This window comes from Nitrosomonas marina (assembly GCF_900110145.1).
In the GTDB taxonomy this organism is placed as follows: Bacteria; Pseudomonadota; Gammaproteobacteria; order Burkholderiales; family Nitrosomonadaceae; genus Nitrosomonas; species Nitrosomonas marina.
The window spans coordinates 1-57,671 of the sequence record NZ_FOCP01000011.1; the positions used below are offsets into that span (position 1 = coordinate 1).

The 57,671-nt window shown below is 49.8% G+C and carries 50 protein-coding genes (1 of these 50 running past the window's edge); 31 read left to right on the forward strand and 19 right to left on the reverse strand.

Annotated features, from left to right (window positions below; genetic code table 11):
* Positions 1-147 precede the first annotated feature (147 nt).
* The 3 genes from BMX44_RS08915 (at position 148) to BMX44_RS08925 (ending at position 2,117) form a co-directional block, all read left to right on the forward strand.
* On the forward strand, positions 148-312 hold the full coding sequence (locus BMX44_RS08915) for a hypothetical protein (RefSeq protein ID WP_218143943.1): 165 nt from the start codon (positions 148-150) through the stop codon (positions 310-312).
* A 207-nt stretch (positions 313-519) separates the two neighbouring features.
* On the forward strand, positions 520-1,137 hold the full coding sequence (locus BMX44_RS08920; protein ID WP_090631504.1) for a hypothetical protein: 618 nt from the start codon (positions 520-522) through the stop codon (positions 1,135-1,137).
* Positions 1,138-1,439: 302 nt separating this feature from the next.
* Positions 1,440-2,117, forward strand: coding sequence for a glycine-rich domain-containing protein (locus tag BMX44_RS08925; protein ID WP_090631507.1), 678 nt, complete (start codon positions 1,440-1,442; stop codon positions 2,115-2,117).
* A gap of 104 nt (positions 2,118-2,221) precedes the next feature.
* Here BMX44_RS08925 and BMX44_RS08930 read toward each other — a convergent pair whose 3' ends face one another.
* The gene (locus BMX44_RS08930) at positions 2,222-3,643 is read right to left on the reverse strand and encodes a dihydrolipoyl dehydrogenase (RefSeq protein ID WP_090631510.1); all 1,422 of its coding nucleotides are present in this window, start codon (positions 3,641-3,643) and stop codon (positions 2,222-2,224) included.
* Between the two features lie 204 nt (positions 3,644-3,847).
* Between BMX44_RS08930 and BMX44_RS08935 the strand changes: the two genes are divergently transcribed.
* Complete coding sequence (locus BMX44_RS08935) at positions 3,848-4,195, forward strand: hypothetical protein (RefSeq protein WP_090631513.1); 348 nt, start codon at positions 3,848-3,850, stop codon at positions 4,193-4,195.
* Here BMX44_RS08935 and BMX44_RS08940 read toward each other — a convergent pair.
* From BMX44_RS08940 to BMX44_RS08950, 3 genes are all read right to left on the reverse strand, one after another.
* Complete coding sequence (locus tag BMX44_RS08940) at positions 4,152-5,843, reverse strand: ABC transporter ATP-binding protein (RefSeq protein ID WP_090631516.1); 1,692 nt, start codon at positions 5,841-5,843, stop codon at positions 4,152-4,154. The two genes, BMX44_RS08935 and BMX44_RS08940, sit on opposite strands and share 44 nt — an antisense overlap.
* A 177-nt stretch (positions 5,844-6,020) precedes the next feature.
* Positions 6,021-6,728: a lipoprotein-releasing ABC transporter ATP-binding protein LolD gene (lolD, locus tag BMX44_RS08945; protein ID WP_090631519.1), complete on the reverse strand. Its 708-nt coding sequence runs from the start codon at positions 6,726-6,728 to the stop codon at positions 6,021-6,023.
* Positions 6,721-7,965 carry a lipoprotein-releasing ABC transporter permease subunit gene (locus BMX44_RS08950; RefSeq protein WP_090631522.1) on the reverse strand — a complete coding sequence of 415 codons (1,245 nt, stop codon included), beginning with the start codon at positions 7,963-7,965 and terminating at the stop codon, positions 6,721-6,723. Before BMX44_RS08950 ends, lolD begins: the two co-directional genes overlap by 8 nt.
* A gap of 133 nt (positions 7,966-8,098) precedes the next feature.
* On the opposite strand from BMX44_RS08950, the gene BMX44_RS08955 reads away from it, so the two are divergent.
* The 8 genes from BMX44_RS08955 to odhB all read left to right on the forward strand — a co-directional run bounded on the left by BMX44_RS08955 (position 8,099) and on the right by odhB (position 18,377).
* Entirely contained in the window at positions 8,099-9,268 is a 1,170-nt protein-coding gene (locus tag BMX44_RS08955; RefSeq protein WP_090631841.1) for a UbiH/UbiF family hydroxylase, read from the forward strand.
* Between the two features lie 23 nt (positions 9,269-9,291).
* Positions 9,292-10,026 (forward strand): DsbC family protein, encoded by a 735-nt coding sequence (locus BMX44_RS08960; RefSeq protein WP_090631525.1) that lies wholly within the window; start codon positions 9,292-9,294, stop codon positions 10,024-10,026.
* Positions 10,027-10,203: 177 nt separating this feature from the next.
* Entirely contained in the window at positions 10,204-11,604 is a 1,401-nt protein-coding gene (gene der, locus BMX44_RS08965) for a ribosome biogenesis GTPase Der (RefSeq protein ID WP_090631528.1), read from the forward strand.
* A gap of 156 nt (positions 11,605-11,760) precedes the next feature.
* Positions 11,761-12,456, forward strand: coding sequence for a succinate dehydrogenase iron-sulfur subunit (locus BMX44_RS08970; RefSeq protein WP_090631532.1), 696 nt, complete (start codon positions 11,761-11,763; stop codon positions 12,454-12,456).
* Positions 12,453-12,686 carry an FAD assembly factor SdhE gene (locus tag BMX44_RS08975; protein WP_090631535.1) on the forward strand — a complete coding sequence of 78 codons (234 nt, stop codon included), beginning with the start codon at positions 12,453-12,455 and terminating at the stop codon, positions 12,684-12,686. The genes BMX44_RS08970 and BMX44_RS08975 overlap by 4 nt, the downstream gene beginning before the upstream one ends.
* A 130-nt stretch (positions 12,687-12,816) precedes the next feature.
* Complete coding sequence (gene gltA, locus BMX44_RS08980; protein WP_090631538.1) at positions 12,817-14,115, forward strand: citrate synthase; 1,299 nt, start codon at positions 12,817-12,819, stop codon at positions 14,113-14,115.
* A gap of 29 nt (positions 14,116-14,144) precedes the next feature.
* The gene (locus BMX44_RS08985) at positions 14,145-16,994 is read left to right on the forward strand and encodes a 2-oxoglutarate dehydrogenase E1 component (RefSeq protein ID WP_090631542.1); all 2,850 of its coding nucleotides are present in this window, start codon (positions 14,145-14,147) and stop codon (positions 16,992-16,994) included.
* A gap of 15 nt (positions 16,995-17,009) precedes the next feature.
* Positions 17,010-18,377, forward strand: a complete 1,368-nt coding sequence (gene odhB / locus BMX44_RS08990) for a 2-oxoglutarate dehydrogenase complex dihydrolipoyllysine-residue succinyltransferase (RefSeq protein WP_090631545.1) — start codon at positions 17,010-17,012, stop codon at positions 18,375-18,377.
* A 30-nt stretch (positions 18,378-18,407) separates the two neighbouring features.
* Here the strand turns inward: odhB and dnaE are convergent, their stop codons facing one another.
* Positions 18,408-21,908: a DNA polymerase III subunit alpha gene (dnaE, locus tag BMX44_RS08995; RefSeq protein ID WP_090631547.1), complete on the reverse strand. Its 3,501-nt coding sequence runs from the start codon at positions 21,906-21,908 to the stop codon at positions 18,408-18,410.
* A gap of 93 nt (positions 21,909-22,001) precedes the next feature.
* On the opposite strand from dnaE, the gene trhP reads away from it, so the two are divergent.
* A complete protein-coding gene (gene trhP / locus BMX44_RS09000; protein ID WP_090631551.1) occupies positions 22,002-23,366 on the forward strand; it encodes a prephenate-dependent tRNA uridine(34) hydroxylase TrhP in 1,365 nt (454 codons plus the stop codon).
* Positions 23,367-23,393: 27 nt separating this feature from the next.
* Here trhP and BMX44_RS09005 read toward each other — a convergent pair whose 3' ends face one another.
* Positions 23,394-24,395: a YheT family hydrolase gene (locus BMX44_RS09005; RefSeq protein ID WP_090631555.1), complete on the reverse strand. Its 1,002-nt coding sequence runs from the start codon at positions 24,393-24,395 to the stop codon at positions 23,394-23,396.
* Positions 24,396-24,955: 560 nt separating this feature from the next.
* On the opposite strand from BMX44_RS09005, the gene BMX44_RS09010 reads away from it, so the two are divergent.
* From BMX44_RS09010 to BMX44_RS09020, 3 genes are all read left to right on the forward strand, one after another.
* On the forward strand, positions 24,956-26,080 hold the full coding sequence (locus BMX44_RS09010) for a CNNM domain-containing protein (protein WP_090631559.1): 1,125 nt from the start codon (positions 24,956-24,958) through the stop codon (positions 26,078-26,080).
* 354 nt (positions 26,081-26,434) lie between these two features.
* Positions 26,435-26,707, forward strand: coding sequence for a hypothetical protein (locus BMX44_RS17105; protein ID WP_218143944.1), 273 nt, complete (start codon positions 26,435-26,437; stop codon positions 26,705-26,707).
* Between the two features lie 57 nt (positions 26,708-26,764).
* Positions 26,765-27,277 carry a hypothetical protein gene (locus BMX44_RS09020; RefSeq protein ID WP_143056911.1) on the forward strand — a complete coding sequence of 171 codons (513 nt, stop codon included), beginning with the start codon at positions 26,765-26,767 and terminating at the stop codon, positions 27,275-27,277.
* 302 nt (positions 27,278-27,579) lie between these two features.
* Here the strand turns inward: BMX44_RS09020 and BMX44_RS09025 are convergent, their stop codons facing one another.
* Complete coding sequence (locus BMX44_RS09025; RefSeq protein ID WP_090631571.1) at positions 27,580-27,969, reverse strand: Rha family transcriptional regulator; 390 nt, start codon at positions 27,967-27,969, stop codon at positions 27,580-27,582.
* Positions 27,970-28,579: 610 nt separating this feature from the next.
* Here BMX44_RS09025 and BMX44_RS09030 point away from each other — a divergent pair.
* The 5 genes from BMX44_RS09030 (at position 28,580) to BMX44_RS09050 (ending at position 34,158) form a co-directional block, all read left to right on the forward strand.
* On the forward strand, positions 28,580-29,848 hold the full coding sequence (locus tag BMX44_RS09030; protein WP_143056912.1) for a hypothetical protein: 1,269 nt from the start codon (positions 28,580-28,582) through the stop codon (positions 29,846-29,848).
* 421 nt (positions 29,849-30,269) lie between these two features.
* A complete protein-coding gene (locus BMX44_RS09035) occupies positions 30,270-31,223 on the forward strand; it encodes an MDR/zinc-dependent alcohol dehydrogenase-like family protein (RefSeq protein WP_218143945.1) in 954 nt (317 codons plus the stop codon).
* Positions 31,224-31,425: 202 nt separating this feature from the next.
* Positions 31,426-32,031: a TetR/AcrR family transcriptional regulator gene (locus BMX44_RS09040; protein ID WP_090631579.1), complete on the forward strand. Its 606-nt coding sequence runs from the start codon at positions 31,426-31,428 to the stop codon at positions 32,029-32,031.
* Positions 32,032-32,132: 101 nt separating this feature from the next.
* Positions 32,133-32,408 (forward strand): DUF4242 domain-containing protein, encoded by a 276-nt coding sequence (locus BMX44_RS09045; RefSeq protein ID WP_090631583.1) that lies wholly within the window; start codon positions 32,133-32,135, stop codon positions 32,406-32,408.
* A 103-nt stretch (positions 32,409-32,511) separates the two neighbouring features.
* Entirely contained in the window at positions 32,512-34,158 is a 1,647-nt protein-coding gene (locus BMX44_RS09050; RefSeq protein WP_090631588.1) for a tetratricopeptide repeat protein, read from the forward strand.
* Between the two features lie 103 nt (positions 34,159-34,261).
* Here the strand turns inward: BMX44_RS09050 and BMX44_RS09055 are convergent, their stop codons facing one another.
* Genes BMX44_RS09055 through BMX44_RS17250 form a run of 3 tightly spaced genes read right to left on the reverse strand, consistent with a single transcriptional unit; the run spans position 34,262 to position 36,882 of the window.
* Positions 34,262-35,572, reverse strand: coding sequence for a P-loop NTPase fold protein (locus BMX44_RS09055; protein ID WP_090631593.1), 1,311 nt, complete (start codon positions 35,570-35,572; stop codon positions 34,262-34,264).
* Positions 35,573-35,593: 21 nt separating this feature from the next.
* Entirely contained in the window at positions 35,594-36,427 is an 834-nt protein-coding gene (locus BMX44_RS09060) for a P-loop NTPase fold protein (RefSeq protein ID WP_143056913.1), read from the reverse strand.
* 14 nt (positions 36,428-36,441) lie between these two features.
* Positions 36,442-36,882 carry a type II toxin-antitoxin system VapB family antitoxin gene (locus BMX44_RS17250; protein ID WP_245738886.1) on the reverse strand — a complete coding sequence of 147 codons (441 nt, stop codon included), beginning with the start codon at positions 36,880-36,882 and terminating at the stop codon, positions 36,442-36,444.
* Positions 36,883-37,057: 175 nt separating this feature from the next.
* On the opposite strand from BMX44_RS17250, the gene bioA reads away from it, so the two are divergent.
* Together bioA and BMX44_RS09075 are read left to right on the forward strand one after the other, a co-directional pair.
* On the forward strand, positions 37,058-38,410 hold the full coding sequence (bioA, locus tag BMX44_RS09070) for an adenosylmethionine--8-amino-7-oxononanoate transaminase (RefSeq protein ID WP_090631603.1): 1,353 nt from the start codon (positions 37,058-37,060) through the stop codon (positions 38,408-38,410).
* Positions 38,401-39,813: an MBL fold metallo-hydrolase RNA specificity domain-containing protein gene (locus BMX44_RS09075; protein WP_090631608.1), complete on the forward strand. Its 1,413-nt coding sequence runs from the start codon at positions 38,401-38,403 to the stop codon at positions 39,811-39,813. The genes bioA and BMX44_RS09075 overlap by 10 nt, the downstream gene beginning before the upstream one ends.
* Before the next feature lie 13 nt (positions 39,814-39,826).
* On the opposite strand, the gene BMX44_RS09080 is transcribed toward BMX44_RS09075, so the two are convergent.
* The 3 genes from BMX44_RS09080 to sbcB form a co-directional block, all read right to left on the reverse strand.
* Positions 39,827-40,873 (reverse strand): hypothetical protein, encoded by a 1,047-nt coding sequence (locus tag BMX44_RS09080; RefSeq protein ID WP_090631612.1) that lies wholly within the window; start codon positions 40,871-40,873, stop codon positions 39,827-39,829.
* A 36-nt stretch (positions 40,874-40,909) separates the two neighbouring features.
* Entirely contained in the window at positions 40,910-42,421 is a 1,512-nt protein-coding gene (ilvA, locus tag BMX44_RS09085; RefSeq protein WP_090631616.1) for a threonine ammonia-lyase, biosynthetic, read from the reverse strand.
* Between the two features lie 89 nt (positions 42,422-42,510).
* The gene (gene sbcB, locus BMX44_RS09090; protein ID WP_090631620.1) at positions 42,511-43,986 is read right to left on the reverse strand and encodes an exodeoxyribonuclease I; all 1,476 of its coding nucleotides are present in this window, start codon (positions 43,984-43,986) and stop codon (positions 42,511-42,513) included.
* A gap of 109 nt (positions 43,987-44,095) precedes the next feature.
* Here sbcB and BMX44_RS09095 point away from each other — a divergent pair, with 109 nt between their 5' ends.
* From BMX44_RS09095 to BMX44_RS09105, 3 genes are all read left to right on the forward strand, one after another.
* Complete coding sequence (locus BMX44_RS09095) at positions 44,096-44,479, forward strand: RidA family protein (protein ID WP_090631623.1); 384 nt, start codon at positions 44,096-44,098, stop codon at positions 44,477-44,479.
* 657 nt (positions 44,480-45,136) lie between these two features.
* Positions 45,137-45,766, forward strand: coding sequence for a dienelactone hydrolase family protein (locus BMX44_RS09100; RefSeq protein ID WP_090631627.1), 630 nt, complete (start codon positions 45,137-45,139; stop codon positions 45,764-45,766).
* Positions 45,767-45,805: 39 nt separating this feature from the next.
* Complete coding sequence (locus BMX44_RS09105) at positions 45,806-46,777, forward strand: 2-hydroxyacid dehydrogenase (RefSeq protein ID WP_090631631.1); 972 nt, start codon at positions 45,806-45,808, stop codon at positions 46,775-46,777.
* A gap of 25 nt (positions 46,778-46,802) precedes the next feature.
* Here the strand turns inward: BMX44_RS09105 and BMX44_RS09110 are convergent, their stop codons facing one another.
* Entirely contained in the window at positions 46,803-50,648 is a 3,846-nt protein-coding gene (locus BMX44_RS09110) for an ATP-binding protein (protein WP_342708033.1), read from the reverse strand.
* A gap of 243 nt (positions 50,649-50,891) precedes the next feature.
* Between BMX44_RS09110 and BMX44_RS09115 the strand changes: the two genes are divergently transcribed.
* Positions 50,892-51,323, forward strand: coding sequence for a GNAT family N-acetyltransferase (locus BMX44_RS09115; RefSeq protein ID WP_177167718.1), 432 nt, complete (start codon positions 50,892-50,894; stop codon positions 51,321-51,323).
* Between the two features lie 10 nt (positions 51,324-51,333).
* On the opposite strand, the gene BMX44_RS09120 is transcribed toward BMX44_RS09115, so the two are convergent.
* Positions 51,334-51,672 (reverse strand): hypothetical protein, encoded by a 339-nt coding sequence (locus BMX44_RS09120; RefSeq protein ID WP_143056914.1) that lies wholly within the window; start codon positions 51,670-51,672, stop codon positions 51,334-51,336.
* Positions 51,673-52,033: 361 nt separating this feature from the next.
* On the opposite strand from BMX44_RS09120, the gene BMX44_RS09130 reads away from it, so the two are divergent.
* The 3 genes from BMX44_RS09130 (at position 52,034) to BMX44_RS09140 (ending at position 54,200) form a co-directional block, all read left to right on the forward strand.
* The gene (locus BMX44_RS09130) at positions 52,034-52,408 is read left to right on the forward strand and encodes a hypothetical protein (RefSeq protein ID WP_090631649.1); all 375 of its coding nucleotides are present in this window, start codon (positions 52,034-52,036) and stop codon (positions 52,406-52,408) included.
* 7 nt (positions 52,409-52,415) lie between these two features.
* Entirely contained in the window at positions 52,416-52,862 is a 447-nt protein-coding gene (dtd, locus tag BMX44_RS09135; RefSeq protein ID WP_090631653.1) for a D-aminoacyl-tRNA deacylase, read from the forward strand.
* Between the two features lie 504 nt (positions 52,863-53,366).
* On the forward strand, positions 53,367-54,200 hold the full coding sequence (locus BMX44_RS09140) for a mechanosensitive ion channel family protein (protein ID WP_090631657.1): 834 nt from the start codon (positions 53,367-53,369) through the stop codon (positions 54,198-54,200).
* Between the two features lie 95 nt (positions 54,201-54,295).
* Here BMX44_RS09140 and BMX44_RS09145 read toward each other — a convergent pair whose 3' ends face one another.
* Together BMX44_RS09145 and BMX44_RS09150 are read right to left on the reverse strand one after the other, a co-directional pair.
* Positions 54,296-54,934, reverse strand: coding sequence for a hypothetical protein (locus BMX44_RS09145; protein WP_090631660.1), 639 nt, complete (start codon positions 54,932-54,934; stop codon positions 54,296-54,298).
* Between the two features lie 126 nt (positions 54,935-55,060).
* Entirely contained in the window at positions 55,061-55,522 is a 462-nt protein-coding gene (locus BMX44_RS09150; RefSeq protein WP_090631665.1) for a hypothetical protein, read from the reverse strand.
* 160 nt (positions 55,523-55,682) lie between these two features.
* Here BMX44_RS09150 and BMX44_RS09155 point away from each other — a divergent pair, with 160 nt between their 5' ends.
* Positions 55,683-56,099 (forward strand): hypothetical protein, encoded by a 417-nt coding sequence (locus BMX44_RS09155; RefSeq protein ID WP_090631669.1) that lies wholly within the window; start codon positions 55,683-55,685, stop codon positions 56,097-56,099.
* 31 nt (positions 56,100-56,130) lie between these two features.
* Here BMX44_RS09155 and BMX44_RS09160 read toward each other — a convergent pair whose 3' ends face one another.
* The gene (locus tag BMX44_RS09160) at positions 56,131-56,913 is read right to left on the reverse strand and encodes a slipin family protein (RefSeq protein ID WP_090631674.1); all 783 of its coding nucleotides are present in this window, start codon (positions 56,911-56,913) and stop codon (positions 56,131-56,133) included.
* A 4-nt stretch (positions 56,914-56,917) separates the two neighbouring features.
* A protein-coding gene (locus BMX44_RS09165) for an NfeD family protein (protein ID WP_090631854.1) crosses the window boundary here: on the reverse strand, positions 56,918-57,671 show its 3' portion. Its footprint extends 626 nt past the window's final position; the window shows 754 of its 1,380 coding nt (coding positions 627-1,380); its start codon lies beyond the right edge, outside the window — the gene reads right to left on this strand; it ends in the stop codon at positions 56,918-56,920.

A 57,671-nucleotide genomic window follows, 5' to 3' on the forward strand; every position in this document is an offset into this window, starting at 1 on the left:
CCGTGCTTCGCCCTCAATGAACCTACTCATGGAATACTCCAATTAACTGGAAAGTAAAATTATATAACCAATTGGGTTTTCACACAGTCTGGGTCGTTAAAGGACGCATTCGATCTGCTGTGGCAGGAAGGCGAGCGCTGTCCGAAAATGATGAGCGTCGGCCTGCATGGCAGAATTAGCGGGCATCCGTCACGTGCAATGGCACTGGCCCGTTTTCTCGATTATGTACAAAATCATGACCGGGCCTGGGTATGCCGGCGCGAAGAAATCGCCCGGCACTGGCTGACCGGACATCAATCCGGCATGCGCTAGCTTTTGGCTTACCCATCGATCAATGGCAACCTTGCGTACGCCGCACATGATGTGCCCCTCTATCAACCGGATGGTCCATACACGGATTGATTTTACAAACCGAAAACAGTATGGTCCAACAGTGATATACGTTTTTCGCCTGCTTGATCGGGATAAACCGGGTATGCGGGCTCTGTTCAATTTAATTCCAAACCAAAGGAGATCAGTGTGAATTTTCCCGATTTTTATGCCGAAGCACCGGTTGTACGCACGTTCGATCCATTTGCCGCCACACTGGGTGCAGCACGTGACGGACTGCTCGACTATCAATATCAGGATGCAGTTCGTCTGGCCGGACATTCCTGCCCGACGGTCGCGGGTGCATTTCTGATAGGGCGTGCGGCACTGTCTGCACTCTATCCGGACGGGCCTGCCGAACGCGGCAACATCGCCGTGCACATGCCAGCACCGGAAGATGAGGGCACAACCGGCGTCATTGCGCAGGTGTTGACACTGCTCACAGGTGCGGCGGCCCATAACGGCTTTCAAGGAATACGCGGCCATTTCCGGCGCAGAGGCCTGCTTACGTTCTCACAACAGCGCGAAACGGAAGCCATTGTTTTCACACGCCTTGATAACCAGGTTAGTGTAGCGGTTTCACTCGATGTATCGCCGATACCCGCCGACCCCGCTCAAGGTGAACGACTGATGGCTATCCTGCAGGAGTGCGCCGATGATCAGCAGAGATCTGATTTCGCCAGCGCCTGGCAGGAACGCGTGCGACGCTTACTGCTTGAATTTGCCGACGATCCACGGGTAATACGCGTTATGCCCTGTGACGTTTGACGGTAACCTATACAAGTCGCGGCCAACCGGCCAAAAGGCCGGTCAAGGCGAAGCAACACGCGTTCAATCTCAGTGTTACCGGCCCCTGAACAGTATCATCCATCATGGCCGTTTTGGAATTTGTTGGCAAGTGCACATGCATGATCGCAACGTCCATTGTCAGCACACGCTGGCGCGATCACTCACCGAGCTTTATTAAATGCGATATAGCACCTGTTTCACCCGTATTTTCTCCAATGACAGACATCGTGTAACTGGCACAATATCCTGCTTCAGAGTGACAAATCTCTAGGGATAAACACATGTCAGTTGGAGTCATCGCGCTGATCGGCATGATAGCCGTTGCGGTCTATTATTTTTACAAAGGAAAACAGTCAAGGCAACTTGATTTTATCGATCATTACCAGTTCCCCTCAAGCCTGACGCGAAAAATCAGCACACAATACCCGCACCTGTCACAAAATGATATTGATCTTGTCTTTGATGCACTGCGCGACTATTTTCATCTGTGCAATCAGGCCAAATACAGAACAGTATCAATGCCCTCCCAGGTAGTGGATGTGGCGTGGCATGAGTTCATCCTGTTTACCCGAAACTACCGGTATTTCTGCAAAAAAGCGCTTGGCAGATTTCTGCACCATACACCCACCGAAGTCATGCGGACGCCAACTCAGGCACAGGCCGGGATCAAACGGGCCTGGCGTCTGGCCTGCGCAAAAGAGAATATCAATCCAGATACCCCGTCGTATCTGCCGCTGCTGTTTGCCATCGACAGCAGATTGAACATTGAGGACGGTTTTCGATATTCACTCAATTGCCGGGACAAGTCCTCGCCGGACTATGGCAGCGGCTATTGCGCGGCGCATATCGGCTGTGCATCGGGATGCGGCGGCGATTCGGAACCATCGAGTTCCGGCGGCGGAATATTCAGCGAGTCAGGGGGGGCCGGTGGATGCAGCAGCGGTTGCGGCGGCGATTGATCAACAGTCACACGGTACTGATGTGAATTCCGCAGTCCTTTTAGCACTGTTTTCTACATATCTGAGAAAACGGTAAAAGCTATCGATATCATTTTGTTTATCCATTAATTGCTTTTAAACCTGATTTCCAGGCCCCGGCGACTCGGGTCGATTTTTTCGGCCAGATCACGCAAACAGGTGCGCAGACCTTCTTCTACAACCGGATGGTAAAACGGCGCTGCCAAAGCGTCAAAAACAGTCATTCTGTTCTCAATCGCCCAGGACAGCAGATGGCCCATATGTTCTCCAGCGGGCGCGATCATCTCCGCACCCAGCAAAACGCCGCTGTGCTTATCACCAAATATATGCAGCATGCCTTTGTTATATTGCTGGATGGTAGCGCGCCCCTGTGAATCGAACAAAACCTCTCCGGTATGGTACTCACCTTCAGTCAATTTTCGCCGTGGTTTGCCCACGCGTACTATGTTGGGCTCGGAAAAGGTAATGGCCAGCGGCGTACGACGCTGAAACGCAGCAGTCTCATTAACGCAGTTCCACCCTGCAATCCGCCCTTCATCGCTGGCTTCATGAAGAACCGGTCGCACACCGGTAACATCACCCGCTATGAAAATTGGAAAATCCGCAATCTGCATCGTCTCCGGATTGTATTCCGGCACGCCGGCATCAGTGAACGGCACACCGATTTCTTCCAGGCCCAGGTTACGCACATTCGGTCGCCGCCCGGTTGCGGCCAGGACGGTTTTGACCTGAATATGCCTGGTATCTTGTCCTTCCTGCCAGGAAATGGCAACTTCATCACCACACGATTCGTAACAGAGCTCCTGAGCGTAACTCAACGACAGTTCTTCCTGAAATGTTTTGATGGCGTACTCGATCACATCCGCATCAGTCAAGCCACCCACGGTGCGCGAACGGCCAAACAGATGCGTTGTGACTCCCATCCGGTGCATCGCCTGACCGAGTTCCAGACCCAGCGGACCCGTTCCAATGACTGCCACTGATTCCGGCAGGATTTCCAGTTCGAACAATTCGTCGGTTGTTAAAACACTATTTCGGTTTTTGTCGCGAATGGCTTTCAGCGGTTCGGGAATGAACGGTGTGGAGCCGCTGGCCAGAATGACCTTGCCGGCCTGAATGGTCTGATCGCCGACCTGAAGCGTGTCGGGCTCCAGAAACCGCGCTTTACCGTGCATGTTGTTTTCGTCGATATCCTCAATCGACTCCATCACGAAGCTGACAAAATAGTCGCGCATCGATCTGACATGTCGAAGCGCCTCCTCTGTGCGGATAAATAACCGATCGCCGCCATGAATACCCTGTTTCGCCAGCTGATGCCGTCGATGATAATCGTTGGCAGTCTGGATAAACACCTTGCTGGGCATACATCCTACACGGGCGCACGTCGTACCGTAATGGCCCTCATTAATTAAAACAATATTCCGGGTTTTATGTTTTGCAGCGCTATACGCGGCCAGACCCGCTGTTCCAGCGCCAATAATGACGATATCCGCTTGTCGAGTTGCCATAGTTCATATAGATCACATAAAAGTCTAAAAATACTCTGCTGAAATGACGCGCAGTGACATCTTGATAGCACTACCCTGATGAATATCGCTGTATCCGACTGTGATATCAATTGCATCCACGCAGCATGTTTGTAACAGAATACCAGACCGGCGTGCTTTTCACATACAATTTGAACCATTAACAGTCAACCGGAAAGAAACCACATGCATGCACGCTTGATTATTGCCTCAGCCTCGCTTCTCATTATCACGGCAGGGTGCGCCGGTAAAGAGCAGTTCTACCGCAGCATGTACGAAGGATGGAAAACACAGGAAACCAATATACACCCCCGGATTGATCAGCGTCCGCTACAGCACCCGCAGATGTCTTATGATGCGTATGACACCGAACGAAAAAATACAAAACAGCAAGTAGTAACGATCGAACAGCTGTATTTCAGTGCATCCGGCCTGAGCGAGCTATCAATCAGCAAATTATTTCTGTTCATTGTTAACGCGCCCGGGCACTCTATCCATGTGACAGCGTTTTTGCTTCTCCATGTGACAGTATGAACACCCTGTCTGCCGCATTGATAACGGCTGGCTGGTGCGACACTGCAATAATCGTCAGTTGACTGGAAAGTTGCTGTAATGTTTCACAGATATTTTTTTCGCTCTCTGGATCCAGCGCACTGGTCGGTTCATCCATGATCAAAAAAGCCGGGCCATGCGCCAGCGCCCGCGCGATCGCAATGCGCTGGCGTTGTCCGCCAGACAACATCCCGCCCCGTTCACCGACAACCGACTGCATGCCATCGGGCAGCGCGCTGACAAATTCCCACGCGCCCGCCTTGCGCAACGCACGCTCGGCATCCGCTTCAGTCAGTGCGGGTTCGCCAACCAGAATGTTGTTCACAATGGTGTCGTGCAGCAGGATCGTATCCTGTGATACATAACCGATCATATGTCGCCATTTACGCAAGTCGATATCATGCAGTGGTTTGCCATCAATCAGCACTTCGCCACTATCAGGTTCCGCCAGTCCGCACAGCAAATCAATCAGGGTGCTCTTGCCCACACCCGAAGGGCCGGTCACAGCGGTAAATGTTCGAATCGGAATTTCAAGTTTCAAATTGTCGAAAATCGATTTTTCACCATAGCTGAACTGCACGTTATGCAGCACTATATTCTGATTAAGGGTGGGCTCGCCCGTACCGGAATTGCGCTCGGCAGCCGCTGCGGCATCTTCAGCAGCTTTACGCAATGCCCAGTAGGCGCTTTCCTGCACGGCGAGCTGCTGATATTTACGCTGCGTTTTGTTAAGTAGCCCCAGTATGCGTGTCAACAGAAAAACCATCACCATCACCTCGGGTAGCGACAGTTCCCAGATAACCAGCGCCAGATACAGACCAGCGGCGGTGATGGCCGCAAGTATCGGTTCCTGTAACGCCATCAATGCCGCACGGCTCATGACTTCGTGCCGCGTGGCTTTTTCCAGCTGTTTGGTTTGATCGTGCAGAATTGCGTCGGCGACATTGTCGCGCGCCATGGCTTTAAGCGATTTGACTGAATTCAATACGTCCGACAGGTACGCCAGCAGATAGCGTAACAATTGCGTCTGGCTCGCGCCTGCACGACGGGTTGCGCGTACCAGCCGGTGCAGAACGAGCAGCAGAAAAAGACCGATTAACAGGGAAGCCAGCGTCGCTTCCCAGGATATAAACACGGCAACCACCGCATAGACAAGCACCTGAATAGCCAGCGCGAGTACGATTACACTATGCTCAAATCCATTGGCCGCACGATACGCTTCCGTGGCCACCGAATTGGCAAGCGAGCCGACAGGTTGACGCAGATAATATTGCCAGCGACTGGCCAGCAAAGCTTCGATCAGGCTCAAACGCAGCGCCGTCGCAACATGTGCGACCGTATAACCAACCTGACGGTTGGCCAGCAGCAATATCAGCCCTTTCGTAAACATACCGGCAACGATAATGATTAAAATCATATCCAGCGTCGGCTCAATACCAATTTTCTGGAGAATGTCCACCATAAATTTGCCGATACCGGATTCACCGGATGATTCTCCGACTGCGATAGATAACAGCGGCAATAAGGCCGTCAGACTGAGTCCTTCAGCCACGCCGGCGATAAGCAGCGCGAACAGCACGAAAGCGCTGCGGCGCGGAAAAACCATGATATATGTAATGAGCGTTCGCATTGATTTGTTTGAGAACGGTTTGTTTGTTTTTGAACGAAATGGGTTGAACAGTTACAAAAAACTGTCTATCTTACCTGAAAGCGCTTGGTTATTGCCTGCAACCAGACAATAGTCAACTCAGTCGAAATAGGCGTGTTGCAAAAAAATCAGAGACGCCAGGCTGCATAATACTACAGCTTATGTAACGTCCTGCAGTACGCCGTCAATCAGCTGCTTGATTCGTTTGGCACGCGCGGCGAGCTGCTGATCGTGCGTAACAACGACAAGACTGGCATTCACTTTTTCATTCAGTTCGAGCATCAAATCAAAGACAGCTTCGGCGGTTTGGCGATCAAGATTACCGGTTGGCTCGTCCGCCAGAATACACGCCGGCTCGGTGACCAGCGCGCGAGCCACGGCAGCGCGCTGCCGTTCGCCACCGGATAACTCGCCCGGGTTATGTGCCAACCGGTGGCCCAGTCCGACCTGCTGCAGCACTGCAGCGGCGCGCTCCTGTGCTTCGCCAGCTGCCATGCGCCTAATCAGCAGAGGCATGGCGACATTTTCCAGTGCGGTAAACTCGGGCAGCAAATGATGAAACTGATATATGAATCCCAGCGAACCGTTTCGCAGCCTGCAGCGTGTCCATTCATCCATCGCGGCGATATTCTGCCCCAGAATATTGATCTCTCCGCTGCTTGGTTTGTCAAGTCCGCCCAGCAAATGCAGCAGCGTGCTTTTACCCGAGCCGGAAGCCCCTACAATGGCCATCATTTCACCACTGTAGATTTCCAGGTCCACGCCCTTCAGGACAGAGACTTCCAGTTCTCCCTGATCGAACTGTTTGAACAGTTGACGACAGGCGATCACAACGTTGTCCCCGGCTGCGCCAGCAGTATCATTCATAACGCAGCGCCTCCGCCGGATTCACCTTGGATGCCCGGTAACTCGGATAAATGGTCGCAAGCAGACTCAAGATAAACGATACTACGGCAACAGTGACTATATCCGTTGTCTGTGGATCGGTTGGAATCTTGCTGATGTAATAAATCTCGTTCGACAGAAATTCCACGCTGAAAACCCATTCGATGAACGCGACAACCTCTCCGACGTTATAGGCCAGCAGGACGCCCCCGGTTACACCCAGAATGGTGCCGGCCACGCCGATAAAAGTCCCCTGAACAATAAAAATTTTCATAATGCTGCGAGGACTCGCACCCAGCGTGCGCAAAATAGCAATATCTGACTGTTTGTCGGTAACAGCCATGACCAGCGTCGATACGATATTAAAAGCCGCCACGGCTATGATCAAGGCCAGAATCAGCGACAACATCCGTTTTTCGATCTGTATAGCGCGAAAATAGTTCGCATGTTGCTGCGTCCAATCGGTAACATAATAAGGACCGGTCAGTGAATGAATCAAATCGTTGACAACCTTCGGCGCCAGAAACATATCACTTAATTTTAAACGCACCCCGGAAACATGATCGTCCATACGATATAGTTTCTGTGCATCAGCCATGTGGATCAGCACCAGTCCGGAATCATACTCAAAATGCCCTGCTTCAAAAATTCCAACGACGGTAAACTGCTTCAGCCGTGGCAGTATCCCTGCAGGCGTCACCTGCCCTTGCGGTGAAATCAACACAATTTTGTCGCCCCTGAACGCACCCAGACTGCGCGCCAGTTCCATGCCGATGACAATGCCGAAATCACCCGGTATAAGATTTTCCAGTTCACCGCTGACCATCATATCAGAGAAATCGGCAACGTGATTTTCTGCATCAGGCAGAATACCGCGCACAATTGCGCCATGCACTACCTGATCATAGGACACCATTCCCTGCGCATTGACAAAAGGTGCGGCACCTTCCACCGACGGATGTCTGGATGCCTCTTCAGCCAGTGCCTGCCAGTTGGACAATCGGTTATCGAAGCCATTGATTTGCACATGAGAAGCGACACCGAGAATGCGCGCACGCACTTCTTTCTGGAATCCGTTCATTACAGACATGACCGTAATCAAAGCAGTCATGCCCAGCGTAATACCTAGTAGAGAAATCAGTGAAATAAACGAAATGAAATGATTGCGTTTTTTTGCTCGGGTGTAACGCAAACCGATAAAGAGCTCGTATGGAGACACAAAAAATAAATGCCTAGATTAATAAAGTTAGCAAGTGTGCCATAATTAGCCCAGAATGAGTAGATAGCCTGACTTGTTCAATCAACGTAATTTGTTTTTTCACTCCGGCGCAAAGCAAATGTATAATCATTCCATGAAATTTGATATGGTCGTAATCGGCGGTGGACTGGTGGGTGCCAGCCTTGTGGCTGCGCTGAAGAACAGCGGACTGAGGATAGCTCTAATCGAGTCTCGGGAACCGTCACCCATACCGGATGATAGCAGCTGGGACAGTCGCGTGTACGCAATCAGCCCGGGTAGCGTTGCGTTTTTGCACGATCACGCAATCTGGCAGCGAATGGAATTATCCCGTGTTGCGCCAGTCTATGACATGGCGGTTTTTGGGGACGACAGCAGTTCGTGCATTCATTTCAGCGCATATGAAATCGGCGTGTCCGAACTGGCCTGTATTGTCGAAAACCGGCAGCTGCAAACTGCCGTTTGGACAGCAATACAACCACAAAATGATAATCTGGAGATTATTTGCCCGACACGATGCACTGCCATCAGCTGGCATGAATCGCACGCTGAAATACAACTCGAAGATGGCCGCCAGATAGACGCAGCGCTTGTTGTCGGCGCAGACGGGGTCAATTCATGGGTACGTCAGCAGGCAGACATCGAGGTTAATCGCCATCCCTATCAGCAAATTGGCGTAGTTGCCAATTTCAATACCCGGTTGTCTCATCGTCATGTTGCACATCAATGGTTCAGGCGTGATGGCGTGATGGCGCTATTGCCGCTACCCGGCAACCGGGTTTCCATGGTCTGGTCGACCGACGAGGAACATGCCGCCGAGCTACGCGCATTATCGGCCGATCAGCTTTGCCAGCATGTCGAAACGGCTGCTTCACATACCCTTGGCGAATTGCAGTTGATTACGCCGGCGACCGGTTTTCCACTGAATTTTGTCCATGTCAGCAACCTGGTTAAACCACGGTTGGTGCTCGTCGGCGATGCAGCGCATGGCATACACCCGTTGGCCGGGCAAGGCGTCAATCTTGGTCTGCGCGACGTGCGAAAACTTGCCGAAATTCTCAATGATCGCGGTTTACAGTCCGATATCGGGGATTTTATTCTGTTGCGTCGGTATGAATGTGCGCGCAAAGAAGATATTCTGGCATTGGAACTGGTCACCGACAGTCTGCAAAAGCTGTTTATCAATCCTGATCCCACACTTGCACGGTTACGGAATTTAGGTCTGGAGATTACCGACCGGCTGCCTTTGATTAAAAACCGGTTGATGCAGCACGCACTGAGTTAATCTGAAATTTACAAGGAGCCATAATGGTTATGCATGCAGCACTTTTAAAGCAATTCGTTCTAATTCTATTAATTTGTTTTTTTTACAGCCCGGCCCTGGCTGATGAAGATACTGTCAGGAAAGCCCTGGCTCCGCATTTTCCGGGCGCGAAAATTGAAAGCCTGCGTAAGACCCCTTATCTGGGCCTGTATGAAGCCCTGGTTGGCGGCGAACTCTTTTATACCGATGAGAAAGCCGAGTATTTTTTCTTTGGACACATTGTCGATACCAAGACGAGAACCAGCGTGACCAATGAACGCTTGCAGGAAATCAAGGCAGCACGCAGGATTCCGCTTGATACACTGCCGCTTGAATTTGCCATTAAGATCGTCAAGGGTAACGGCGAACGCAGACTCGCCGTTTTCACCGATCCCAACTGTCCTTACTGCAAGCAACTGGAAAAAGAACTGCTGAATATTACCGACGTAACGATTTACACACTGCTGTATCCGGTATTAAGAGGTTCAATGGAATTATCCACCTCTATATGGTGTGCACAGGACCAAATCAAAGCCTGGGATGACTTTATGCTCAGGGGTATCAAGCCAAAAGACAAGGACTGCGAGACACCGCTGCCAACGCTGGTCAGATCAGGTCAGGAAAACAGGGTCACAGGCACACCCACATTGATTTTTGCCGATGGCTCCATTGTTGGCGGCATGATACCGGCTGAAGCAATTGAAGAGCGGTTGCAAAGTGCCGCCACCGCTGACCGGTAATAGCAACTCTACAGGTGTTAAACCGATAGAAATCGAACAAGTCGGTTGTAAAACTGTCCTATAACGCATTACTACTCTAGCAATTCATCATAGAGCCTGATAACTATTTTATTGAAGCATGAAGCAAGACCTGCTGAATGCTCAAACTTGCGATCATTCAGTCACCTACCAACCAAAATGAAACCTACGCTCGTCCTGGTCGGCCGCCCCAATGTCGGCAAATCCACGCTTTTTAACCGGCTGACGCGCAGCCGAGATGCACTCGTGGCGGACATACCCGGACTTACACGCGACCGGCGCTACGGACATGGCAGGATTGGCGACAGACCGTATCTGGTCATGGACACCGGCGGGCTGGAACCGGTCACCAGCGACGGCATCATGTATGCGATGGCACAACAATCACTGCAGGCAATCGACGAGGCCGACCAAGCATTGTTCATTGTGGACGCCCGCCAGGGAATAACCGCACAAGATAAAATCATTGCCGAACAACTGCGAAAAAAAGACCGCAACATTCTGCTGGTCGTCAACAAGGCTGAAGGCATGGTTGACGACGTTGTTACCGCCGAGTTTTTTGAACTCGGCCTGGGTAAACCCCATGCTATCTCGGCGCTGCACGGTGATCATGTGAATGAGCTGGTTGCACTGGCACTTGCAGATTTTCCTGCCCTTGAAGAAGAAGCCGAGCAAACCAGTAAACACCCAAAAATTGCGATCGTTGGCCGTCCCAATGTGGGCAAGTCAACGCTGGTCAATACCCTGCTGGGTGAAGAGCGCGTGATTGCCTTTGATCAGCCAGGCACTACACGCGACAGTATTTACATTGATTTCGATCACAACGGCACACAGTACACGCTAATCGATACAGCGGGTTTGCGAAAGCGGGGCAAGGTCAAGGAAACTGTTGAGAAGTTTTCAGCTATCAAGACGTTACAGGCCATCGAAGACGCCAATGTCGTCGTTTTGGTGCTTGACGCCAGAAGTGAAATTGCCGAACAGGACGCACATATTGCCGATTTCATATTACAGTCCGGAAAAGCCCTGGTTGTAGCAGTCAACAAATGGGACGGACTGGATCAGTATCAACGCGAATGTATCAAACACGAACTGGCGCGAAAACTCGGGTTTCTCAACTTTGCCAAACTGCATTTTATATCCGCGCTCAAAGGAACCGGCACACTGAGATTACTGGTGTCGGTCAACCAGGCGTACGCAGCGGCAATGGCTGACTTATCCACGCCGCAATTAACGCGTGCCTTGCATGCGGCGGTAGAGAAACACGCACCGCCACGCGGTGGAATGTCCCGCCCCAAATTGCGCTACGCGCATCAAGGCGGCACGAACCCACCGATTGTAGTAATACACGGGAGCATGCTCGAACACGTGCCGGACACTTATCAGCGCTACCTCGAAAACTTTTTTCGCGAGGCTTTTAAGCTTACCGGAACACCCTTACGCATTACATTTAAGGCCGGACATAATCCATATGCGGACAAAAAGCCTGCACCACCATCCGAAGCGGAGATACGACGGGCGCGCAACCGCCGTCGACGTAACCGAAAAAAATATGGTTAAGAGGCCGTCTACTGGATCAGGCGGCCAAAACAGCTTTCTAAGAACCCATTCGTTTTAAGCTGTGTCATAACAACGTCCATCTGTTAAACTGCAATCTTGGTTTCGTAATCGCGCCTGGATTCGAAGTAATTGTGTACATAGAAATAGGAGTCTGCGATGAAATTTTCCATATACCGATATGATCCTGATAAAGATGAAAAACCGTACATGCAGGATTATGAGATCGAACTGGCGGCAACCGATAAAATGCTGCTGGATGCGCTCTTGCGAATTAAATCCGTTGATGACAGTTTGAGTTTAAGACGTTCATGCTCAGAAGGCGTGTGCGGTTCGGATGCGATGAATATCAACGGACGCAACGGACTGGCCTGTATCACACCGCTAAAAAGCCTGAAACAACCTATTGAAATACGTCCGCTGCCGGGATTGCCGGTGATTCGCGACCTGATTGTCGATATGACGCAGTTTTTCAACCAATATCATTCGATCAAGCCGTATTTGATCAATAACAACCCGCCACCGGAGACAGAACGTCTGCAGTCACCTGAAGAGCGCGCAGCATTAGAGGGTGCATACGAATGTATCTTATGCGCCTGCTGTACAACCGCCTGCCCATCTTTCTGGTGGAATCCGGACAAATTTGTCGGCCCTGCGGGATTGTTGCAGGCCTATCGCTTTCTTGCCGACAGCCGTGATCAGGCGACTGCTGAACGGCTCGATTATCTTGAAGATCCTTACCGCCTGTTCCGCTGTCATTCGATTATGAATTGCGTGGATGCTTGTCCGAAAGGCCTCAATCCCACTGAAGCAATCGGCAAAATAAAAGATATGATGGTCAAAAGAACGGTATGAAGGAATTTGAACGCGCTCGCTGGCGCTGCCGCCGGGGTATGTTGGAACTGGACATTATTTTACTGCGTTTTATGGATAAACATTACCGGCAACTCAGTACAAGAGAGCTGTTACAGTTCGATAGACTGCTGTCATTGTCCGACAGTGATTTATGGGACATGATCTGTGCCAGAAAATCAGCGATAGACGATGATCAGTTGCCGGTATTAAAATTGTTGCAGGAAAGTTAGCCGACCAGAAACTCGACCGCCTGCAAACACAAGCCTACAGTATTTTGTTGCTACAATGTGTAACGTTCAGGTAACGGTAATATAACAAAATATTCGGTGATCGAATTGATGCAATACATGGAGAACTAATATGACGCAAAAAGGTACAGCAACCTTGAGTCTTAGCACTGGCGGCGAAGCCATTGAGCTTCCTGTCATATCCGGCACCATGGGTCCCGATGTGGTGGATATCCGCAAATTACATGCCAAAAGTGGTTTGTTTACCTATGATCCGGGTTTTTTATCGACTGCCAGCAATAGTTCCGAAATCACGTTTATTGATGGCGGAAAAGGTGTTCTGCTATATCGCGGTTATCCGATTGAACAACTCGCAAGACAATGCGACTTTATCGAAATCTGCTACCTTCTGTTGCACGGAGAGTTGCCAAAAGCAACAGAAAAAACCGAATTCGATGGTGTCATCAAGCATCATACTATGCTGCATGAACAGCTGGTCAAACTTTTCAGCGGATTTCGCAGGGATGCTCACCCAATGGCTGTCATGGTGGGTGTCGTGGGCGCTTTATCTGCGTTTTATCATGATGCGCTGGATATATCCGATGCGAGCCACCGTGAATTGTCTGCAATGCGATTGATCGCAAAAATGCCGACTATCGCCGCGATGGCGTATAAATACAACATCGGCCAGCCATATGTCTATCCACGCAACGACCTCAGCTATGCTGAAAACTTTCTGCACATGATGTTCTCATTACCTACAGAACGCTATAAAGCCGACCCCAAAATTGTACGCGCGCTCGACCGTATTCTGATTTTGCATGCCGATCATGAGCAGAATGCTTCAACATCCACGGTACGACTGGCCGGTTCCAGCGGTGCCAACCCATTTGCCTGTATCGCTGCCGGTATAGCATGTTTATGGGGACCAGCGCATGGCGGCGCAAATGAGGCCTGTCTTCACATGCTCGAGGAGATCGGCGACGTTTCCCGCATCAACGACTATATCAAACGCGCCAAAGATCCCGATGAAAACTATCGGCTGATGGGTTTTGGTCACCGCGTATATAAAAATTTCGACCCCCGTGCAAAACTAATGCGCGAGACCTGTCATGAAGTATTGAACGTACTGGATCTTGAAAATGACCGGCTATTCAAACTCGCGCTGGAACTTGAAAGAATTGCTCTCGAGGACGATTATTTTATTTCCAGAAAACTTTATCCGAATGTCGATTTTTATTCCGGCATTGTCCAACGCGCCTTAGGCATTCCAACCATTATGTTCACCGCAATCTTCGCAATGGCACGCACAGTGGGCTGGGTTGCTCAATGGAATGAAATGATTTCCGATCCTGACTACAAAATCGGCCGTCCGCGCCAGCTGTATACGGGCACCCCCATGCGTGATGTCCCGACTGATTTTCGTAATTAATAACTAACTGACGGACAGGACTACCAGTAATGAATAAACAGTTGCAGGATTCCATGCTGTTCGGCACTAACGCCCCTTTTGTTGAGGCAATGTACGAAGAATACCTGCATAACCCCGTTTCGGTCGAACCGGCATGGCGTGAATACTTTGATAAAATTCAGCAAACACCGGGGCTGTCCGTCAATCAACTGGTGAAAAGTGCCGGTACCGCTGACAAGCAGCAACAGCAACCGATAAAGGAAGGAAAACCTGACAAAATTGACGGCATGATTGTTCTGCCGGAAGTCATCCAGACCGATACCGATGACCGCAAGCAGGTCGCGGTGCTGCAGCTGATCAACATGTACCGCTATCTTGGCTTGAGCCAGGCGGCACTGGACCCTCTGCAGTTCGAGGATAAACCGCTACGGATGGAACTCGATCCGAGCAACTTCGGATTCTCCGACAAAGACATGGATACCGTATTCAACACGGGCTCTCTGGCAGGTCCGGATCACGCACCGCTACGTGATATTCTTCAGATTCTCAAGGAGACGTATTGCGGCCCTGTCGGCGCCGAGTACATGTACATTTCTTCCGTGGAACAAAAGCGCTGGCTGCAAAGCAGACTGGAAACCAAACGGTCCAACCCGGATTACAGTCATGAATACAAGAAATTTATTCTTGAGAGGCTGAGCGCTGCAGAAGGACTGGAGCGATACCTGCACACCCGCTACATCGGTCAGAAACGGTTCTCAGGCGAGGGTAACGAAAGCCTGATCCCCCTGCTCGACTGTCTGATCGTCTGTGCCGGGAAGCTGCATATTGATGAAATTGTCATCGGCATGGCGCATCGCGCCAGACTGAATGTATTGGTGAATACACTCGGTAAAATGCCCGCAGATCTTTTTCGTGAATTTGAAGAAAAATATGTGGAAGATCTACCATCTGGCGATGTGAAATATCATCAGGGGTTTTCCTCAGCAGTCAATACGTCGGATGGCGTGGTGCGCCTTGCCTTGGCGTTTAATCCGTCGCACCTGGAAATTGTCAATCCGGTAGTAGAGGGCTCTGTACGCGCACGCCAACACCGCTTTCATGATCGCCAGGGCGACAAAGTACTGCCCGTTCTGATTCACGGTGACGCTGCTTTTGCCGGGCAGGGTGTCGTCATGGAAACGCTGAATCTGTCACAAACGAGTGGCTATGGCACGGGCGGCACGATACACATCATTATCAACAACCAGATTGGCTTTACCACATCTGATCCGCGTGAGAGCCGTTCCACGCTTTATTGTACCGATGTCGCCAAAATGATCGAGGCACCCGTTTTTCATGTAAACGGTGACGACCCCGAAGCGGTAAGCATGATTACCGAACTCGCACTGGACTTCCGAATGAAATTTCACAAGGATGTCGTCATCGATATGGTCTGTTTCCGTCGTCTCGGCCACAACGAGCAGGACGATCCAATGGTAACGCAGCCCAAAATGTATCAGATTATCAGCCAGCATCCTGGAACGCGCCAGCGCTACGCGGAAAAGCTGGAGGCCGAAGGCGTTATTAAAAAAGGCGAAGCTGACGCCATGGTACAAGCGTACCGTGAAGCGATGGACGCTGGCGTCAACCCTAACAAAAAAATCCGTTACAACTACAAGTCCCCTTTTTCAGTTAACTGGGCAGCATTCAAAAAGCCTTTCAAATGGAACCAGCCCGTAAAAACGGGAATTTCACTGGATATACTGAAGCAGCTGGCCGTGCGCTTAACGGATATTCCGGAAAAATTCATACTGCACAAGCGGGTAGAAAAGATTATTGACGACCGCCGGCTGATGGGACAGGGTAAACAGCCACTGGACTGGGGGATGGCAGAAAATCTGGCATATGCTGCGCTGCTGTATGAAGGGTTTCCTGTCCGAATTTCCGGACAGGATTCGGAACGCGGTACTTTTTTTCACAGGCATGCTGTATTACACAACCAGGATACTTCACTCGAAGATAGAAATATTTACGTGCCGTTACGTCACATATCGCCCGGGCAACCGGATTTTACCGCAATCAACTCCATTTTGTCTGAAGAAGCTGTGCTGGGATTTGAGTATGGATACACTACCGCGCAGCCACAGGAACTGGTCATCTGGGAAGCGCAGTTCGGCGATTTTGCCAATGGCGCACAAGTAGTCATCGACCAGTTCATCGCATCCGGCGAAGCCAAATGGGGACGCCTGTGCGGTCTGGTGATGATGCTTCCCCATGGCTATGAAGGTCAGGGACCGGAGCACTCTTCCGCACGACTGGAACGGTATTTACAGCTTTGCGCAGACTATAACATCCAGGTATGCATTCCTTCCGCGCCAGCACAAATGTTTCATCTGTTGCGACGACAGATGATTCGCCCGTTGCGCAAGCCGCTGATTATCATGAGTCCTAAGAGCATGCTGCGACACAAGGAATCGGTATCGACTCTGGAAGAACTGTCCAGCGGCAGGTTTTACCCGGTAATATCCGAAACAGAAAAACTGGAACCGAAACAGGTCAAACGCCTGATTGTGTGCAGCGGAAAAATATATTATGAGCTGAGAGCACACCGGCAAGCGCAGGAAATAACCGATATGGCGATTATCCGATTGGAGCAGCTGTACCCCTTTCCTCATGAAGAATTCAAACAGGAAATCAAACGCTACAGTAAAGCCAAAGAGGTGATCTGGTGTCAGGAAGAACCCGGCAACCAGGGTGCATGGCACCGCATACAGCACTACCTGCTGCGAAACATGAAATCCTCGCAAACGCTGGGTTATGCACTGCGTCCCTCTTCAGCTTCACCGTCAGTCGGTTATCTGGCCAAACATAAAATGCAACAAAATGAAGTTATTGAAGCCGCATTCCGAGAAAAAATTTAGTCTACGGAGAGTAAAATGTTAGTAGAGGTTAAAGTGCCCGCATTGTCAGAATCAGTGGCCGAAGCGACACTGATAACGTGGCACAAAAAAAAGGGCGAGAAGGTCGAACGCGATGAAAATCTGATTGATATAGAAACGGATAAAGTCGTTCTGGAGTTACCCGCACCCAAGGCAGGCGTTTTAAAAGAGATCATCAAAGGAGACGGTGAAACCGTAACCAGTGGAGAAGTCATCGCCAAGATCGATACCGAAGCGGCCGACAACGATACCGATGCAGAATCCGATACAGCCGAATCGAAGGACACGCAAAAAAAATCTACTACACAGTCAACAAAAGATAAATCTACGCCCGACGAAGATGAGGGAAATGACCGGGATCAGGAACAGAAGACCGAACGTAAAGCAGATCCAACAATTCCGATGCTGATGCCGGCCGCACGGAAACTGATTGAAGAAAATCAGCTGAAAACATCAGAAACGCGATCGATCCAGGGAACAGGGCGTGGCGGACGAATTACCCGCGAAGATGTACAGGCTTATATCGATCATAAAACCGAAGACGAACAGGAAGCAGCTTCCGGCGACGCACAGACTGAGCAGTCTGCTGAAGAACAAGCCGGAATGGACGAAGAAAAGCGGTCGGAACAAACCCAGCAAAGCCGTGAAACCGGAGAAGCCAGTGAGCGGATTGATCGCCGGGTAACCATGTCACGCTTGCGCATGCGTATTGCAGAACGTCTGGTACAATCGCAATCGACCGCAGCAATTTTGACGACATTCAACGAAGTAAACATGCAGGCGGTCATCGATCTGCGCACCCGTTATCGTAATGAATTTGAAAAAGAGCACGGCATCAAGCTTGGTTTTATGTCGTTTTTTGTCAAAGCAGTCGCCGCCGCGCTCAAGAAATACCCCATTGTCAACGCATCGGTTGAGGGCAACGAAATTATCTACCATGATTACTACGATATCGGTATTGCCGTGGGCAGCCCGCGCGGCCTTGTTGTACCGATCCTGCGTAACGCTGACCGCATGACATTTGCGCAGATCGAAACGCAAATTTCGGATTTTGCCAGACGTGCGCGTGACGGTAAATTAACTCTTGAAGAATTAACGGGTGGAACATTCTCGATCACCAATGGCGGTGTGTTCGGTTCCATGCTGTCCACGCCAATTATCAATCCCCCGCAAAGCGCCATTTTAGGCATTCATGCAACCAAGCAACGGCCAGTGGTTGAAAATGGCCAGATCGTAATCCGTCCGATGAATTATCTGGCACTATCGTACGATCATCGCATCATAGACGGGCGTGAAGCGGTGCTGGCACTGGGGGCGATGAAAGAAGCGCTGGAATACCCAATGAGCCCGCTGCTGGAGACCTGAAAACAGACGGTCTGCGACTACTTCGCAATATCAATATACAATTTCTACATTTTCGGCGTTTAAATGCCGGTTTAATGTATGCAGCAGCTGATCGTCCAGATTTACCCGCCAGCTATCGCCCAGCACAATCTCGCAAGCCGCCTGCTGATTTTGATATACCAGCGAAACGGGACACAACGGCTGCATGTCGCCGTGTTGTGCCGGCTGATCGGGACGATCCTGGCCGGCATAAGGTGTCAACAGATTTTTCAATGTAGCAGTCGTCGGCAGCGTTTCAGAATTGACACGCAGCCTGATCCGTTTGGCAAAATGCGTGCGGATACCGGCAAGATTGTACAGCTTCTCCGCGGTTATACGCAGTTCGTTGCTGCTTTCCTGGTCGTTATACTGACCGCGAATACCAATTTTCGCCTGTGCCACCAGCAGTTGATCCTCCTTGAGCCAGTTGCGGTTTTCGTTAAACAGTTCATCAAACACAATCAGTTCGACTGAGGCCGTACCGTCGTCAAGGCCGATGACGGCCATTCGGCCACGCCGCGTCATCTGAACACGAACGTCATGAATGATTCCCGCGATGAGCTGCGTTTCACGCTGTACTGATAGCCGATCAAGCGTCGTGCGGACAAATGGACGTATATCACGGGCATAGGTCTCAAACAGGTGCCCACTGAAATAAAAACCGAGTCCTTGTTTTTCATGCTGCAGCGTCTCCCGGTCCGACCACGGCGAAGCTGATATCAAAGTCGGTTGCAGTGTCAAATCGTCCTGGCCATCAAACAGGGTTGACTGGTTGGCCGAGCGGCTTGACTGCTCTGCCGCTTCCAGCGCAATGCCAACCGAAGCCAGCAGGCTGGATCTGTCTCCATTCAGACAATCGAATGCGCCGACACGGATAAGCGATTCGATCACACGTCGGTTGATGATGCGCCGATCCACGCGGTTGCAGAAATCGAACAGATCAATGAACACACCGCCTTTACTGCGTGCTGCAAGTACGGCGTTTATCGCTGACTCACCCGTTCCCTTTACCGCGCCAAGCCCGTACCGGATTGTTTTGGCGCCGGTCGGCACAAACCGGTAATCAGACTGATTGATATCGGGTGGCTGAATCGTCAACCCATTTGCCAGACTGTCTTGAATGAAAATATAAACCTTGTCGGTATCGTCCATATCGGCCGACAAACAGGCCGCCATGAACTCAGCCGTATAGTGCGTTTTCAGAAAAGCAGTCTGATAGGCGATGAGCGCATACGCTGCAGCATGCGATTTGTTGAATCCATAACCGGCAAATTTTTCCATCAGACGAAACAATTCCGATGCCTTTGTTTCATCCACGCCGTTTTTTACCGCGCCGGCGACAAAAATATCGCGTTGCTGCGCCATTTCCTCGACTTTTTTCTTGCCCATGGCGCGCCGCAGCAAATCAGCGCTACCCAGACTGTAACCTCCGATCACCTGGGCAATCTGCATCACCTGTTCCTGATAAATCATAATGCCATAGGTCGGACTCAGAATCGGCTCGAGACGCGGGTCAAGATATTCAATGGTTTGCACGCCATGTTTGCGTTCAATAAAATCCGGTATTAAATCCATCGGGCCCGGCCGGTAAAGCGCAACCAGTGCGATAATGTCTTCGAAGCGATCAGGTTTTGCCTTCTGCAACAGATCTTTCATGCCGCGCGATTCAAACTGAAAAATACCGACGGCATTGCCCTGTCGCAACAATGCATAAGTGGCAGCATCATCCAGCGTCAACCCGGCGAGTGAAAACGATTCAACGCGGGATCGATTAATGTAACTGACAGCGCGGTCCAGTGTGGTCAGAGTTCGCAGCCCGAGAAAATCAAACTTGACCAGACCGATTTTCTCGACATCGTCCTTGTCGAACTGGCTGACCACGGCATCCGTCGACTCGGTGCAATAAACAGGGCAAAAGTCGGTGATTTTGCCCGGTGCGATCAGCACCCCTCCAGCGTGCATGCCGCTGTTACGGGTCAGTCCCTCCAGGCGTTCAGCCAGTTCCAGCAGGTAACGAACGTCCTCCTCCTCGGCAGCACGTTGATTTAACTGCGGCTCGAGTTCGCGTGCTTTTTTTAGCGTCATGCCAATTTCAAACGGCACCAGCTTTGCCAGTTGATCAACAAAATTGTATGGCAGATCCAGCACGCGGCCAATGTCACGAATCACTGCCTTGGCCGCCATGGTGCCAAAAGTAATAATCTGCGAGACACTTTGAGTGCCATAGCGCTGTTTGACATAGTCAATTACTTTTTCACGCCTGTCCTGGCAGAAATCAATATCGAAATCCGGCATGGATACGCGTTCCGGATTCAAAAAACGTTCAAACAGCAGATCGTAACGCAACGGATCGAGATCGGTGATACCGAGCGAATACGCAACCAGCGATCCAGCCCCGGAACCACGTCCCGGTCCGACCGGCACGTCATTGCGCTTGGCCCAGTTGATGAAATCGGCCACTATCAAGAAATAGCCTGAAAAACCCATCGAGATGATCGTATCAACTTCAAAATCCATGCGCGCCTGATATTCGTGCAGCCGCCGATTACGCTCATCTGTGCCAGGGAACAGTGCCTGCATACGTTCTTCGAGACCGGCCGCAACCTGGCTACGCAGAAAATCCTCCAGGCTTTCGTTATTGGGCGTTGGATACAGCGGCAGCTTGTTGACACCCAGCTCCAGTTCCAGATTGCAGCGACGAGCGATTTCAACACTGTTTGCAAGTGCCGACGGTATGTCAGCAAACAGCTGGATCATCTCCTGTCGGGTCTTGAAATACTGTTGTCGGGTAAATTTTTTCGGCCGCCGCCGATCGGCAAGAATATAACCCTCAGCAATGCAGACCCGAGCTTCATGTGCATCGAAATCGTCAGCCGTCAAAAACTGCACAGACTGGGTGGCAACAACGGGCAGATTTAACTTGTCTGCAATCACCAGTGATTGCTGCAACAGATATTCTTCCCGATCATGTCCGTCTCGCTGGATTTCAATATACAACCGGTTCGGAAAAACCGCGGTCCATTCCTTTGCCTGCGCCTCAGCCTGCTGCAGGTCGTTCAGTAAAACCGACTGGCCAATCGCACCATAACGTGCACCGGACAACGCAATCAATCCTTCGGTACCGTCCGGTTCATCGCGCAACCACGACCACCGTATCTCTGCCCTGCCCTGCACCTGGTTTTCAAGGTAGGCGCGCGTCAATAACCGTGAAAGTAATAAATAGCCGGCGTAGGACTGGCATAACAGCAGTACGCGTGCAGGTTTTTTACAGTCAATTTCGTTGGTTATCCAGACATCGCAGCCGATAATCGGCTTGATTCCGTTTTTGCGGGCACTTTGATAAAATTTTACCGCCCCGAACACATTGGCAAGATCGGTCAGTGCCAGAGCAGGCATCTGATCTTCTGACGCTTTCGCAATTGCGTCATTAATCCGGATGGTACTGTCCAGAATTGAGAATTCGCTGTGCAGCCGTAGGTGAATAAAGCCCGGTTCAGCAGATTTTTGAGTCATAAATGATACAATTGAACGCTTGGTCGATTGCAGTGTTCAAAACAGCATTGCAATCATGCTTTGTTTTTTTGTTACCGCCTTTAATTTTACATCATGTTGACCACTCCAGAACTGTTACTTCCCGCCGGCTCGCTTGAAAAAATGCGCACCGCATACGCCTACGGCGCCGATGCGGTTTATGCGGGACAACCGCGTTATTCCCTGCGTGCGCGCAACAATGAATTCGCACTGGAACAACTCAAAACCGGGATTACCGAAGCGCATGCGCTGGGTAAGAAGTTTTTCGTCGCGAGCAATATCATGCCCCATAACGCCAAGGTCAAGACTTATCTGGCCGATATGGAACCGGTCATCGCAATGCAGCCCGATGCACTGATCATGGCCGATCCGGGCCTTATCATGATGGTTCGGGAAAAATGGCCCGAGATGCCTGTACATCTGTCGGTACAGGCCAATACTGTCAATTACATGGGCGTCAAGTTCTGGCAGAAAATCGGGCTCACACGCGTGATTCTGTCGCGTGAACTGTCGCTTGACGAAATCGCCCAGATACGCGACCTGTGCCCGGACATGGAACTCGAGGTGTTCGTACATGGCGCACTGTGTATTGCCTATTCGGGACGCTGCCTGCTTTCGGGTTATTTCAATCATCGTGATCCGAATCAGGGCACCTGTACCAATTCATGTCGCTGGGACTATAAAGTCATGCCAGGCGAGGAAGGCGACAATGGCGATATTCAATCATCGGAAACGATCGATTTTGATTTTAACGCAGCGATGCGCGAGGCCGACAGCCAGTCGGGCCAGCAGCCCGACTTCAAGCGGCATCCGGCAGCTGATCAGGTATACATGATTGAAGAAAAAGAACGCCCCGGCCAACTGATGCCGATCATGGAAGACGAGCACGGCACTTATATCATGAATTCCAAGGACCTGCGCGCGGTGGAGCACATCGAGCGGATGGTCAAAATAGGCGTCGATTCGTTCAAGGTCGAAGGCCGGACCAAATCGCTTTATTATGTTGCCAGAACCGCGCAGGTCTATCGCAGGGCCATTGACGACGCCGTCGCCGGAAAAACATTCGATCCGTCGCTTCTCGGCGAACTCGAAGGACTGGCCAACCGCGGCTATACCAGCGGTTTTTACCAGCGCCACCAGACGCATGAAACACAGAATTACCTGCGCGGTCATTCCGAATCGAGCCGCAGTCAATATGTCGGCGACATCACAGGATTTGACGAAGCCAGCGGCATGGCGGAAATACAGGTCAAAAACCGATTTCAGGTCGGAGATCGCCTTGAGATCATTCATCCGTCCGGCAATCAGATAGTAAAACTGACACAGATGCAGGACAGCAAAGGCAAGCCAGTATTTGCAGCGCCCGGCAGCGGCCACCGCGTGCGTATTCCGATGACCCGGAATGTCAGTAATGCGTTTGTCGCTCGGTTCTTATCGTGACAATCTAAGCGATTGACAAACAGCTTGTCAGTCGCACTGATGATAAAAAAAACTGATCATGCTTCTTGGCAACCACTCGAAATTGCCAGGAAAAGGTGACTGGACAAATCCGGCATGCCCTCCTTCATCAGGAAACACGCGCGTCACCGCCGCTGAAACCTCGTCACCTTCGGGCAACACTGAAGCCGGCATGAATGGATCGTTGCACGCGTTGATCAACAGGGTCGGCACATGAATATGCGGCAGCCACTGCTTGCTGCTTGACTGTCGCCAGTAGTCGTCGGTATCTCTGAATCCATGCAAAGGCGCGGTGACAATATTATCAAATTCGTAGATTGATTTGCATTTTGACAGTGCTTTGCCGTCAAACAGTCCCGGAAACTTTTCCAGTTTCTCAAACGCCTTGTATTTCAACGTGCTCAGAAAATGATGTGTATAGACCTGATTAAATCCTGAATCGAGCGCCGCACCCGCCGCAGCCAGATCGAGCGGCACTGATATTGCGGCAACGCCGTTGAGCCAGTTTTTTGCTTCACTGCCCTGCTCGCCGAGCCACTTCAACAGTGCATTGCCGCCCAGTGACACTCCGATAGCATACACCGGCTGGTATTCCGCGTTGATCTGCCTGTGCTCTTGAATGATTCGCCTGACCATCCAGTCAATCTCCGCCGAATCACCCGCATGATATGCACGCGGCAGGCGATTGGGCGAACCGGAACAACCGCGGAAATGAATCACCACACTATGCCAGCCGTACCGCTGCAGAATATTTTTGATGCTGATTATGTAATGACTGTTCGAACCACCTTCAAGGCCGTGAAAAATGATCACCAGCGGCGCATCTACATGCCCGTCGAGCCAGTCGACATCGATAAAATCGCCATCGTCCAGTTCCCAGCGCACACGTCGATAGACAAACAACGGCTTCTGGCGCATCAAAAACGGATAAATTGTCTGCGCATTGCCGCCCGGCATCCACTTTGGAGCAACATACGGTTCCGTATACAGCGGGATTGAGTCGGTTTTCATGTGATTTTTTTTATTGTTGAAACTTCAAAGAGTTTAGCATAAGTGGAGAAAACAGATGGTTTAAAGCCTTTTTTCAAATTGAGATTTTTCTCGGAAAATCTGTTGTGACGCGTAAAATTCGGCCTGATAAATTGGTTACCGATAATGTGACTATGCTTTTCATAGGCTTCTCAAACTCATTTTTGATAAAATTGAGTCTGGAGAATTTTCTGTTGAGCATTATCAACGAAAACTTGTTAATGGCTCTGCGCTGGCTGTTGTTGAACGTATGAAAAAATATGAGGAACGGTATGAGCTCTAACAAAGCAGTGCACGCGGTACCAGCTATACTCTACAATTTTGCGTTATCGCCACGCTCTTTACCACAAAATTTACTCCACTTCACAAGTGATACTTCAATTTGATATTGCCGGATAAAACTAATGAATGTTTCCCATAACCTTTGAACTGTTGCGCTTCAATGGTTCATAAATATGGAAACCTTCAATAAACCCTGCCACTGTCATTTTTGACTCGTTGGCAATACCGATGTTTAATTTATTTCGATCTTCAAATTATTCATGTATACGCTGCTAATTGCTTTCTTTCTTGTTTCGATAATCTTTTCATTCCTTTGCTCAATCTGGGAAGCGGTATTACTCAGTATTACACCATCGTTTACGGAGCAGAAAGTGCAGGAAGGCGGCGATATCGGCCCAAGACTTGAAGCCTATAAGTCCAATATCGACCAACCGCTGTCAGCTATTCTCACACTCAATACCATTGCGCATACAATCGGCGCCATCGGGGTGGGTGCGCAGGCCGCTATAATCTGGGGAACCTCATTGATGTCGACAGTAGTCGTGCCGGTGGTCATGACATTGGCAATCCTGCTGTTATCTGAAATCGTGCCAAAAACAATTGGCGCCAGCTATTGGCAGGAACTTACAAATTTCACCGTAAGAAGCCTCAAGATTGTAATGTTTGTTTTAGCGCCATTCGTTTATATCAGCCAGATCATTACCCGCTCTTTGAAAAAAGACGGGAACGCAAGCGTATTCAGCCGTAAAGATTTTTCCGCCATGGCGGATATTGGCGAGAAACAGGGGGTACTTGACAAAGATGAATCTACGATAATGCGTAACCTGATGCTTTTTGAATCGGTTCTAGCACACGATGTGATGACACCGCGTACAGTCATGGTGGCCACTGCTGAAAATACACCGGCACGTGAATTCTACGACCAGCATCCAAATCTCAGATTCTCACGCATTCCTGTCTTCGAAAATTCACTTGACAATATAACGGGTTATGTCTTGAAAAACGATCTGCTAATCACGCTGATAAACAATGGGGACGATACGCCGTTATCGGCCATTAAGCGCGACATGATTGCCATAAAAGAAAACTTTCCCATTCCAGAATTGTTTAACCATTTCATTGAGAAACGCGAACATGTAGCACTGGTTATTGATGAATTCGGCGGTACGGCGGGACTAGTTACCATGGAAGACGTCATAGAAACGTTACTCGGCCTTGAAATTGTTGATGAATCAGATCACACTGTGGACATGCAAGCACTAGCGCGTAAAAAATGGGAAGAACGTGCGCGACAGATAGGCTTGTTGGAACAACTAAACAAGGAAATTACAGAGCAGGATTCAAACACAAAAGAAATAAAAAAAGAATCAATCACTGACAACTAATATGATAATACTTCAGACTTTCCCGCTAACTGTGTAATTATCAAGGCGCAAATCGCGTTTTTCGAGCCAGTCGATCACTTAACGTAGCGTCAGGCGACAGAAGCCTCGAACACACGCGAACACACGCTCAATGAAATGAACATTTTTGTGCTTGATTTGGACATCAAGAAATGCGCGCGGTATCACTGTGATCAGCACGTATCGAAGATGATTCTAGAAAGCGCGCAGTTGCTCTGCACAGCTTTAAACAAAAAAGGCTTCCAAACACCGTATCGCCCTACTCATATAAATCATCCATGCACTCAATGGATAGCTGAATCGTACGACAATTTTGTCTGGCTTCGAAATTTGGCCATGGCGCTAAATTCAGAATATCGATTCCGGTTTAACAAGACAGGCGATCATAAATCAATATCTGTTATTCGTGAAATTTCTGATTTAACGTATGAATTGGTCGGATTGACACCTTTTGCTCAAGCCATGCCCGACAAATACAAGGTTCCGGGAAACGCAGTTAAAGCGTATAGACAGTTTTACGTCGGTGAGAAATTGGGCTTTGCCAAATGGACAAAAAGAAATATTCCCAAGTGGATACATGAATTTCAAACAATGACGAATTCCATCTGACAGCAGGCGCTTGCATCAGGTGCAAAGACCCGTTGCGCTGCCATGGAAATAAACAGCATGAATGATACGCACCCTAGGCAAATTCATCAATCCTGTCCATCGAAGCTATTGAGCTATGCTGTGGCTGGAGCCCTGGCATTGCCGGTTGGTGCGGTGATGTGGTTCGAAACTGTTTATCTGTTCTTTGGCCTCACTGGCGAGGACCCGTCCGACAGCTTTAGTTTTCTCGCTGCGACGGTAGTATTCGGGTTCGCCTTTGGCTGGCCGGTGTTCCGCGCATATTGCACTGCCAGAGTGGTGCAGCGGGCATGCCAGCTTGGTCTGCTTGTGTCAAATCTGCTTCCGGTAGTGGCCGTTGCAGTGTTGCTGCTGTGGCAGGAAGCATCAAACCGGCCTGACTTTGGCATGGGCGGCTTGATGCTCTATGCTTTACCTTATGTTGCACTTGGTTTAGCGGTAATACTTGTCATCGGCTTTGGGCTTGGTATCCATCTGGCCGGGCGGCGGCTCACGACAAGCAACTACAAGCGCAGCGAGAACAGGCATGAGAAACCGGTATCCCGTGGCTAGGCTTTATTTCCGACCTGACTGGTTCTGGCCGCGCCCTCAATTCAGCAATACTCAATGGTTCCACCCAGACTGTAGTGATCTTGATGAAAACCAGAAGTCATTATCCGGTTTCTAAATCTGTCAGTCCCGGTTTTTCCCGATGCAATAGCAGGCATTCTATCGAATCAGCGCAGCAACCTGGCAAGGTGCAAATATCTATTTGTTTTGTGTGTCAATTGACAATTGGAATTGTGCTATTCGATATACAACTTGCCAGATTCTTCATAAATTTTGTGGCTGAACAGGACAGTTATGCAACCCGTTTACATGCGCGCACTTTCGTAATGTGCTGTTCTTGTCCACTCCGGACGCATAAACAGCAACTCGCCGCGCCTTGCCTGGGGAATATGATGTTTACAAGTATCAATTTCTTTTTGCACTTTTACAAACGCGTCGATAAAGTCAATCTTGATGCGTGCATTGCGGGCACCCAGAAATAATCCGGAAATAACCAGAAATCCCGGGTATGTGATCCACAAAGAGTAACCGCAATCCTGTTCGAAAAAATTTTCTTTGCTGAATGCAGTGCCACAGTCGCGCATCAGGTAACGCAGCGAATGGACCAATTCATCATGACTGCGACCAAAATGTTTTGCAATTATCTGCGTGGTAGTCACCACTTTATTATTCGTAATACTTACTATTGTTTCCATGATTACCTCCGTTCGAATCCCGGTATTTAAACCAAACCAAAATCACTCAACCAGTGATACGTCTGCACTGATACATGAGAAGAAAAAGAAATCCGGTGACACCTGGTCGAGAACGTTTCTCAGAATCCCGCTTTCATTTCTCTTCTGTTATTGAGCACTTTATCTCAAAGGTGCCATGCAAAAAATTGCCCTTTAGTCATATTTTTGGAAGATTTTATAAAACCCGGTTCGGGTACCTTTTTTGGAAAATCATGCTAACAATCTGATTTATCATAATAATAATTGAAAATACCACAAACAGGCTTAACCGCTGGTTCGAAAATTTTTTTAGCAATAACTGTTGTCATTCCGATATATCATTCAAAGCTTCATTAAGGCAGAACCTGTTCGCATTAACAGGCAAGAAATGATATTCACAATTGTCTCAATATAACGTAAACAGCTGTTGCCGTTTGCTTGCCATCAGGGCCGGGTATCAACCATTTGCGTAGTAATTCAATAATTTTCTTACTTTTGTTCTGTATTGATTATAATGCCCGCATTGCACCTTCCCTGGCGCAGGCAGGAACAACGCTCATGTTGTTTTTTATCAATATAAATCGATTTATTTATGCACAGATCAAACAAAATAATGGTTGTTTTTGCCGTCAACGCCATGTATTCCTTCAGAAACATTTCAAGTTCGAACTGTATTCGTCATATTGCCAGTTTGGCCGGATTGATTATACTCACAGGTTGCTTGTCGCCAATCACACTGAACAAAACAGTTCTCGCTTATAATCGATCCATCAGTGAGATCAATGCACAGGAATTACTCCTGAACATCGCCCGGGTACGGCACCATCACCCGATTCAATTCACCACGGTATCCAGTATCGCCGCAACGTTCAATTTTCAAATGAGCGCTGGCGCTACACCACCATTTGGCGCATTAACAAGCGGACAGGGACTGTCGCCAATCTTTGGTGGAAGCATATCCGAGAACCCTACCATTTCTATCACACCAATCAGCGGCGAAGAATTTAATCAGAGAATTCTTAACCCTTTTTCTGAAAACAAGTTTCTCAAGTTATATCAGCAAGGAACTGACCTGGGCCTTCTTATAAGAATGATGGCCAGTGAAATCCGCATCAAACACGATGGTATCGACCAGGTTTTGCGAAACCGCCCCAGAGAGCAGGATAGTTATGAGGAATTCCGTCGAAAAATCATGCACTTGACGGCTTTGAATCAGGCCAATCAACTGCAAGTGGAACCCGTTATCGTACAGCAGGACGTCACAATGCACGGTATCACTACGGAACATTCAGAAACTCTGGTAAATGCACTGGAAATGGGATATCGATGGATAGAAAAAGGAAATACAGGTGTTTTGAGCAGAAAAGTCTCCGGACGAACCATTATCAGTAATTATGATATTTCCAGCCTTTCGGTGGAAGAGAGAAACAAGCTGTTTTTGTACACGAATACACTGCCGGAAAATGAAATTTTTGTCGATATCCGACCGGGGTTGCCAGGTGGAGACTACCCGATTCAGGGGATTATTCGGTTACGCGCATTCCTGGCTATCCTGGGATTCCTTGGGCGGGGCGTGTCGGAAGAAATTGAATTTCACGTTGACAAAGATTCACGAACAGGTGAAATCCGTCACGATCCGATCAAGACGCTGGAAGTTGACATCCGTTCGTCCAATCTGGTAGACAATACAAGTACCTTCGCGGTCGCATACAAGGGGCGTACCTATTCTATACTGGATGGCGACAGCCCAGAGGCTGTCTGGAATCTCGAGGCATTCCGTTTGCTCGGCCAGTTATATGAACTGTCTATCCACCCGTCAGAATTTGCAAGACCGGCGCCGGCCATAACCATTGCCAAATAGAAGTGAATAGCATACAAAAAACAGCTATTCAGTTAACCCGTATCAGGGTTTCTTAAAACCTCATGTTCGACAGACCAGCAAGCACCGCCTGCGCCCATGCCGGGCACGAGACACATTGCAACGCAGCACCGATGTTTTTTTCCAAACACACCCGAATGAATTTCCAATATTCCTTTTTGGGTTAGATCAGTTGACAGCTCGATGATACCGTCCGCCAGCTTTATGTTTTTTTCTGAGACCCTGTATCTGTTCGACTACTTGATTTTCAGTGTCGAACTTGGCAGAGTTAGAAGCATACCGAAGCCGACTTCCACCCTATTAATATATTGCCGGTATATCAATATACATCACGAAAACAGCGATGAAATCAACTGAATTTAGTCAGGCACACCTGCCAGGTGCGCTGATAAAGGGTTAACTGATGATGAAAGGCATCTGGCTGGAAAATCAGCACCTTCAAATCCGCGCGGACCTGTCCTCACCCGAACCCGAGCCGGGGGAGGCGCTGATTCGGGTTATCCGCGCCGGTATCTGCAACACCGACCTGGAACTGGTGCGCGGTTACTATCCCTACTGCGGTGTGCTGGGTCATGAGTTTGTCGGTATTGTCGAAAATGGTGCTGACGAACTGGATGGCAAGCGAGTGGTGGGCGAAATCAACGCTGCCTGCGGTCACTGCCGTTTCTGCAACACACAGCAACCGACACATTGCGAAAACCGTACCGTACTCGGCATTGTCAACCGCAATGGCGCCTTTGCGGACTACACGGTGCTGCCGGTTGAAAATCTGCATCCGGTACCGGATACAGTATCCACAGACACCGCGGCTTTTACCGAACCTGTGGCTGCAGCGCTGGAAATTCAGCAACAGGTTCGTATCACCCCCAATGACCGCGTTCTGGTTGTCGGGGACGGAAAACTCGGTTTGCTGGTTGCACAGACACTGGCGCTGACTGGTTGCGAGCTCATAGCAGCCGGTCGGCATGCTGATAAACTGGCTATCCTGCAAAACCAGGGTATCACTACAACGCTGGCAGGGACTGTCGAACGGCGCAGCTTCGACCTGGCGGTGGAATGCACCGGCAATCCTGCCGGATTCGAACTTGCGCGGCGCGCGTTGCGCGCGCGCGGCACGCTGGTGCTTAAAAGCACCTATGCAGGTGAGTTAAATATTAATGCTTCGGCGCTGGTAGTCGACGAAATCACTGTTGTCGGGTCACGCTGCGGGCCATTCGACCGCGCACTGGCGGCGCTTGCCGCAGGCAGCATACAGGTGGAACCGTTGATTCAGGGACGCTACCGGCTGGAGCAGGGTATCGATGCATTCAACCACGCCCGCACCCGCGGCACACTGAAAATTCTGTTTGAAAATTGAATTCTATGAAAAACATCGATGCGGATTATAGAGTCGCGCTTTAATTCATATACCCGGTCTGCGCATATTAACCAATAAGCAGGCATGACAGATCATCTGTTTCCGTTTAACCATCCCGCCTGAAGTTTACGCATTTCAAATTATTTGCAAACAACTGGCAGACTTGCTTGACAATTTAAGACAACCGGTCGTATTATAATTTATGCGTAAATCAACCAAAACCACTAAAAAGGATTTCAATAAAGACAATATTTTGAACCAGGGCGTCGCGATGCTGATGAAACAGGGCTATCATGGCACCGGTTTACAAAAAGTTTTAGATGCAGTCAATATTCCTAAAGGCTCTTTTTATAATTACTTTGAGGACAAGGAGCACTTTGGCGCTGAAGTGATTCAGTATTATATTGATCCGTTTCTTAAACAGTTGGCTGCGCATTTAAACAATTCAGACACAGATGCACTCGGCGCCATACAGCGTTATTTTGATGAATTAATTGAAGAACTGGAACGGAACAATTTCAAAGGCGGCTGTTTGCTCGGCAATTTAATGGGCGAAATAGGTGACACCAGCGATATATGCCAGGCATCTTTACAGACCGCAGTAAACCGTTACCGGGACCTGCTGCAATCCGGACTGAAAAAGGCGCAGGATCAAGGCGCTGTCAGAAAAGACAAGACAGCCGGGAGCATGGCCGATCTTTTAATCAATACATGGCAGGGTGCTTTACTCAGGGCAAAGATAGAGAAAACGTCAGCACCTGTTTTACAATGCTGTCAGGAATTATTGGGTAATTATTTCAAGTCTTGATATTGTTTTTTAAAGATTGATAACCAAAGCTGTTATCCAGGTAGCCTGGTCAAATTATTAAAGACGACCGGTCATTTTTACTTAAACTTAAGGAGAACCACATGCCAAAATATATAATCGAACGCAATATTCCCGGTGCAGGTGCAATGCCCGCAACCGAATTACAAGCCATTTCACAAAAATCATGTAGCATATTGAACCAGATGGAACCCGGGGTACAATGGGTTGAGAGTTTTGTAACCGATGACATCGTTTATTGTGTTTACATTGCGCCTGACGAGGCGGCAATTCGTGCACATGCGAGTCAGGGCGAGTTTCCTGCAGACCGTATTTCCCGCGTCAGGACGGTGATTGATCCGACTACTGCGGAGAACTGAGCCGGGCGTTTTAACCAGCCATAACTGAAATGAATCAGCGGTTGCTGAATCGAGTAAACTTACAGACTCATCATAAGCCGCATCTTTTTTAAAGGAGCGTCACATGCAATCCCGAACGTTACATTACCTGGCAGGAATCCTGTTAATTACAGCAATCTCAACCGGTTTGTCTGCAACAGCATTGGCCAGCGGAAACGCGCCAGAACTTCAGAATCTGGGTTCGCACACCTTCCCTGTCAGCACAGACAACAAACAGGCACAGCTTTTTTTTAATCAGGGCATCAACCTGTCATACGGTTTTAATCATGCCGAGGCCGGCCGGGCATTTCGAGAGGCCGCGCGGCTCGATCCAGAACTTGCAATGGCGTACTGGGGCCAGGCGCTTGTGCTTGGACCTAATATCAATGCCCCGATGAACCCGGATGATGAAGCGCTCGCATACAGGCTGACCAATCTGGCCAAATCGCTTGCATCACAAGCGCCGCGCAAAGAACAGGCGCTGATACAGGCGCTTGAACAGCGTTACACCAACAATCCGGAACAGCGGGCCGCGAATGACCGGGCTTACGCACAGGCCATGCAGGCCGTTCACCGGCAATTTCCCGACGATCCGGATATTGCGATGCTGTATGTGGAATCGGTCATGGATGTAAGCCCATGGGATTACTGGACGGCTGACGAGAGTCCCAAAGAAGGCATCGCTGACATTGTGGCGCTGACAGAACAGATATTACAGCAGCACCCGAACCATCCGGCGGCATTGCATTTGTACATCCATCTGGTGGAGCCGACGTCAACGCCCGAACGGGCCGAAAAAGCGGCGGATACACTGCTGACAATCATGCCCGCGGCGGGCCACATGGTACATATGCCTTCTCATATATTCCATCGGGTCGGCCGGTACGGGGACGCGGTCAAAAGCAACCAGCTTGCGATAGCCGCCGACGAGGACTACATCCGGCAAAGTCAGGCTGAAGGGCTGTACGCAATTGGCTATTATCCACATAACATTCATTTTTTATGGTACTCCGCCACTGCTGGCGGGCAAAGCAGGATTGCCATCGAATCTGCATTGAAACTGGCCGGCAAAGTCGACGACACCACCCTGGAAGAGCAGCCGTTTACGGCCCTGTTCCGCATGGTTCCCTACTGGGCCTACGCCCGGTTTGGATTGTGGGACCGGGTACTGGAAGAACCGGCGCCCCCTGCCACCAACGCCTTTCTGAACGGCACCTGGCATTACGTGCGCGGGCTGGCGTTTGTCGCATCCGGTCAACTCGAACAGGCGCAAGAAGCACTGGCGGCTGTTCGAACCATCCTGCGCAACGAAAAACTTGACGCTCACCTGTTTTCAAAAAACACCATGCGCACCATCCTGGTTATCGCGCCCGAAGTCCTGGCCGGCGAGATCGCCGCTGCGCAAGGAAAATTCGATACCGCCGTCGCACATCTTGAAAAGGCGGTACAACTCGAAGACGCACTGGTGTATACGGAACCCACTGAATGGCATTTTCCGCCACGGCTGGCCCTGGGCGCGATAATGCTTGAAGCCGGCCGCGCAGCCGAAGCGGAAGCCGTTTACCGGGAAGACCTGCGGCGAAACCGCGAAAACGGCTGGGCCTTGTTTGGCCTGATGCAGTCGCTACGCGCACAACAAAAAACGCAGGAAGCTGATTCAGTCGAGGCACGCTTTAAAAAAGCCTGGTCACAGGCAGACATAACGTTGACAGCATCACGATTCGGCCGATAACACCATAGTCAATTACGGCGGCGTCGGCGTTTAGCTGTGTTAGCAGTAAATGCCGTCGTTGCAGGCCCAAAAGGCCAACACCGCTGATAACCGGTATTGCGAATCACATCACTGATGCATTTGATTCATTCTGTTGTTGAACCGCCTGATCAAGCGATGGCAATACAAACGGCAATACCTCGCGCTCAATAGCGGCATAACGCGTTTCATCCTGATGAAAATGGTTTTGCACCAACTCCCAGACTTCGCCTTTCCGCGCGGCTTTGCGCTGGTCAATCGGCAGATTATTCAAATATTCCAGCCAGAACAGCACCAGCATATGGTCACCGGCCTGATCGCTGCCTTTTAGATGACGCAACAGATTGAAACTGTTATACAGCCGTTTCAACTGGCGTGGATTATGAAAACCAAATTCCCGGATGCGCCTTTTGAAAACCTCTTTTTCGGACGGACTGAATTGATATTCGACAGTCTCGATGACCTGCGGTTTGTCTGCCGGGGATTGTGAGGATTCTCTGGCTGCCGTATTTTGTGTTATCTGCTCATTACGCTCAGCAGTCTCTTTTTGAGTGTCTTCGGAAACCGTCTCTTTTCCACCGTTCCCGGACTGCAAGGATTCGGCGTCAACATCCCCTGGCTTTAATGCTTGAGAAGACTGTTCGTCTTCGTTAAACAGCACCTGGTCAACAAATGAGACCACCGTTTCACGATCCGCCACAGGCAGTTGTACCGGCAGTTGAATCACCTTGCCGAGATAATCGCGCGCGATATTGGCCGGATCGCGTAGACTATGATGCGGTGCCAGTTCCTTGTAATGCAGTGCGAGCGACGCCAGCGCGATACGCTGATCAATCGCGATAATCACGGTCACATGCGGAATGCCCAGGATCAGGCGAACGGCCTCAAGCGTCTTGACGACGCCGGTATGGCTGCACCGGTCGAGGTCGTCGACCACAAAGAGCAGCCGTTTTTGTTCAGCACGGGATTTACCCGTTCCCAGCCGCAGCCGGCACAGCGCGTCGACCTGGCGCTTCATCACCGGAATGGTGCCAAGGCAGGCGTCGTAATCGGGCAGGCTCAGATAGCGCTTCCACTCATTGATCAACGGACTTTCAAACAATTTATGAAACGATAAAAAATACTTGCCGGCAAAATACACGACAGCAAAACTGATGCCCGCCGGTAAAAGCGTTTCGTCTAAATTTCCTTCTGCCCAGCTCTCACGAAATGCGATTACATCAGACCAGTTAACAGCCCATGGTGCGGCAATCAGAGTCATAACCAGAACCAGGGTAATGATCAGATACAGCGGTTTTTCCTGCCAGGAAAACCTGAGTGCCAGCCACCATCTTCGCCACCAGCCAAGATCGGCCGTCAGTCCTCTTAACGCCTCGCGCGCTACCCCGGCCTGCATGTGGTCGGTATGCTCGTATTCCTAGGCATTGAACTCGGCGAACAAAAACTGCGTTTCCTGTTGTTCCCGTAATTGATCACTGAGCAACCTGACAAACGTGCTTTTGCCCGCACCCCAGTCGCCGAGCAGACCAATGGTTTGATGATGGTGGTTTTCTTTAGCCGCGAGAATTGTCGCCAGCGCATCGACAAGGTCTTGACGCCCCAGCGCGTCCTGCTCTGCCAGTCCGTCATGGAGATTCGCATGAATCTGGTCGTACCGGATGATTGTTTTCGGGGACTGTCCTGCTTCTGTTTCTTCAGGCGATACGACTGCATCTGCATTATCTCTTCGGGCAGATTTGTGCCCGTATTGCCGGTACCAGTCTTTAATCAGAGATTGGATTTGTTGCGCCGGATAATCCTTGCCGTGCAACAATGCACGATAAACCTGCGCCATCGCATCTAGCTGCAAAGCCGACATGGCTTTTGACCATTCTTCGACTCTTTTTTGCACAGCGTCAGGTACGCCATCTATCCAAAGCGGACTGTGTTTCAATACAGAAAATTTTTTTTGTTCCAATTGGATTAAATCAGTTACGGAGGCGGCGACGGTAAATCTTATATCATCTTCCGTTGAATCATATTCCAGCCCCAGCGTGCAGGCAACAAACAGACTCTGAACATGTTCATGTCGATTTTCTTGCCAGTGATCAAAATTACCCCTTGCTGATGTAAACGGCAATACCCGCAACGCACACCGCGCCGCAAACACTGCTACCGCGGCCCGGTCACGCTCTGCCAGTGTTTGCAACCGTTGTTTTAGTTCATTATGACCGATTGTTTTGTTGTCCGATTCTGGCTTTTTTACGTTCATGATTGATTCGGCATTCAATTAGTTACCCGGTGTATTACGCGGTTCAGATGCTGATGAAAAGGATAGAAATCCCTGTCGGCATGAAGAAGCGGCAGATCGTGTTCAATGCAAAATGTCGCAATCATGACATTTACCGTCTTTCTGACGGTTATCCTTTTTTTCTCAAGGTACGGAAGTATTCCGCACCTTTGATCGCTATGGACATACATTGAAATAGTCAATCCAGACACGGGAATCGACGATAATCGATGACCAGTCCCCGGCACTTCCAGATTACCTTCCCACTTTAATTTACCGCGGAAATGCCTAATCTTCTTTTGGTTTTCAAGCGGAATTAATGATTTGAGCGCAAGCTCGACCGCCCCGCGTTTGGTTTTCACGCCCGTCAAACGCATGGCGTCATTCATGAGTTCATCGTCAATAACAATACTGGCATGCATTGAATAATATCTCATTTTATGTGCATTCTTTTGCGCAATTATACATATAGATCTATCGAACCCGTATCCAGAGGCTATCTGAATTGCCCGTTCAACAATCAACCGGACTGGAAACTGCGCCTGATTCGGTTTACTATCGTGTGATCTATTGAACTGAACCTGATATCCATTATTGAGAAAACATCTATCTATGCCTGTCATAAATCAATCATCCGAATCCGCTATTTCAGCATCCTCGCCCTTTCAACAACGCAGCCTGCGGTCCGTCTGGCATCCGTGTACGCAGATGAAGTCGCATGAAACCTTTCCGCTGGTGCCTATAGTGCGCGGCAGGGGCGCCTGGTTGTATGATGCGGACGATAACGGCTATCTGGACGCGATCGGTTCCTGGTGGGTCAATCTGTTCGGGCACGCCAATCCGCGGATTAATGCAGCGATTAACGACCAGCTGGAAAAAGTCGAGCATGTCATGCTCGCAGGGTTCACACATGAACCGGTAATCGCGCTGTCCGAGCGGCTGAAAGCTATTACGCCCGGCGATCTCGGTCACTGTTTTTATGCCAGCGACGGCGCTTCGGCAACCGAAATAGCGTTGAAAATGAGCTTTCATTACTGGCAACTGACCGGAAAACCGGACAAGACCCAGTTTGTCAGTCTGCAAAACGATTATCACGGCGAGACGCTTGGTGCGCTGTCGGTCACCGATGTGGCAATCTTCAAAGAAACGTATGCCCCGCTGCTTCGCCCCTGCTCGCATGTGATGACGCCGGACTGGCGCTTTGCCGATGAAGGCGAATCGGCTGAGGATTATGCGCTGCGCGCTGCCGATGCGCTTGAAGCGCATCTGGCGCAACACCATGCAAAAACCGCTGCGCTGATTATCGAACCGCTGATTCAGGGTGCGATGGGCATGGGCATGTATCACCCGGTCTATCTCAAACGTGCGCGGGAAATCTGCGACAAATATCAGGTGCATCTGATTGCCGATGAAATCGCGGTCGGTTTTGGCCGCACCGGCACGATGTTCGCATGCGAACAGGCCGGTATCACACCCGATTTTCTGTGCCTGGCAAAAGGACTCAGCAGCGGTTACCTGCCGATTTCCGTGGTACTGACGACCGACGCCGTTTACCAGAGCTTTTACGGCGATACCCTGGCGCACACCTTTCTGCATTCGCACACGCATACGGGCAACGCGCTGGCCTGCCGCGCGGCGCTGGCGGTGCTCGATATTTTCGAACAGGACGATGTGCTTGCAGCCAACAAAGCCAAGGCAGACTGTCTCAACAATGTCGCCGCAGCACTGTCATCGCACCCGAAAGTCAGCAATTTCCGCAATTGCGGCATGATCTGGGCTTTTGAAGTGGAAACAGAAGACCTTCAGTTTTCTCAGCAATTTTTCCAGGCAGGCCTGAAACAGCGCCTGCTGTTGCGCCCGCTGGGCAACACGGTATATTTCATGCCGCCGTATATCATCTCCAAAGATGAAATCGAACTGCTCGTTAACGGTACGGTTCAGATTCTGGATACCGTATGCAACTGACATTTCTGGGCGCCGCGGGCGAAGTGACAGGGTCATGCTATCTGCTGGAAACAGAAGACTGGCGCATGCTCGTCGATTGCGGCATGTTTCAGGGCGGGCGTGAGGCGGACAAAAAAAACCGTACGGCGTTTAATTTCGACCCCGAGACTATTGATTGCGTCCTGCTCACCCACGCGCACATTGATCATTCCGGTCTGCTGCCGCGACTGAGCGCATGGGGATTTAGAGGACCGGTTTTCGCCACATCGGCAACTATTGATCTGCTGCATGTGATGCTCAAGGACAGCGCCCATATACAGGAAAAGGAAACCGAATGGCGCAACAAAACACGGCGTGGACGAAGCCGCGCGGTCAGTGCGCTGCAGGAATACGCACCGCTGTATACCGTTGCACAGGCAGAGAGTTTTCTGAATCAGCTGCGCAGCGTCAACTACAATACCGAATATTTTCCGCTTTCAGGCGCGCGCTGTATCTTCAGAGACGCCGGTCATATCCTTGGCTCGGCCATTATTGAACTCTGGGTCACCAACGGATCGCATACCCGAAAATTTGTTTTTTCCGGCGATCTCGGCCAGCCCGGGCATCCGATTGTATGTGATCCGACACCGATCGATCACGCAGACATCCTGCTGGTTGAATCCACCTACGGCAACCGGCTTCACCGCAACATGGATGATACGCTCGATGAACTGGTCCATGCCATTAACAATACACTGGTTGAAAAAGGCGGCAATGTCATTATCCCGGCATTTACCGTTGGCCGCACACAGGATCTGCTGTTCCTGCTGATTGATCTGTATCGTGAAGGCAAACTCGGTGAAATGGACATCTATGTGGACTCACCCATGGCGCTGGCGGCAACCGGGATCACCATGAAACATATCGCAGTCCTTGACAGGGAAACTCAGGAAGCGATGCAGTGGATGCGCGCAAACGATAAAAAGCCGCGCATCCGGTTTATACAGGATGTCGAGGAGTCCATGCAGCTGAACACTGTCCAGCAGGGTGCGATTATCATTTCCGCAAGCGGTATGTGCGATGCCGGCCGCATCAAGTATCATCTCAAATATAACCTGAACCGGCCGGAATGCAGCATCATCATCACCGGATTCCAGGCTGCCAGAACACTCGGACGCCGACTCGTTGACGGCGCCCGGGTTGTCAGAATATTTGGCCAGGACATCGTCGTCAGGGCAGATATCTACACCATCGGCGGGTTGTCCGCGCACGCTGACCAGAAAGCGTTGCTGGACTGGTTAGGCCATTTTAAAAAACCGCCAGCCCGAACATTCGTGGTGCACGGCGAACCGGGCAACGCAGCCTCATTGGCATCGGCCATTCAGGACACACTGCACTGGCAGCATGTCGCCATACCCGAACAAAAGTCGGCTGTCACGTTGTAACAGCCGGGCAAACCTATAATTCGGCCAGCGCACTTTCGAGCGTTTCCTTGCACTGTTCCTTTTTGCCGGCAAGGTCCAGCATACCCGTTGACCGCATGCATTCGTTGTATTCAAACAGAATGTCATTTTTCTGCTGTGCGGCCTCCAGCCTGGAAGAAAGCAGCGCGATTTGACTAATTACTGACTGCAGATCGATGTTACTGATCGCAGCGCCAATGCCATCCAGGCTGTCTTTGGTTTCATCCAGTTTTTGCAGGGACTCCTGGTTGATTCGCTTGACATGCCGTGCGATTGACTGACTGGCCTTGTTAGAATAATCACGCAGTTCCTCGACATTCTGCTGGGTGATGCCGGCAAGTTTTTCCTGGTAATTATTCAATTCGGTCTGGATGAAGGTATTAATATCACTTTCAAATCCATCCAAAACGGTATCAATTTCCTGCTTGAAGCTACCCATTTTCTCCGCCAGCAGATGATTGACCTCGATCTCGAGACGTTTGACCACGTCACCGGAAATTTTTTCAACGGGTGCCCGGGAGCCGATAATTTCGCTTTTCGCCGAGCTGACGCTGGTTTTGATATCATCGGCCAGCAGTTTTTGCCTGTCATCTATTTTGCCGAACGCCTGTTTTTCATTCTCAGCCATGAGCCAGGAGATCACGATCAGCTCTTTCTTCTCATGTGCGCCCAGGCCGTCGATCAGTTCATCAAGCATCTCGGCGGCCACCGGCTCGCTATTCAGGCTGTTCATATAACCCAGACTGGCGGTATCGAGAAACTCCTGCAGCGTGGCATGCATTTCTTTTACATTCGCCTGCGCCCTGGACATTTCGGTCGACTGCCGCATTAGCTCATAAGGCAAATAAATCACGATGAGCACAAAGCAGGCCAAATAGATTGTCCATTGCAAGAACTTTGTTTTGACGAATGAAATATAGCCGAACAACACGACAGCCAGCAAAATTGTCGGCAGCACAATCAGTGCGATTTCCAGCAAGCTCCTTTCAACCAGTGAATCTACGGAAAAAAGATTCGATAACTCCGCGATATATTCATTCATTTGATGGCTCCCCATGTATTCATGATATGTAACTAATCAGCCCAGAAACAATTTGTACGCCGGATTTTTACTTTCGTCCCAATAACGATAGCCCAGCTGATCCAGGAATGCCTTGAAATCCGGTTTTTGCTCGGGCGGCACCTGGATACCGATCAGGACCCGCCCGTAATCGGCACCGTGATTACGGTAATGGAACAGACTGATGTTCCAGTTATGACTCATGGCATTCAGAAAATCCATCAGCGCGCCAGGCCGGTCCGGAAACTCGAACCGGTACAGTATTTCATTTTCGATTTCCGGCGCATGACCGCCGACCAGATGACGGATATGCAGCTTAGCCATTTCATTATTGCTCATATCTTCGGTATTAAGCCCGCTTTCGCGCAAATCGGCAATCAGTTTCTCGGTTTCCTCGCGGTTACGTACCGACACGCCGACAAACACGTGCGCCTCGCTGGGATCAGCGTAACGATAATTAAACTCGGTAATACTTTTTGCACCCAGCAAATTGCAAAACTTCTTAAAACTGCCCGGTTTTTCCGGAATGGTGACCGCCATGACAGCCTCGCGGTGCTCACCGATCTCCGCACGTTCGGAAATATGACGCAGACGATCAAAATTCATGTTTGCGCCCGTAGCAATACCAATCAGTGTTTCGTGAAGTATGTTCTCCCGTTCCACATACGCCTTCAAACCGGCGATCGACAACGCACCTGACGGCTCCAGAATACTGCGCGTATCCTCGAACACATCCTTGATTGCAGCACACATGGCATCGGTGTCGACCAGTATCACCTCGTCGACAAACTCGCGACACAGTCGAAATGTTTCCTTGCCGACCTGCTTGACGGCAACACCATCGGCGAACAGGCCGGCTTGCGTCAGCTTGACGCGCCGCCCGCTCTGTAACGAACGATATAATGAGTTGGCATCGACCGGCTCCACACCGATTATTTTTGTATCTGGATACAGTCTTTTGACGTAGACTGCAATACCCGCAATCAACCCGCCGCCGCCAACCGGCACAAAAATCGCATGAATTTTTCCGGTGTGCTGACGCAGAATTTCCATACCGATGGTGCCCTGCCCGGCGATCACATCCGGGTCGTCATAGGGATGAATAAATGTCGCCTGCTGCGACTCGGTCAATTCCATAGCATGATCATAGGCATCATTGTAGGAATCGCCATGCAGCACCACAGTCGCGCCGCGTGCCATTACCGCCTGTACTTTTATCTGCGGGGTCGTCACGGGCATCACGATTGTTGCGCTACAGCCGAGCTTTTTTGCCGCCAGCGCCACACCTTGCGCATGATTGCCTGCGGAAGCAGCCACCACACCGCGGTTACGGATTTCTGGCGGCAATTTGAGCATTTTGTTATAAGCGCCACGCAGTTTGAATGAAAAAACCTGCTGCAGGTCCTCGCGCTTGAGCAATACCTGATTATGAATGCGTGCTGACAGATTAGGGATATTCTCCAGCGGCGTTTCTTCCGCTACGTCGTAAACTTGTGCCGTAAGAATGCTTTCTAGATAATTTTTTTTCATAACCGCCCGGAAAAATCGCAAAGAATCAGGTTCATTATTTTAACAATGCATCTATTTTAAGCCAGTGATTTTAGCATGGCACGTTATGATCAAAAATTCATCAGATCGTTACCCCAGTGGTCCAGTGCATCGAGTATCGCCTGTGCCTTAACATTATCCGCGTGTTCGTCGCGCAACCTGGCTATCTGCGCTGTGTAATCGGCCAGCGTGAGACTGTTGGCCGCCGTCTGCGTCAATCGCTGGCCGCGCAGCTGCTGCCACCGTTGCAATTCCTCGGTTGATAGCGTTTCTGGCCAGTTGCGGGCACGGTAACGAAACAGCAACTCGGCCAGACGCCGGTCCTGAAAATCAAACCGGGCCCTGGCCAGTTCCGGCGGCGTGGCGCGCCTGATTTGTGCGAGCAACGGCATATCTGCCTGATCTATAAAACCGTCATACAACGCCATATCGACATCGGCAACCGGCTCGAATGTTCTGCTGCTGTAGGCAAGCACGACGCGCTGCACAAAATCAGTTTGCGCACAATGATCAACAAGCTTCTTCCAATGCTGCTGGCAGCGGTCGAGATCAATTTCAATATGTGCTGCTGCCCGGGCATTCAGGGTATTACGCGGCGCGAGCGCAGGGCATTTGTTGACTTTAATTGATTTGACCGGCAAACGCTGGGCGCCATCAGGAAAATCTTCCGTACGCGTAAACAGCAGTTTACTCAGTTCCGAGACATCAAGATCCAGAAATGCCTCCGGATCATGGCGAAGATCATAGACAAGCGTACTGTTAGGGTTGTCGGGCTCGGCAGCAAGCGGCATTACCAGTGTCGTGCAGCCATTCTTAGACGGATACATGCGGGAACTGTGCACCACCGGCGTATGCTGAACAACATCCAGCAATTCAGCCGCTCGTCGTTTGTAACGCAACTGAAACAGCCAGTGATACAGGCGCGGTTGCCGTTCGTGCAACAATCGTGCGAGACCGATCGTGGCACGAACATCGGACAGGGCGTCATGCGCAGCACCATGATCAATACCGTTTGCAGTGGTGAGATCTTCAAGACGAAAACTCGGCACCAGGTTAACGGCATTGCGTCCTGTGTGTCTGACATGCTCTGCTTCACGTTTCGGCCATTCTATTCCTTCCGGACGCAATGCGTATGTCATTCGCACCAGATCGATAATATCCCAGCGCGTATTGCCATTTTGCCATTCCCGCGCATACGGATCGTAAAAATTTCGGTAAAGTGTGTAACGCGTAACTTCATCGTCGAAACGCAGGCTATTGTATCCGACACCACAGGTACCGGGCTGCGCCAGTTCCGTATGTATCTTGTCGATAAACTCAACCTCCGGTATTCCCTGCGTCTCAGCCTGCTGGGGTGTAATACCGGTAATCAGACAGGCAGCAGGATGTGGCAGAATATCGTGCGGCGGCTTGCAGTAAATGACCAGCGGTTTATCTATTTCATTGAACGCCTCATCGGTGCGCACGCCGGCAAACTGCACAGGCCGATCGATTCTTGGATCTGCACCAAATGTTTCATAATCGTGCCAGTATAGTGTTGTTGTCATTTACAGGGTTATTGCGTTTACTTTTCAATCGAAACTGTTTTGAATTCCCGTGTTAATCGCATTATAGTGACGTTTTTTTCAAAATTCATGATTAAAGGAGAAACACGTTATGACGCGTCAACGCATCAGTTCAGGCTCCACGTTCGAGCAGGAGATCGGTTATTCACGCGCTGTTCGAGCTGGCGATTGGGTCATGGTATCCGGCACCACAGGATTCGACTACAGCACGATGACCATATCCGACGACCTGCTGGAACAAGCCGAACAATGTTTTCTGAATATCGATGCCGCTTTGCGGGAAGCCGGCAGCAGCTTGAAAGATGTCGTGCGAGTTACCTATGTTTTGCCTGATGTCGACGATTTCCCAAAGTGTTTCCCGGTGACACGAAAATATTTTGGCGATGTCAGGCCTTCGGCGATGATGCTGACGGCCGGTCTGTCTGATCCAAGAATGAAAATTGAAATCCAGGTAACCGCATATTGTGGTGATTAGTTTGGCAGAATCGACATGGGAAAACTGTCCGGCCCGATTTAACATGAACCTGTCTGACCGCACCCCAATTGATGGCCAGTTAATTGATCGTTATACAGCGCCCGACAACGGCATTTTGTACTTGCCGGGCTATTGAAGCTATTTTGCTGATCACTTAATTAGAAATACTTGATCATCAGATAAATGTAGCTCGGAATAAATATACACAATGCAATAATTACCAATTTTCTCATGATGTTTTCCCTTGACGTTAGCTAAAAATAATTGTTTTACTGAAATACCAAGTAAAACCCATCCTGTCCTTTGACGTCAAGCATTATCTACAGGAATGATTTATCCATTTCATACATATGGTATCTGGGCGTCGGCTTCAGTCTGATTGCCCGGAATCCGATTGAAAGCCCTCAACAGGCGCTCCAGACATTTTTTGTAATAATCCATTTATAAACGTGAACTAATTCAGACTACATCCCGTTCTCCAGGATGTAAAAACGGTAATCTGTTAAGCCTGGGGTTGTTAACAGGTTGCATCATTCAGAACAGGACGATCGCAGTATTTATATCAATTCAGCCTGACACACACCTTATTTTTCAAATCATGTATATTAGCTCTATAGGGAGCATGGCCATACCTGTCGTAATTTGGAGAGCGATATTATGAGTACAGTCAGTATTTCAGCAGAGTCGGCCAAACTTGAGGGCGAACTGATTTTACCCGCCGATGCTAAAGGCGTTGTATTATTTGCACACGGCAGCGGCAGCAGCCGACTAAGCCCGCGCAACCTGTTTGTGGCACACATACTTCAGCAATATAATATCGGTACGCTGTTGTTCGACCTGTTGTCACAGGAAGAAGATCGACACTATTCATCACGTTTTGATATTGATCTGTTAACACAGCGCCTGACAGCCGCCACAATCTGGCTGCAAGCGCGGCAGGATGCAGAAACGCTGCCAATGGGTTACTTTGGTGCGAGCACCGGCGCAGCTGCCGCTTTACAAGCCGCAGCCAGCCTGGGCACACAAATTTCAGCAGTAGTATCTCGTGGTGGCCGCCCAGATCTGGCCAGCAAAGCTGCGTTGCACAGCGTCACCGCACCGACACTGCTTATTGTTGGCGGCGCGGACTATGGCGTCATCGAGTTGAACCAGCAGGCATTCACTTCATTGGAATGTGAGAAACTACTTACACTGGTTCCCAATGCTACACATTTGTTTGAAGAATCCGGCACGCTCGAACAGGCTGCGCAACATGCTGCCGACTGGTTTCTGAAATACCTGAAATAATCGTCTTTTTGATATCAACTTTTACCAAGGATTTGTTTTATGAGTGCTGTCTTTCTGGATTTCGGTTCTGTTACACGCGGTGATATGGATTGCACTGCGCTGGAACAGGTCATATCTCCCTGGCAATTCCATGACGAAACGGACCCCGACCAAGTTGCTGATCGCATCAAAAATGCGGAAATCGTTGTCTGTAACAAATTTTCAATGACCCACGACATAATCAACAGCGCACAAAGACTCAAACTGATCTGCATCGCGGCAACAGGCTATAACAATATTGACCTGACCACTGCTGCCGAACGCAACATTGCTGTCTGTAATGTCCGTGGCTACGCAACACCAGCTGTGGTTCAGCATGTTTTTATGCTGATGCTGAATCTTTCATGCAATTTTGAACCTTACCGGCAACTGGTAAATGACGGTCGCTGGCAGACCAGCAGGCATTTTTGTCCGCTTGATTTCAGCATACAGGAGCTATCCGGCAAGGTGCTTGGCATTATCGGATTTGGCGAATTGGGGCGGGCAGTATCAGAAGTCGCGGGCGCTTTCGGAATGCGCGTACTTGTCGCTGATCATAAGGGTCAGCCACCACGCGCTGGCAGAACGGCGTTTGATACTGTACTGCAGCAATCCGATTTTATAACTTTACACTGCCCGCTTCTGGATGAAACACGGCATCTCATCGGCCAGCGCGAACTGAGTTTGATAAAACCCACGGCATTTCTCATTAATACAGCGCGCGGTGCAATTGTCAATGAAGACGATTTACTCCATGCCCTGATCACCGGTCGCATTGCGGGCGCAGGTCTGGACGTTTTGCCTGAAGAGCCGCCATCACATGACAACAGGCTGTTGCAATACCGGCAACCGAACCTGATCGTCACACCGCATGTTGCCTGGGCAAGCAAAGAGTCCCGTCAACGCCTGCTCAACCAGATCGCGGACAATATTCATAATTTTTTTCATCACAAACCGTTTAATCAGGTGACAGCCACCACTGATTCACATTAATCACCTACAAAGTAGCGCTTAAAGTTTAAACACGGGGTTTATCCGGCAGCTTGTCAGTGGCCAGCAACGCATCGAGATAAGCCTCTACACGCCTGAGTTCCACATCGAATTCCGGTAATAGTAAATCCAGCGATTTCTGGTCGTCGTTTTTTCCTGCGTGCTCCATTTGTTCGCATAATTCCCCCAGTCTCACAGCACCTACCGAACGTGATGAAGATTTTAGCTTATGTGCGGTTGACCCCACGACCGCCAGTTTGCCGGTCTGAAAAGCGCTATGCAGCGATGCTGCAATTTGCGCCGCATTCTCACGAAAATCCCGAAGCATATCCTGAATGGTCTCCTGATCATCGCCGATAAGTTTTTCGAGCACCCGCACATCAACAGGAATTTGCACCGACGATTCATTCTGCGATTTTTCCGTTTTTGCAACCTTATCGTTTTTCTCCGCCGTTATAATTTCAGCCTGCGCTGCCGAGTCGTCTTGCTGAGTCGAATCGGCCCGTTCCGCCGCTTCAGATTGTTTCATCGACTTTACCCGATCTGCCGTAACAGGCTTGCCAGCCGGCAGATATTTTTCCAGCGTGATCCGCAAATCGTCGAGTTGCACCGGCTTGCTCAAATAATCATCCATACCGGACTCCAGGCAGTGTTCTCGCTCTCCTTTCAACGCATTGGCTGTCAGCGCGACAATCGGTATCGGTTTTGCTTTTGTGTTCGACTCTTGTTCACGAATGCTTTTAGTCAGTTCAAACCCATCTATTTCCGGCATATGCAAATCTGTGAGCAACAAGCCGTAATCTGTATTTTCCCAGCGCCCCAGTGCTTCGCGCCCATCATTGGCGATATCCGCAGCATAACCCAGCAGTGTCAGTTGCTGCTTGATTACCTTCTGATTGATCTCATTGCCTTCTGCCACCAGTATCAACCTGCCCTGTTTGAGTGCTTCGCCGCGTGAAACCGGCAACGGTCTTGACTTGATCGTAGCATCCAGCGGTGTTTTTTCCTCTTCTGGCTCTACTCTGCCAGCGGCAAGTTCAATGGCGCGCATCAATGACTGGCGATACATGACATCGCCATCAAGTGAAACGATATCGACATCTTCAACCCGCGCCTGTCGGCGACGGCCGCGCTTGATGATAATAAAGTGTGGCTCCAGACGGGATTGCAACGCGTCGGAACGATTACTGAACGCCACCCGCAAATCCTCGATCGGCGCCTCCTGATGTCCGGCGTCTATCACTACCAGCCACATACCTGACTTCAGGTTTTTAATATATTCAAGGGCCGCGTTCAAACCACTCACATGTTCGACGCGCGCTCCGCCACTTTTTAAATACACCTCCAAATCGTTACCCAGCCCCTTATGATTGCCGATAATCAGGCAGCATAGGCCGGTCAATTCGGTTGACTTACGCTGCGCCTCTTCGGTAGCGGGCAGCGGCTTGAAGGGCATTTGTATGACGAATGTGGAACCTTCTTCCGGCCTGCTTTGAACTGTGATTTCCGCACTCATCAACTCAGCCAGATGATGAGAAATAGCCAGCCCAAGACCGGTACCACCGAAACGGCGTGTGGTTGAAGGATCACCCTGGGAAAAAGATCTGAAAAGCTTTTCCAGCGTTTCCTTGTTCATGCCGATGCCGTTATCGGTGATCTGGAATGTTACCAAAATCTGTTCGGGTTCGGATTCGGTCAACAGCACCCGTACCGATACCTTGCCCGGCTTTTCCTGCTTGCTGGAAAATTTGATGGCATTATTGATTACGTTGACCAGTATCTGCCGAATACGCAACGGATCACCCAATACGTTATCCGGTATTTCCGGATCGATAAACAGGGTCAACTCCACGTTCTTGCTGAGCGCAAGGTGTGCAAGCATGCCGCATGCGTTTTCCACGACGCTGGCTAACGGCATGGGTATTTTTTCGATTTCGAGTTTGCCGGCCTCAATTTTGGAAAAATCCAGGATGTCTTCGATAATTGACAACAGCGCATAGGCCGAATCACGAATCAGGTTTGCCATTTCCATCTGGTAGCCGCTCAAACTGGTTTGCCTGAGCACATCGATCATGCCGATCACGCCATTCATTGGGGTACGGATCTCATGGCTCATCGCAGCAAGAAAGGCGGATTTCGCCCTGTTCGCCGCCTCTGCATCATTCCTGGCCTGCTCCAGATCTTTCATAATACGGACATGTTCACGCATATCGCGCATGACGCCAGTGAAATGCCGCTCCTCGCCAACGAAATACTCGCTGACCGCGAGATATACAGGAATAAGTTCACCGTTTTTGTGCACTGCTTCGACCTCACGCCCCAGACCGATACCATGCTGTCCCTTCATATGAGGTCGTCCAACATATTTCTGACCCTGGCCGGTCAAACAGTACCGCTCCATGTAGTAGGCATGCTGGGACCGGTCTGGCTCGGGCACCAGAATAGCAACATTCTGTCCGATGATTTCTTCCGGCGTGTAGCCAAATAATTTTTCCACTACGGGGTTTGCAGACAGCACCACGCCGATATGATCCGTCGTCACCACGCAGTCGACCATATGCTCGACAACAGAACGTGTTTCCTCTTCCTTGATAGCCAGGGCTGCATTGGCCCGCTTCAGATCAGCCGTGCGCAATTCGACCCGGGTTTCCAATTCCTGATTCAGGTGACGTAGATTTGCCTCGGCATTCCTACGTTCCTGGTTGCTGGCGTTCAATCGCTCCACCATAATGTTGAACGTATGCCCGAGCTGACGCATTTCGTTCCAGCCAGCAATCGAAACACGCTGATGCAGATTGCCCGCAGCGATCTCCATGGCACCGCGGTTCAGTTGCTTCAAAGGCGTAACGACCCGGCGATTGAACAGAAACGCGCCAAAAATAACGCCCAGCAACGTAACACCCAAAATGATCAGGCTATATTGTCTGATTTGGTTGACGTTGGCAAACGCTTCGTCGACGTCTTTTTTCACCACCATACCCCAGTTCATGAGCGGCAAATAGCGCCAGACTGCCACGACCTCTTTATCACGGTAATCCCGCGTAACGGCTCCGCCAGTATTGCCCGACAACGCATTTTTCAGCGCGGCTGAATAGGGTGTGTCCAGCTGAATCGTTCTTTTCAAGGCGGCATCGCTATCCGTACTGAGCGGCGCCATCACGAGCGCTGTATTTTCATTCTCGAGACGTACTACCACAGTGTCGCCTGTTGCGCCCAGTCCGACATTGTTGGACAACACATCAAAAACATGCTCGCTGAAGATCTGCAGCGCCAGTACACCGACAATTTCACCACCGATAATAATCGGATATCCGATAAAAGCTGCGATGGCGCCATGCGACGGCTCATAAAACTCAAAATCAGAAATCGAACTTTCCAGATAATTCAATGCATGCTGCGCCACCTGACCCAGGCCCGTTTTACTGTAGGGTCCGGTGATCAGGTTTGTCGCGAAATCGGACTCATGGCTTTGTGTGTAGACAATATCGCCTCTTAGTGAAATCAGGAACAGATCATAATAACTGGCGTCCTCGACAAAACGCCCGAAATGCCCCCGATATCTGGCGTCCAGCTGTTGATACGCCTCAGATTCGACGCCCTGTGTTTCAAAGACCTCAGTAAACCCTTGCATGGCCTCTCGTGTGGCGATTGCGTCATGCAGCAAATTGGCATCGAGCATCCGTTCCTGAAAATAAGTGTTGATCTGCTCAACCTTTTTATCCGCTATGGCGGACAGATTCTCGATTTCCGTTTTCTGAATTTCACTTGCAAACGTATGCAAAAAGCTGTTGCCGATAACCAGAATCGGTAACAAAGAAACCAGTGTAAACCAGACAGCAAAACGCTGTGTCAGCGAAGTAAATCTCATTTGCATGGTTATGTCCTCGCAATAACCGGCAACCGTGGTACGGTTTTATCATTCAGTTTTCGTCAACATCCAAATAACTATTTATCCGGAAGAATTATTGACTATGCCAAGACCATGGTAGCAGATATTTGCACAGACCGCCGCTCACTGTGTGATTTCCATTCGCTTTCATAAATCATGCTGTTTACAAGCGCACAATAATCCGTTTTAATCGACAATCATGCGTAAAATGACAACTATCCTCCCACAATGGATCTGAAGCGATACCAGGTTCGCATTGTTCAGTGGCGGGACGAATCGATTCAGCTAAGCATCGTCCGTAAGACGGTTTTTATTCACGAACAGCATGTGCCCGAAGAACTTGAATGGGACGCGTTTGACGCGGTAAGTATGCATGTGCTGGCAACCGGACCTGACGGCGAACCCATCGGTACCGCGCGGCTGTTACCTGACGGCCGAATTGGCCGTATGGCGGTACTGAAACCGTGGCGCAACAGCGGAATAGGCAGCGCCATGCTGCATCTTCTGATCGACGAGGCCAAAAACCGGGGAATGACGGAAGTTACATTGAACGCGCAGACCAATGCGGCTGGCTTTTATGAAAAGTATGGCTTTCAGGTCAGCGGTGGCACATTCATGGAGGCAGGCATACCGCACGTCAGAATGGCCCGTTCTTTATAAACAGGATTTATTACTGCCGCCCGGATTGCAACCAGGCGCGATCCAGCTGGTCTGACGCTTCCTGCCACTGGGCAGTTGCCCGCTCCAGTCTTTTCTTAGCGTCAGCCGACTTCTGCCGCGTCTGTTCGGTTTCACGTTCGATATCACTTAACCGTCGCTTGGCGGCCTGCAGTTCCTTCTCGGCAAATGCCACATCTTTTTCCAGATACTCGGCTTCTTTTCTGGCTTTCATCATCTGCTCATAGGCTGCATTCGCCCGATGCTGCAGCTTCTGAAGATTTTCACTCATTTCGGCATGTGCCAGTGAAATGCATATACCGGTCATCAATAAAACTATGAACACTTTCATTGCGATCCCTTGTAGAAGTATGTATTAAATGCAATACAAAAAGTATTTGCCCATTTTGCGTTACCGTCAAGAATGGCACGATGTTTTTTTGCGTTTTCCACAGGATGAAGCGACAATAATAATATTGAATCTTGAATCGACGATAAGGCTGTTGCAATTGGTAAGGCAGTATAAAATCAGGAGGTACGGACTGCGAGAACCGGACAAGAAAGACGCCCGCAAGGCCGTTATCCGGCTCACGAACAGGTATCCTGGTGCTGACCATAAAAACAAATAATTTATACACAAATTTTCGATACGCCTTTTACTCTACTGACAAGACACCGGAGCGTCACTCAACCTGATAAAACATAATCTTGTTATGAACATTTACTTCAACTATTTCAACTATTTCATTGCATTTATCTTTGGCTTCTGGTTAATGCTGTTGGCAGCCCCTGCCCAGGCTGGCTGCGAAGGCTGTCTGTGCCCTGGCGATCCTTGCCGGTTATGTCCGCTGCCAGCGGTCGAAAAAGAAACGCCCAAAGCAGATGAACATGAGATCTGCGCCAGAATCCGTGCACGCGTGCCAGCCACATCTGCAGAGCCAGGCAGTAACGAATATTTTCCAAGCCTTGATCAGTCAATCGCGGCGTGCGTGGCTGAAGGCGGCGATGTTATACGCAACCGGCGGCGCAACGAGGAATTTCCTTCACGCTTTTACTGCAAGCCACCTGCGCCGATACAAACCCGATAAAGCAATCATGATCAGCGTCATCCAGCGTGTCAGCAATGCCAGTGTAACCGTTAACGACCGGAAAATCGGCGCTATCGGCACAGGTATTCTGGCGTTGGTCGCCGTAGAACAGGAAGACACCGAGAAACAGGCCGATCGACTGCTGGAACGCATCGTGAATTACCGTATTTTCCCTGACGAACAGGGCCGGATGAATCTCAGCCTGCGAGCCATCAACGGTGGACTACTGATCGTACCCCAGTTTACCCTGGCTGCAGATACCAATAGCGGCAACCGCCCAAGCTTTACAAGATCGGCTCCACCGGAGAAAGGACGCAAATTGTTCGGGTATCTTCAAACGGCCACAGACACTATTCATCCGGGCACACAATACGGCGAATTCGGCGCCGACATGCAAGTGGCGCTGATCAACAGCGGACCGGTAACGTTTACGCTGCGTGTTTCGGCTTCATGAAGCTATACGTGGCTACTCTATGGCACTTTGAACCAGACGATCATAGAACTAACCCATAAAGCGATTCAAATAAAACCGATTTAAGATATCCATCGTCAACTGTGTGATGGATTTGGAGTTTCCTAGATTTCTGCAACACCTTTGCAAACAGCCTTTATTTACACATAGACAGAAAATAATGGTTATTGTCATGCACTGCAGGTGCCATTATTGAAGCATCAGCATCATGCTGTGAATTGAATAAAATTATAAAAAAATTCTTAAATTCAAATAGTGGCCATAGTATTCCGGCTCAACTCCTAAAGGGGCACTATGATGACGGCACTTTCGAATACAATTGATTTCCTTTTCCAAGGCTTTTAACATTGACCGGGCTTTTCGACAAAACCAGAAGGGGAATTTAAAAGTATTTTGATTTATCACCTGGCTGGCAATTGATCTGCGCTGCAGGTATTTTCGTTTTAAATATGTGACAGCCATCATTTATACTTATACCCGACACACATGTCTGAATTAACCATTGATTTTTTTGGCAACCAGTTTGCCCAAAGCTGCGCTTTGGTGGTGGTTCTGCTGACTTTACGGGTTGCACTGGTCTATCTGGTCAAGCGTAACCGCGCAATTTTGACAGAAGCGCAACGGCATTGGATTACCAGCGTCAAAAATTCCAGTTGGCTGATCATTTTTTTTGGCCTGCTGGCGATCTGGTGGCCGGAATTAAGCGAATTTGCAATTTCAATTGCCGCCGTAACGCTGGCACTGGTGATCGCAATCAAGGAATTGATCCTGTGCTTCAGCGGCGCCATGCTGCGCGCGGGTACAGGTGCTTTTACTATCGGCGACTGGATTGAAATCGGCACGCATCAAGGCGAGGTCATCGATTACAACATGCTCTCCACCACACTGCAGGAACTTGACAAAACGCCCAACAGCTACAGCTTTACCGGCAGAACCATTGTGATACCGAACAGCCTGTTTCTGTCCGAATCAATCAGAAACCTGAACTTTTTCAAACGCTATGTGTTTCACCGTTTCAGCATCACCATTGAGCCACACCTGAATGTTGCGGCGATGCCACAATGGATTATCAACGAAATCGACATACTCTCGACTGACTTCATCGAGATCGCCCGCCGCTACAATACATTTATTGAACACAGGACCGGCGTCGACATCGCGGGACCTGAACCACGCGTCATGATCAGCACCAATGAATATGCCAAAAGCGTAATCACCGTCATCATCTTTTGTCCCACCGATAAAGCCGTCGAACTGGAGCATCATATAACGCAAGGCGTGCTGGAACGGGTTTATCAAACTAGCTGGAAAAGCAGTTGATATCGGGATCCATGCAGCATACCTACCGCCAGCCAAAGATGTCCTGATCTTGAATTGAGCGTATGTTCGTCTGTTCAGGGAGCGTGTCGGAATCGCTACGCCCAGATAACCATCTTAAAGCGCTCCTTGACGATACCGAAGTAATTGCATTTCCAGTCGCTTTGTGCGAAAAAATCAAGATGGTACCATTGGTCTTTTTGTTTCAGGATACGTGCGGCCGCATCATCCCAGTCAATGGCGGCAAATCGGGTTTCCAACTGCTGCTTACGGGCTTCGACTTCGTGGTAATCGAAACCATCATATTCCCAGTGCAGCACCTCGAACACATTGCCATTGCGATCAGCGTAGTCCATGCTGAAATCAAGGCCCCATTTCGGACGAATACGAATAATCTTGTAAATTAGCGGATTGGATTTTGCCCATTGTTCCAATTGCTGCAATGCTTCTCCACTATACCCCTTGCGCTCAAACAATAAGCTATGATTCAGCACAGCGCCTTCAACCCGTTCGGGTTGTACAAACCACGGCGCTTTTACGGCATGCCGGTGGTCTCGGTGTGCCTGCACCTGTCTCTGGTTGGCTTCGGCATAGCGTTGTTCCAGATCGGTCAGATCGTAGCCGTTCTGGTCAAACAGCGCCAGATCGCGCGCGCGGGGTATGTGTGTTGTCGCCAGTGGCCGATCCCAATGGCCGACAGAGTCAAATTGATGATTGGTTAATTTGAGGTAACTCATGAATACTCAAATGCTATCGGGTTAGCACACATTTATAAAAACAAGAGATTGTGACAGGATGCACCAAAAAATGCCACTCAGCCTGCATTTTTAATTGCCAATTACTTGTTTATAAAATGTTATTCATTATTTGACATGGTCAACTGAATCCGTTTCTTTCGTATCAGGATCATCTTCTGACTTGGTACTGGCCATGACGTCCAACACCACATCACGCTTTTCGCGCGCGACATGCTGCAATACCGAGCGGTCATTTAAAGCTTGCAACGCGAGAATCAGCACATCAAACGGTTGTTGCGCGTTTTCGTCCAATGTCAGTAACGCATCGAGCACCGCTTTTTGTTCGCCACCGGCAGCCTTGGTGAGCAGGATTTCGGTGATGGCTTTGCGCAGATCGCCGGAAGTCTGTAAAGTGCCATTGGCGGCAATCTGTTCGGCAGCGGCTGATAATGTTTTGCACCAGAAACGGCTAAGGACATAGCGGCCATAACGACCGTCCGGATCCAGCGATAAGCACTGCACCAGTAAATCAATGCCCTCTTCCGTTTTGTTTAGAAGAGGCAAACAGGCCCACTTATTTCTTGCCAACAGATTTCAGCTGGGCAAAGATAAAAGCAATTCCGGAGTTAGCAAAAGCAAATACATCAGTAAAAACCCGTATTTCGAAATCGGCGTTTTTGGCGGTGACTGACGTTCCAATCTCAAAAAAAGCGATACGGGAAAAATTTTCCACGCTGACTTGTCGCCCGTGATTACGGAAGGTAGAACCAGGCCCAAACCCAAATCCGAGACTCAAACGGAAGTCAAACGGACCTGGCAGAACGTTAAAGGCGATGTGAACAAGCGTGATGTCATTCCGATTATCGATAATACCAACAGCAGCATTGACGAAGCGGTCAATCTGGGCAAGATGCCGGATAATTTCATCATTGTCGAAAGCTTGACCAAGCACCAGCAACTCGGCGCAGATAAATTCATCATGGGCAGGTTAATTGCCGACAGCTATACCGAAGGTACAAAAACACCTCACCCGCTTGTTAAAACGAACTTCCTGGATCTGTCCCAAAAAATTGTCGGGCCGGTTGCTAACGAAGCCTATAACCCGCTTTTATCTCAATTCAGAGTTAATATGGACAAGACGCTTTATTCGGATGATCTGGCATAATCACCCAGCCATTCGATCGAGCACAATAAAATCAAGCGCTTTCTGGTTTGCTTTTCTGCTCTTGCGCCTGTTTTTCAAGAATCTTTTGAAACGGCACAAGGATTTCCATAGGCAGTGGAAAAACAATAGTTGAATTCTTCTCACCGGCAATCTCGGTGAGTGTCTGTAAATAGCGCAGTTGCAGTGCCTGCGGCTCTTTAACCAGCACCTGCGATGCTTCCAGCAGATGCTGCGACGCCTGCAATTCTCCTTCGGCATGAATAATTTTGGCGCGCCGCTCGCGTTCGGCCTCGGCCTGCTTGGCAATGGCGCGGATCATGGATTCATTGATGTCGACATGCTTGATTTCGACATTGGCAACTTTAATACCCCAGGCTTCTGTCTGTTCATCCAGAATTTTCTGAATATCGTCGTTCAGTTTGTCACGGCTGGCCAGCATCTCGTCGAGTTCATGCTGCCCCAGCACCGAACGCAGCGTCGTCTGTGCCAGTTGACTCGTGGCAGCGTCAAAGTCTTCTACCTGAATAATGGCGCGCTCGGGATTAACCACGCGGAAGTAAATCACCGCGTTTACTTTAACGGAAACATTATCACGTGAAATCACGTCCTGGCTTGGCACGTCCATGACGATGGTTCTGAGATCAACACGCACCATGGTCTGGATAACAGGCACAATAATAATGAGCCCCGGACCTTTGACTTTCCAGAACCGGCCCAACTGAAACACCACGCCGCGTTCATATTCTCGCAGTACTCTAAACGCACTGGCGAGAAAAAGAATGACGATACTCAGAATAATCAATACGATTTCCATCAGACTAATCCTCCATGAATTGAGTAGCTTTATTTGAATAGGGCTCAACCTTTAAAACCAGTCCGTCTATCGCCACCACACGAACCCTTTCGCCGCGCTTGAGTGGCGTACTTGTCTGCGCCTCCCACCGCTCGCCCTGAACTCTGACCCATCCCTGCGCAGAGAAATCATTCAACACCTCACCGGTACAGTGCATGATATGTTCAGCTCCACTAACCACCGGACGCTGCCGCGCCTTGATCGCCATACCCAACACCAGCAGGAAAAACGCGGCTGACAGTAAAGCGAATGTCACAATCAGCGGAATCGATACACCGTATCCAGGTACTCCCGTATCCAGCAGCATAACGGAACCGATAACGAATGCAATCATGCCACCGATGCCCAGGGCACCAAAACTTGGCACGAAAACTTCCGCCAGCATGAAAGCAATACCAAAAAGCAGCAGTGCAAGCCCTGCATAATTGATAGGCAGCACCTGGAACGCGAACAACGCAAGCACCAGACAAACGGCGCCCACAACACCCGGAAAAATCATACCGGGGTTGGAAAACTCGAAAATCAGTGCATATATGCCGAGCAACATCAGTATATAGGCGATATTCGGATCGGTAATAATCGCCAGCAGCCGGGTACGCCAATCGGGTTCAAAATGCTCAATAGAAATATGCTGAGTGGATAATGTTCGAGAATTACCCAGAACATTGACGGTGCGCCCGTCGATCTTGGCCAACAGATCCGGAATATTTTCTGCAATA

Excerpts from the sequence above, each read along its gene's own strand:
- BMX44_RS08930 (WP_090631510.1), bottom strand. The coding sequence starts at position 3,643 with ATGGCAACTCGACAAGCGGATATCGTCATTATTGGCGCTGGAACAGCG.
- BMX44_RS08915 (WP_218143943.1), top strand. The coding sequence starts at position 148 with ATGATGAGCGTCGGCCTGCATGGCAGAATTAGCGGGCATCCGTCACGT.
- BMX44_RS08970 (WP_090631532.1), top strand. The coding sequence starts at position 11,761 with ATGAAATTTTCCATATACCGATATGATCCTGATAAAGATGAAAAACCG.
- bioA (WP_090631603.1), top strand. The coding sequence starts at position 37,058 with ATGCCTGTCATAAATCAATCATCCGAATCCGCTATTTCAGCATCCTCG.
- lolD (WP_090631519.1), bottom strand. The coding sequence starts at position 6,728 with ATGAATGATACTGCTGGCGCAGCCGGGGACAACGTTGTGATCGCCTGT.
- BMX44_RS09105 (WP_090631631.1), top strand. The coding sequence starts at position 45,806 with ATGAGTGCTGTCTTTCTGGATTTCGGTTCTGTTACACGCGGTGATATG.
- BMX44_RS09160 (WP_090631674.1), bottom strand. The coding sequence starts at position 56,913 with ATGGAAATCGTATTGATTATTCTGAGTATCGTCATTCTTTTTCTCGCC.
- BMX44_RS09030 (WP_143056912.1), top strand. The coding sequence starts at position 28,580 with ATGCACAGATCAAACAAAATAATGGTTGTTTTTGCCGTCAACGCCATG.
- BMX44_RS09145 (WP_090631660.1), bottom strand. The coding sequence starts at position 54,934 with ATGAGTTACCTCAAATTAACCAATCATCAATTTGACTCTGTCGGCCAT.
- BMX44_RS09140 (WP_090631657.1), top strand. The coding sequence starts at position 53,367 with ATGTCTGAATTAACCATTGATTTTTTTGGCAACCAGTTTGCCCAAAGC.
- BMX44_RS08960 (WP_090631525.1), top strand. The coding sequence starts at position 9,292 with ATGGTTATGCATGCAGCACTTTTAAAGCAATTCGTTCTAATTCTATTA.
- BMX44_RS09120 (WP_143056914.1), bottom strand. The coding sequence starts at position 51,672 with ATGAAAGTGTTCATAGTTTTATTGATGACCGGTATATGCATTTCACTG.
- dtd (WP_090631653.1), top strand. The coding sequence starts at position 52,416 with ATGATCAGCGTCATCCAGCGTGTCAGCAATGCCAGTGTAACCGTTAAC.
- BMX44_RS09100 (WP_090631627.1), top strand. The coding sequence starts at position 45,137 with ATGAGTACAGTCAGTATTTCAGCAGAGTCGGCCAAACTTGAGGGCGAA.
- BMX44_RS08975 (WP_090631535.1), top strand. The coding sequence starts at position 12,453 with ATGAAGGAATTTGAACGCGCTCGCTGGCGCTGCCGCCGGGGTATGTTG.
- dnaE (WP_090631547.1), bottom strand. The coding sequence starts at position 21,908 with ATGACTCAAAAATCTGCTGAACCGGGCTTTATTCACCTACGGCTGCAC.
- BMX44_RS09020 (WP_143056911.1), top strand. The coding sequence starts at position 26,765 with ATGAATGATACGCACCCTAGGCAAATTCATCAATCCTGTCCATCGAAG.
- BMX44_RS09010 (WP_090631559.1), top strand. The coding sequence starts at position 24,956 with ATGTATACGCTGCTAATTGCTTTCTTTCTTGTTTCGATAATCTTTTCA.
- BMX44_RS09095 (WP_090631623.1), top strand. The coding sequence starts at position 44,096 with ATGACGCGTCAACGCATCAGTTCAGGCTCCACGTTCGAGCAGGAGATC.
- BMX44_RS08955 (WP_090631841.1), top strand. The coding sequence starts at position 8,099 with ATGAAATTTGATATGGTCGTAATCGGCGGTGGACTGGTGGGTGCCAGC.
- BMX44_RS09075 (WP_090631608.1), top strand. The coding sequence starts at position 38,401 with ATGCAACTGACATTTCTGGGCGCCGCGGGCGAAGTGACAGGGTCATGC.
- sbcB (WP_090631620.1), bottom strand. The coding sequence starts at position 43,986 with ATGACAACAACACTATACTGGCACGATTATGAAACATTTGGTGCAGAT.
- BMX44_RS08925 (WP_090631507.1), top strand. The coding sequence starts at position 1,440 with ATGTCAGTTGGAGTCATCGCGCTGATCGGCATGATAGCCGTTGCGGTC.
- BMX44_RS09055 (WP_090631593.1), bottom strand. The coding sequence starts at position 35,572 with ATGCAGGCCGGGGTAGCGCGCGAGGCGTTAAGAGGACTGACGGCCGAT.
- ilvA (WP_090631616.1), bottom strand. The coding sequence starts at position 42,421 with ATGAAAAAAAATTATCTAGAAAGCATTCTTACGGCACAAGTTTACGAC.
- BMX44_RS08940 (WP_090631516.1), bottom strand. The coding sequence starts at position 5,843 with ATGCGAACGCTCATTACATATATCATGGTTTTTCCGCGCCGCAGCGCT.
- trhP (WP_090631551.1), top strand. The coding sequence starts at position 22,002 with ATGTTGACCACTCCAGAACTGTTACTTCCCGCCGGCTCGCTTGAAAAA.
- BMX44_RS08935 (WP_090631513.1), top strand. The coding sequence starts at position 3,848 with ATGCATGCACGCTTGATTATTGCCTCAGCCTCGCTTCTCATTATCACG.
- odhB (WP_090631545.1), top strand. The coding sequence starts at position 17,010 with ATGTTAGTAGAGGTTAAAGTGCCCGCATTGTCAGAATCAGTGGCCGAA.
- BMX44_RS09040 (WP_090631579.1), top strand. The coding sequence starts at position 31,426 with ATGCGTAAATCAACCAAAACCACTAAAAAGGATTTCAATAAAGACAAT.
- BMX44_RS17250 (WP_245738886.1), bottom strand. The coding sequence starts at position 36,882 with ATGAGATATTATTCAATGCATGCCAGTATTGTTATTGACGATGAACTC.
- BMX44_RS08985 (WP_090631542.1), top strand. The coding sequence starts at position 14,145 with ATGAATAAACAGTTGCAGGATTCCATGCTGTTCGGCACTAACGCCCCT.
- BMX44_RS09080 (WP_090631612.1), bottom strand. The coding sequence starts at position 40,873 with ATGAATGAATATATCGCGGAGTTATCGAATCTTTTTTCCGTAGATTCA.
- BMX44_RS09115 (WP_177167718.1), top strand. The coding sequence starts at position 50,892 with ATGGATCTGAAGCGATACCAGGTTCGCATTGTTCAGTGGCGGGACGAA.
- BMX44_RS09060 (WP_143056913.1), bottom strand. The coding sequence starts at position 36,427 with ATGAACGTAAAAAAGCCAGAATCGGACAACAAAACAATCGGTCATAAT.
- BMX44_RS09110 (WP_342708033.1), bottom strand. The coding sequence starts at position 50,648 with ATGCAAATGAGATTTACTTCGCTGACACAGCGTTTTGCTGTCTGGTTT.
- BMX44_RS09005 (WP_090631555.1), bottom strand. The coding sequence starts at position 24,395 with ATGAAAACCGACTCAATCCCGCTGTATACGGAACCGTATGTTGCTCCA.
- BMX44_RS09050 (WP_090631588.1), top strand. The coding sequence starts at position 32,512 with ATGCAATCCCGAACGTTACATTACCTGGCAGGAATCCTGTTAATTACA.
- BMX44_RS09025 (WP_090631571.1), bottom strand. The coding sequence starts at position 27,969 with ATGGAAACAATAGTAAGTATTACGAATAATAAAGTGGTGACTACCACG.
- BMX44_RS17105 (WP_218143944.1), top strand. The coding sequence starts at position 26,435 with ATGGCGCTAAATTCAGAATATCGATTCCGGTTTAACAAGACAGGCGAT.
- BMX44_RS09130 (WP_090631649.1), top strand. The coding sequence starts at position 52,034 with ATGAACATTTACTTCAACTATTTCAACTATTTCATTGCATTTATCTTT.
- der (WP_090631528.1), top strand. The coding sequence starts at position 10,204 with ATGAAACCTACGCTCGTCCTGGTCGGCCGCCCCAATGTCGGCAAATCC.
- BMX44_RS09045 (WP_090631583.1), top strand. The coding sequence starts at position 32,133 with ATGCCAAAATATATAATCGAACGCAATATTCCCGGTGCAGGTGCAATG.
- BMX44_RS09035 (WP_218143945.1), top strand. The coding sequence starts at position 30,270 with ATGATGAAAGGCATCTGGCTGGAAAATCAGCACCTTCAAATCCGCGCG.
- gltA (WP_090631538.1), top strand. The coding sequence starts at position 12,817 with ATGACGCAAAAAGGTACAGCAACCTTGAGTCTTAGCACTGGCGGCGAA.